This is a genomic window from Pantoea sp. BS_8, assembly GCF_041954965.1.
GTDB lineage: Bacteria > Pseudomonadota > Gammaproteobacteria > Enterobacterales > Enterobacteriaceae > Pantoea > Pantoea stewartii.
The window spans coordinates 56,350-114,020 of record NZ_JAVAXU010000008.1 but is presented as its reverse complement, the minus strand read 5'-3'; the positions used below and the strand labels follow the sequence as shown (position 1 = coordinate 114,020).

General features: G+C 55.7%; 46 protein-coding genes and 3 tRNA genes (2 of these 49 only partly in view). 34 read left to right on the top strand and 15 right to left on the bottom strand.

Going from position 1 to position 57,671, the window contains the following annotated elements; genetic code table 11:
* The 8 genes from RAC65_RS15535 to recD all read left to right on the top strand — a co-directional run.
* Positions 1-232: the 3' portion of a prepilin peptidase-dependent protein gene (locus RAC65_RS15535; RefSeq protein WP_033739681.1), read on the top strand. It extends 239 nt beyond the left edge of the window; the window shows 232 of its 471 coding nt (coding positions 240-471); the start codon falls outside the window, past its left edge; its stop codon occupies positions 230-232.
* A complete protein-coding gene (locus RAC65_RS15530) occupies positions 229-756 on the top strand; it encodes a prepilin peptidase-dependent protein (protein ID WP_174250598.1) in 528 nt (175 codons plus the stop codon). The genes RAC65_RS15535 and RAC65_RS15530 overlap by 4 nt, the downstream gene beginning before the upstream one ends.
* Positions 753-1,157: a DUF2509 family protein gene (locus tag RAC65_RS15525; RefSeq protein WP_164482536.1), complete on the top strand. Its 405-nt coding sequence runs from the start codon at positions 753-755 to the stop codon at positions 1,155-1,157. The genes RAC65_RS15530 and RAC65_RS15525 overlap by 4 nt, the downstream gene beginning before the upstream one ends.
* Positions 1,117-1,443: a prepilin-type N-terminal cleavage/methylation domain-containing protein gene (locus RAC65_RS15520; protein ID WP_172913418.1), complete on the top strand. Its 327-nt coding sequence runs from the start codon at positions 1,117-1,119 to the stop codon at positions 1,441-1,443. Before RAC65_RS15525 ends, RAC65_RS15520 begins: the two co-directional genes overlap by 41 nt.
* Positions 1,444-1,546: 103 nt before the next feature.
* Entirely contained in the window at positions 1,547-4,924 is a 3,378-nt protein-coding gene (gene recC, locus RAC65_RS15515; RefSeq protein ID WP_054687109.1) for an exodeoxyribonuclease V subunit gamma, read from the top strand.
* Positions 4,925-5,023: 99 nt separating this feature from the next.
* Positions 5,024-7,912: a pitrilysin gene (gene ptrA / locus RAC65_RS15510; protein ID WP_375096859.1), complete on the top strand. Its 2,889-nt coding sequence runs from the start codon at positions 5,024-5,026 to the stop codon at positions 7,910-7,912.
* Entirely contained in the window at positions 7,909-11,448 is a 3,540-nt protein-coding gene (gene recB, locus RAC65_RS15505) for an exodeoxyribonuclease V subunit beta (protein WP_375096858.1), read from the top strand. The genes ptrA and recB overlap by 4 nt, the downstream gene beginning before the upstream one ends.
* Positions 11,445-13,298 carry an exodeoxyribonuclease V subunit alpha gene (gene recD / locus RAC65_RS15500; RefSeq protein WP_375096857.1) on the top strand — a complete coding sequence of 618 codons (1,854 nt, stop codon included), beginning with the start codon at positions 11,445-11,447 and terminating at the stop codon, positions 13,296-13,298. Before recB ends, recD begins: the two co-directional genes overlap by 4 nt.
* A 34-nt stretch (positions 13,299-13,332) precedes the next feature.
* On the opposite strand, the gene argA is transcribed toward recD, so the two are convergent.
* Entirely contained in the window at positions 13,333-14,661 is a 1,329-nt protein-coding gene (gene argA / locus RAC65_RS15495; protein WP_033739589.1) for an amino-acid N-acetyltransferase, read from the bottom strand.
* A 233-nt stretch (positions 14,662-14,894) separates the two neighbouring features.
* Between argA and amiC the strand changes: the two genes are divergently transcribed.
* Entirely contained in the window at positions 14,895-16,139 is a 1,245-nt protein-coding gene (amiC, locus tag RAC65_RS15490) for an N-acetylmuramoyl-L-alanine amidase AmiC (RefSeq protein WP_375096856.1), read from the top strand.
* Between the two features lie 117 nt (positions 16,140-16,256).
* Here the strand turns inward: amiC and dsdA are convergent, their stop codons facing one another.
* The 4 genes from dsdA to RAC65_RS15470 all read right to left on the bottom strand — a co-directional run bounded on the left by dsdA (position 16,257) and on the right by RAC65_RS15470 (position 18,106).
* On the bottom strand, positions 16,257-17,576 hold the full coding sequence (gene dsdA / locus RAC65_RS15485) for a D-serine ammonia-lyase (protein WP_325992057.1): 1,320 nt from the start codon (positions 17,574-17,576) through the stop codon (positions 16,257-16,259).
* Positions 17,577-17,752: 176 nt separating this feature from the next.
* Positions 17,753-17,829 (bottom strand) — tRNA-Met (locus tag RAC65_RS15480).
* A 61-nt stretch (positions 17,830-17,890) separates the two neighbouring features.
* Positions 17,891-17,967 (bottom strand) — tRNA-Met (locus RAC65_RS15475).
* 62 nt (positions 17,968-18,029) lie between these two features.
* A tRNA-Met gene (locus tag RAC65_RS15470) sits at positions 18,030-18,106 on the bottom strand.
* A 204-nt stretch (positions 18,107-18,310) separates the two neighbouring features.
* Between RAC65_RS15470 and mltA the strand changes: the two genes are divergently transcribed.
* Both mltA and tcdA read left to right on the top strand, forming a co-directional pair.
* Positions 18,311-19,459 carry a murein transglycosylase A gene (gene mltA / locus RAC65_RS15465; RefSeq protein WP_033739585.1) on the top strand — a complete coding sequence of 383 codons (1,149 nt, stop codon included), beginning with the start codon at positions 18,311-18,313 and terminating at the stop codon, positions 19,457-19,459.
* A gap of 49 nt (positions 19,460-19,508) precedes the next feature.
* Positions 19,509-20,309, top strand: a complete 801-nt coding sequence (gene tcdA, locus RAC65_RS15460) for a tRNA cyclic N6-threonylcarbamoyladenosine(37) synthase TcdA (RefSeq protein WP_006120786.1) — start codon at positions 19,509-19,511, stop codon at positions 20,307-20,309.
* A gap of 106 nt (positions 20,310-20,415) precedes the next feature.
* On the opposite strand, the gene csdE is transcribed toward tcdA, so the two are convergent.
* A complete protein-coding gene (gene csdE / locus RAC65_RS15455) occupies positions 20,416-20,865 on the bottom strand; it encodes a cysteine desulfurase sulfur acceptor subunit CsdE (RefSeq protein ID WP_033739583.1) in 450 nt (149 codons plus the stop codon).
* Positions 20,866-20,867: 2 nt separating this feature from the next.
* Complete coding sequence (gene csdA / locus RAC65_RS15450; protein WP_058708956.1) at positions 20,868-22,076, bottom strand: cysteine desulfurase CsdA; 1,209 nt, start codon at positions 22,074-22,076, stop codon at positions 20,868-20,870.
* Between the two features lie 207 nt (positions 22,077-22,283).
* Here csdA and RAC65_RS15445 point away from each other — a divergent pair, with 207 nt between their 5' ends.
* The 4 genes from RAC65_RS15445 to rlmM all read left to right on the top strand — a co-directional run bounded on the left by RAC65_RS15445 (position 22,284) and on the right by rlmM (position 25,298).
* On the top strand, positions 22,284-22,505 hold the full coding sequence (locus RAC65_RS15445; protein ID WP_006120783.1) for a YgdI/YgdR family lipoprotein: 222 nt from the start codon (positions 22,284-22,286) through the stop codon (positions 22,503-22,505).
* A 336-nt stretch (positions 22,506-22,841) separates the two neighbouring features.
* Entirely contained in the window at positions 22,842-23,759 is a 918-nt protein-coding gene (locus RAC65_RS15440; protein ID WP_006120782.1) for a transcriptional regulator GcvA, read from the top strand.
* 50 nt (positions 23,760-23,809) lie between these two features.
* A complete protein-coding gene (locus tag RAC65_RS15435) occupies positions 23,810-24,205 on the top strand; it encodes a DUF423 domain-containing protein (protein ID WP_375096855.1) in 396 nt (131 codons plus the stop codon).
* Positions 24,198-25,298, top strand: a complete 1,101-nt coding sequence (gene rlmM / locus RAC65_RS15430) for a 23S rRNA (cytidine(2498)-2'-O)-methyltransferase RlmM (RefSeq protein WP_375096854.1) — start codon at positions 24,198-24,200, stop codon at positions 25,296-25,298. Before RAC65_RS15435 ends, rlmM begins: the two co-directional genes overlap by 8 nt.
* 39 nt (positions 25,299-25,337) lie before the next feature.
* On the opposite strand, the gene xni is transcribed toward rlmM, so the two are convergent.
* The 3 genes from xni to queF all read right to left on the bottom strand — a co-directional run bounded on the left by xni (position 25,338) and on the right by queF (position 28,509).
* Positions 25,338-26,096 (bottom strand): flap endonuclease Xni, encoded by a 759-nt coding sequence (gene xni, locus RAC65_RS15425; RefSeq protein WP_006120779.1) that lies wholly within the window; start codon positions 26,094-26,096, stop codon positions 25,338-25,340.
* 33 nt (positions 26,097-26,129) lie between these two features.
* Complete coding sequence (ppnN, locus tag RAC65_RS15420) at positions 26,130-27,494, bottom strand: nucleotide 5'-monophosphate nucleosidase PpnN (RefSeq protein ID WP_006120778.1); 1,365 nt, start codon at positions 27,492-27,494, stop codon at positions 26,130-26,132.
* Between the two features lie 169 nt (positions 27,495-27,663).
* Positions 27,664-28,509 carry an NADPH-dependent 7-cyano-7-deazaguanine reductase QueF gene (gene queF, locus RAC65_RS15415; protein ID WP_205958793.1) on the bottom strand — a complete coding sequence of 282 codons (846 nt, stop codon included), beginning with the start codon at positions 28,507-28,509 and terminating at the stop codon, positions 27,664-27,666.
* Positions 28,510-28,570: 61 nt separating this feature from the next.
* On the opposite strand from queF, the gene syd reads away from it, so the two are divergent.
* The 4 genes from syd (at position 28,571) to RAC65_RS15395 (ending at position 31,264) form a co-directional block, all read left to right on the top strand.
* Positions 28,571-29,119 (top strand): SecY-interacting protein, encoded by a 549-nt coding sequence (gene syd, locus RAC65_RS15410; RefSeq protein WP_375096853.1) that lies wholly within the window; start codon positions 28,571-28,573, stop codon positions 29,117-29,119.
* 577 nt (positions 29,120-29,696) lie between these two features.
* Positions 29,697-30,026, top strand: a complete 330-nt coding sequence (locus RAC65_RS15405) for a YqcC family protein (RefSeq protein WP_006120775.1) — start codon at positions 29,697-29,699, stop codon at positions 30,024-30,026.
* Positions 30,026-30,805: a tRNA pseudouridine(65) synthase TruC gene (gene truC / locus RAC65_RS15400; RefSeq protein ID WP_054633223.1), complete on the top strand. Its 780-nt coding sequence runs from the start codon at positions 30,026-30,028 to the stop codon at positions 30,803-30,805. Before RAC65_RS15405 ends, truC begins: the two co-directional genes overlap by 1 nt.
* 12 nt (positions 30,806-30,817) lie before the next feature.
* Positions 30,818-31,264, top strand: coding sequence for a flavodoxin (locus tag RAC65_RS15395; RefSeq protein ID WP_006120773.1), 447 nt, complete (start codon positions 30,818-30,820; stop codon positions 31,262-31,264).
* An 87-nt stretch (positions 31,265-31,351) separates the two neighbouring features.
* Here the strand turns inward: RAC65_RS15395 and garD are convergent, their stop codons facing one another.
* A complete protein-coding gene (gene garD / locus RAC65_RS15390) occupies positions 31,352-32,911 on the bottom strand; it encodes a galactarate dehydratase (RefSeq protein WP_205958790.1) in 1,560 nt (519 codons plus the stop codon).
* A 510-nt stretch (positions 32,912-33,421) separates the two neighbouring features.
* On the opposite strand from garD, the gene RAC65_RS15385 reads away from it, so the two are divergent.
* The 6 genes from RAC65_RS15385 (at position 33,422) to RAC65_RS15360 (ending at position 40,393) form a co-directional block, all read left to right on the top strand.
* Positions 33,422-34,765 carry an MFS transporter gene (locus tag RAC65_RS15385; protein ID WP_054633225.1) on the top strand — a complete coding sequence of 448 codons (1,344 nt, stop codon included), beginning with the start codon at positions 33,422-33,424 and terminating at the stop codon, positions 34,763-34,765.
* Positions 34,766-34,774: 9 nt separating this feature from the next.
* Positions 34,775-36,121: an enolase C-terminal domain-like protein gene (locus tag RAC65_RS15380; protein WP_110268346.1), complete on the top strand. Its 1,347-nt coding sequence runs from the start codon at positions 34,775-34,777 to the stop codon at positions 36,119-36,121.
* 10 nt (positions 36,122-36,131) lie between these two features.
* The gene (gudD, locus tag RAC65_RS15375; protein WP_375096852.1) at positions 36,132-37,463 is read left to right on the top strand and encodes a glucarate dehydratase; all 1,332 of its coding nucleotides are present in this window, start codon (positions 36,132-36,134) and stop codon (positions 37,461-37,463) included.
* A gap of 46 nt (positions 37,464-37,509) precedes the next feature.
* Positions 37,510-38,280, top strand: coding sequence for a 2-dehydro-3-deoxyglucarate aldolase (gene garL, locus RAC65_RS15370; protein WP_375096851.1), 771 nt, complete (start codon positions 37,510-37,512; stop codon positions 38,278-38,280).
* A gap of 18 nt (positions 38,281-38,298) precedes the next feature.
* A complete protein-coding gene (garR, locus tag RAC65_RS15365) occupies positions 38,299-39,183 on the top strand; it encodes a 2-hydroxy-3-oxopropionate reductase (protein WP_375096850.1) in 885 nt (294 codons plus the stop codon).
* A 73-nt stretch (positions 39,184-39,256) separates the two neighbouring features.
* Complete coding sequence (locus tag RAC65_RS15360) at positions 39,257-40,393, top strand: glycerate kinase (protein ID WP_006120767.1); 1,137 nt, start codon at positions 39,257-39,259, stop codon at positions 40,391-40,393.
* A gap of 52 nt (positions 40,394-40,445) precedes the next feature.
* On the opposite strand, the gene barA is transcribed toward RAC65_RS15360, so the two are convergent.
* The gene (gene barA, locus RAC65_RS15355; protein ID WP_375096849.1) at positions 40,446-43,175 is read right to left on the bottom strand and encodes a two-component sensor histidine kinase BarA; all 2,730 of its coding nucleotides are present in this window, start codon (positions 43,173-43,175) and stop codon (positions 40,446-40,448) included.
* A gap of 87 nt (positions 43,176-43,262) precedes the next feature.
* On the opposite strand from barA, the gene rlmD reads away from it, so the two are divergent.
* From rlmD to queE, 7 genes are all read left to right on the top strand, one after another.
* Entirely contained in the window at positions 43,263-44,582 is a 1,320-nt protein-coding gene (gene rlmD / locus RAC65_RS15350; protein WP_039338374.1) for a 23S rRNA (uracil(1939)-C(5))-methyltransferase RlmD, read from the top strand.
* A 32-nt stretch (positions 44,583-44,614) separates the two neighbouring features.
* Positions 44,615-46,846 carry a GTP diphosphokinase gene (gene relA / locus RAC65_RS15345; protein ID WP_006120764.1) on the top strand — a complete coding sequence of 744 codons (2,232 nt, stop codon included), beginning with the start codon at positions 44,615-44,617 and terminating at the stop codon, positions 46,844-46,846.
* 89 nt (positions 46,847-46,935) lie between these two features.
* Entirely contained in the window at positions 46,936-47,724 is a 789-nt protein-coding gene (gene mazG / locus RAC65_RS15340) for a nucleoside triphosphate pyrophosphohydrolase (RefSeq protein ID WP_375096848.1), read from the top strand.
* 229 nt (positions 47,725-47,953) lie between these two features.
* The gene (pyrG, locus tag RAC65_RS15335; RefSeq protein WP_006120762.1) at positions 47,954-49,591 is read left to right on the top strand and encodes a glutamine hydrolyzing CTP synthase; all 1,638 of its coding nucleotides are present in this window, start codon (positions 47,954-47,956) and stop codon (positions 49,589-49,591) included.
* 76 nt (positions 49,592-49,667) lie between these two features.
* Positions 49,668-50,963, top strand: coding sequence for a phosphopyruvate hydratase (eno, locus tag RAC65_RS15330; RefSeq protein WP_006120761.1), 1,296 nt, complete (start codon positions 49,668-49,670; stop codon positions 50,961-50,963).
* A 233-nt stretch (positions 50,964-51,196) separates the two neighbouring features.
* Positions 51,197-52,312 (top strand): endonuclease/exonuclease/phosphatase family protein, encoded by a 1,116-nt coding sequence (locus tag RAC65_RS15325; RefSeq protein WP_058702185.1) that lies wholly within the window; start codon positions 51,197-51,199, stop codon positions 52,310-52,312.
* A gap of 125 nt (positions 52,313-52,437) precedes the next feature.
* Positions 52,438-53,109 carry a 7-carboxy-7-deazaguanine synthase QueE gene (queE, locus tag RAC65_RS15320; RefSeq protein WP_006120759.1) on the top strand — a complete coding sequence of 224 codons (672 nt, stop codon included), beginning with the start codon at positions 52,438-52,440 and terminating at the stop codon, positions 53,107-53,109.
* Between the two features lie 33 nt (positions 53,110-53,142).
* Here queE and RAC65_RS15315 read toward each other — a convergent pair whose 3' ends face one another.
* The 3 genes from RAC65_RS15315 to RAC65_RS15305 all read right to left on the bottom strand — a co-directional run bounded on the left by RAC65_RS15315 (position 53,143) and on the right by RAC65_RS15305 (position 55,222).
* Positions 53,143-53,742 (bottom strand): inorganic diphosphatase, encoded by a 600-nt coding sequence (locus tag RAC65_RS15315; RefSeq protein ID WP_039338364.1) that lies wholly within the window; start codon positions 53,740-53,742, stop codon positions 53,143-53,145.
* A gap of 159 nt (positions 53,743-53,901) precedes the next feature.
* Positions 53,902-54,261 carry a 6-carboxytetrahydropterin synthase QueD gene (queD, locus tag RAC65_RS15310; protein WP_006120757.1) on the bottom strand — a complete coding sequence of 120 codons (360 nt, stop codon included), beginning with the start codon at positions 54,259-54,261 and terminating at the stop codon, positions 53,902-53,904.
* A 133-nt stretch (positions 54,262-54,394) separates the two neighbouring features.
* The gene (locus RAC65_RS15305) at positions 54,395-55,222 is read right to left on the bottom strand and encodes an arylamine N-acetyltransferase (RefSeq protein WP_058702184.1); all 828 of its coding nucleotides are present in this window, start codon (positions 55,220-55,222) and stop codon (positions 54,395-54,397) included.
* Positions 55,223-55,498: 276 nt separating this feature from the next.
* On the opposite strand from RAC65_RS15305, the gene cysJ reads away from it, so the two are divergent.
* On the top strand, positions 55,499-57,301 hold the full coding sequence (gene cysJ / locus RAC65_RS15300; protein WP_058702183.1) for an NADPH-dependent assimilatory sulfite reductase flavoprotein subunit: 1,803 nt from the start codon (positions 55,499-55,501) through the stop codon (positions 57,299-57,301).
* A protein-coding gene (gene cysI / locus RAC65_RS15295; RefSeq protein ID WP_033739554.1) for an assimilatory sulfite reductase (NADPH) hemoprotein subunit crosses the window boundary here: on the top strand, positions 57,301-57,671 show its beginning. Its footprint extends 1,351 nt past the window's final position; only the first 371 of its 1,722 coding nucleotides appear in the window; its start codon is at positions 57,301-57,303; its stop codon lies off the right edge, out of view. Before cysJ ends, cysI begins: the two co-directional genes overlap by 1 nt.

Genomic DNA, 57,671 nt, shown 5'->3' with positions numbered 1-57,671 from the left:
GGCAGCACCGCCACAGAATGGCTGCAGTACGGCAAGCCGCCTGCACTTTATCGCGCCGTATGCGGACATCACCCTTCACGCCCTGCGTGGCGAGCCGGGTTTTTACGGACGCCGCAACGTGGCCAAAGCGGGCAGCATTGAGCTGCGCAATCGCGCCGGAAAAATACGGGTGATTATTTCTGCACGGGCGCGAATTCGTCTTTGCCGTATTGACGATGCGGACTGCGAATGAAAATGGCCGGGTTTAGTCTGCTGGAAATGCTCATCGCCATGGCGATCAGTGCGGTGCTGATGGTCAGTGCAGGACGCTTTATGCCGCGACTGTTGGCCGAAAACCTCAGGCTGCAACAACAGGTTCAACTGCGTCAGGAGTTACAGCAAATGCTGTCCACGCTGGAAAAAGCGATCCGGCGGGCGGGTTATTGCCACGGGGCGTGCGGAACGGGTGGCCTGATGACAGCCGAAGGCTGTGTGCTGATCCGGTTTGACGAGAACAGCAACGGTCAGTGGGAAGGGGTTACGCACAGTGAGAGCGATTACTACGGTTACCGGCTGCGACAACACCAACTGGAGATGCAGCGTGGTGTGGATAACTGCAACGGCAGTGGATGGGAACGGCTTTCCGATCCGGCTTTCCTTTCGATTGAGGCATTCGACGTGCGCCGTGAAGGCCGGCTGGTCACCGTTGTACTGCAGGGGCGAAGCGGGAACCGAACCGAAACGCTGGAAAGCCGGGTCGAAGGAATGAATCTGTGAACGCCGAGGGCAACAGTGCGCTGGGGATGGTACTCGTCATCCTGCTGACAGGCGGCATCACGCTTCAGGCCAGCCGCGAGATGCTGGCGCAGGGAATGTTTATCGTCGCCGATGAGCAACACGCTATTCAGGGGTTTTGGCAGGCCCAGTCGGCACTGCAATGGGGACTGACATTAACGTGGCCAGCGCAATCACCTGCCACCTGCCAGCGCGAGCCGCAGTATGGCTGGCAGGCGTGCCTGCATCGCGTGGACGATGAGAAAGGATTGCTTAAAGGTGAAACGCAAAAAGGTGATAAGGCGTTATGGCACTGGGTCAGGCTGGAGGGCAGCAAAATCAGTCCCTTGCCACAGGGCTGGATTGATTATTGCCCGCAATCCGCGCCGGAGCAGTGCCTGTGAGGCGGCAGGATTCAGCCTGCCGGAAGCCTTGTTTGCCCTGTTACTGATGGCCGTCAGCACCAGCGCCTTATTGCAGTATCACCGGGTGTTAACGCTCGGCTTTAGTCAGCAATGGCAGCAGCGTGAAGCCTGGCGTGTGGCGGAACAGCGGTTGTTGGGGCGTGAGGTGGCGGGCTGGCAAACGCGGTCAGATAAAAAAACGGGGCCGGGCGGCTGCACGCTAGAAACGGTTACGGTGAGCGGTCCGCATCAACGTCAGGCCAGCCTGACGCGATTACACTGCTGAGCGGATGAGAATGGGTTTTCACGGTAGGCTTCAAATGCGATACGCGGTAGAGTGAGTACCGTCTGCCATCGCCATGCCGTTTAGCGTTTCCACAGGAGTTTGCATGTTTCACGTTTATCACTCTAATCAGCTTGATCTGCTCAAAAGTCTGGCAGCGAGAGTGATTAAACTGGATCCGCTTGACGATCCCTTTGCGTCAGAAATGGTGCTGGTGCAAAGCCCGGGGATGGCGCAGTGGTTGCAGATGGAACTGGCGCGCACCTTTGGCATTGCGGCAAATATCGAATTCCCGCTCCCGGCCAGCTTTATCTGGGAAATGTTTGTGCGCGTCCTGCCAGACATTCCGCCGGAGAGCGCCTTCAGCAAAGCCAGCATGAGCTGGAAACTGATGCATCGTTTACCCACGTTGCTGCTGCAGGACGAGTTTGCCTCACTGCGCCATTATCTGAGTGACGACGGAGACAGGCGCAAACTTTTTCAGCTCAGTGCCCGCATTGCCGACCTGTTTGACCAGTATCTGGTTTACCGCGCGGACTGGCTTAACAGCTGGGAACGCGGTCAACAGATCGAGGGCCTGGGAGAGGCGCAGGTGTGGCAGGCCGCGTTGTGGCGTGATTTAGTCGACTATACCGACGCGCTGGGCCAGCCCAAATGGCATCGTGCCAACCTCTATGCGCGCTTTATTACCACGCTTGAGCAGGCACAAACCCGACCTGATAACCTGCCGCAGCGGGTGTTTATCTGTGGTATTTCAGCGCTGCCGCCGGTCTATTTACAGGCGTTGCAGGCGCTGGGGCGGCACGTTGATATCTATCTGCTGTTTACCAATCCCTGCCGTGATTACTGGGGCGATATTCAGGACTATGCGTTTCTGGCGAAGCTACAAAGCCGCCAGCGGCGGCGTCATGACCGGGAAGAATATCGCGGTTTATTCAGTGATGTGGCGCGCGCGCCAGCCCTGTTTAGTGAGCAAGGGGAACAACATCTGACTAACCCGCTGCTGGCCTCCTGGGGCAAGTTAGGCCGCGATAACCTCTTCCTGCTCAGCCAGATGGAGCTGAACAGCGAAATCGATGCGTTTGTTGACGTCGAAGAAGACAACCTGCTGCACTGCATGCAGCACGATCTTCTTAATCTGCAGGACAGGGCAATCATTGGCCTGACGGCGGATGAACTGGCTTACAGTGGGCAGAAACGGCGGCTGGACCCGCAGGATCGCTCTGTTGCCATCCAGGTTTGCCACAGTGCGCAGCGCGAAGTTGAAGTGCTACAGGATCATCTTCTGGCATTGATGGAAGCCGATCCTGAGCTGAAAGCGCGGGATATTATCGTCATGGTGGCCGATATTGACGCTTACGCGCCTTTTATTCAGGCCGTGTTTGCAAACGCCCCGGCAGAACGCTATCTGCCGTTTGCCATTTCTGACCGTCGTGCCAGTCAGGCGCATCCTGCTATCGTCGCGTTTCTGCAATTACTGTCACTGCCGGACAGCCGGTTTGTCTCTGAAGATGTGCTGGCGCTGCTGGATGTCCCGGCCTTAGCGAATCACTTCTCGATTGACGAAAGCGGCCTGCGTCTGTTGCGCCGCTGGGTCAGCGAATCAGGCGTGCGCTGGGGGCTGGATGATGCCAGTGTGGAAGCGCTGGCTCTGCCGGTCACCGGTCAGCATACCTGGCGCTTTGGTTTGCAACGTATGCTGCTGGGATATGCAATGGAAAGCCAGCATGGCGACTGGCAAGGTATTCTGCCTTATGACGAATCAAGTGGGCTGGTCGCCGAACTGGCGGGCCATCTGGCCGAACTGCTGTCCCGGCTTAATCACTGGCGACAGGTCTTATCGGAGCCGCGCCCGCTGGAGGCCTGGCTGCCGCTGTGTCGCGAACTGCTGAATGCCTTTTTTACACCGGATACCGAAACAGAAGCGGCATTGCTGCTGGTGGAAGAGCAGTGGAAGACGCTGATTGAGTACGGTATGGACGCGCGTTTCAATGAGGCGATTCCGGTCGTGCTCCTGCGCGACGATCTGCGTGGGCGGCTGGATCAGCAGCGGATCAGTCAACGCTTTCTGGCCGGGCAAATCAATTTTTGTACCCTGATGCCGATGCGCTCGATTCCCTTCAGCGTGGTGTGCTTACTGGGGATGAACGACGGCGTTTATCCGCGCACCTTAGCGCCGCTGGGGTTTGACCTGATGCAGCAGCAGTCGCGCAAAGGTGACCGTAGCCGTCGTGATGACGACCGCTATCTGTTTCTGGAAGCCCTGATTTCCGCTCAGCAACAGCTCTATATCAGCTATATTGGCCGCGCTATTCAGGACAATACCGAACGTTACCCTTCGGTGCTGGTCACCGAATTGCTGGAGTATATCGGGCAAAGTTTTTACCTGCCTGGCGACGAGGACAGGGAACTGGATGACAGCGCACAGCGGGTACGGGCACACCTGGAACATTTACACAGCCGGATGCCGTTTGCGCCGGAAAACTTCCAGCCTGCGTCAGCGGCACACAGCTTTGCTCGTGAATGGCTGCCTGCCGCGCAGGGCACCGGTCAGCCCCAGCCTGATTTTGTTCAGCCGCTGAGCACACCGCCTGTAGAGACATTAGCCTTCGAACAGTTTCTGCGCTTCTGGCGTCATCCGGTTCGGGCCTGGTTTCAGCAGCGCCTGGGGGTCAATTTCTGGCTTGAAGAAAATGAACTGCCCGACAGTGAACCCTTTGCTCTGGACAGCCTGGAGCGCTATCAGATCAATGCGCAGCTACTGAATGCGCTGGTAACAGGGGAGGACACCGATCGCCTTTATGCCCATCACCGCGCCGCTGGCAATTTACCTTATGGGGCGTTTGGCGAGCTGTTCTGGCAGGCTCAGCGCGAAGAGATGCAGGAGGTGGCCGCAGAGGTGATCACTCAGCGCAGTGAGGGTGAAAGTCGGGAGATCAATCTGGCACTGGCGGGCGTCACATTAACTGGCTGGTTAACCCAGGTGCAGAGCGATGGCCTGCTGCGTTGGCGACCGGGTGTGCTGAATATCAATGACGGTTTATTACTGTGGCTGGAACATTTAGTTTATTGTGCACTGGGTGGCGACGGTAAAAGTCGGATGTTTGGTCGACAGCACAGCTACTGGTGCTTTCCTGCCGTGCCGCCGGATGAGGCGACTGATGCGCTGGCGCGCTATATGCAAGGCTATCTGCAGGGCATGCGCGAGCCTTTGATGTTGCTGACCAAAAGCGGTGGTGCCTGGCTTAATGCGTGTTTTGACAAGAAAAATCATCAGTTTATGACAGATGAGGCGACACAGCTCAAAGCCCGTAACGCTCTGCTTGCCGCCTGGGTCGGCGGTTACCAACAGGAAGGTGAGGGAAGCGATCCCTACCTGCAACGGTTATGCAGGGCACTGGATGAACCCCGGATACAGCAGATAACCGACGCGGCTGAATGCTGGTATTTACCGGTACTCCAGGCGCATCAGGACGACCGGTAAGCGACCGCTGCCGGGTAATGAAAACATCAAAAAGTTTGTTGTACTTTCAGCCGTTAATGCGCTCGCAACGCGGCTTTTGGGTAACGTAAGAGGTTTTACATGCGCACACATGCACGCTTGATCGCCGCCATTCTGCTGGGCTTACTGGCGCTGGCGGTACAAGCCGAAACCGGCGCGGGCTGGCAGCCTGTCAACACGCCCATCGGGAAAAGCGAACAGGATCCGCGTCAGTATCAGGCCATCACGCTGAATAATGGCATGACGGTGCTGTTGGTTTCAGATACTCAGGCGCCGAAATCCCTTGCTGCGCTGACATTGCCCATTGGCTCACTGGATGATCCCGCGCAGCAGCCCGGCCTGGCGCATTACCTTGAACATATGGTGCTGATGGGCTCAACGCGTTACCCACAGCCTGACAGCCTTGCCGATTTTCTCAAGAAACACGGTGGCAGCCATAATGCCAGCACCGCCTCCTGTCGCACGGCTTATTACCTCGAAGTCGAAAACGATGCGCTTGAGCCTGCCGTCGATCGTCTGGCCGACGCGATTGCCGAACCCTTACTGGATCCGGTCAATGCCGATCGGGAACGCCATGCGGTCAATGCGGAGTTGACCATGGCACGGTCCCGTGACGGTTTGCGCATGGGACAGGTCGGGGCTGAGACGATTAACCCGGCGCACCCGGCCGCGCATTTTTACGGCGGCAATCTGGATACCCTGCGCGATAAGCCCGGCAGTAATCTGCATCAGGCGCTGCTGGACTTTTACCACACGCACTATTCAGCCAATCTGATGAAGGCGGTGATCTACAGTAATAAACCGCTGGCAGAGATGGCGACCATCGCCGTGAATACGTTTGGGCGCGTGGCTAACCACAATGCCAGCGTTCCCGCGATTACCGAGCCGGTCGTCACGGAAGCCCAGCAGGGCATCATTATTCACTATGTGCCGGCGCAGCCGCGTAAGCAGTTAAAAATCGAGTTCCGTATACCGAATAACAGCGACCGCTTTCGCAGTAAAACGGACACGCTTATCAGCTATGTCATTGGTAACCGCAGCCCCAATACGCTGGCCGACTGGCTGCAAAAACAGGGCCTGGCCGACGGCGTCAGCGCGGGGGCCGATCCGGTGACCGAGCGCACCAGCGGCGTGTTCTCCATCAGCGTGTCATTAACGGACAAAGGTCTGGCACAACGTGATGAGGTCGTCGCGGCTGTTTTTAGCTATCTCGCGATGCTGCGCAAAAACGGTATCGACCAACGCTATTTCGATGAAGTTTCGCATGTGCTGGCGCTGGACTTCCGTTATCCGTCAATCACCCGCGACATGGACTATATTGAGTGGCTGGCGGATACGATGCTGCGTGTCCCGGTTGAGCACACGCTGGATGCGCCTTATCTGGCCGATCGCTACGATCCCGCGGCTATCAATGCTCGTCTGGAAAGCATGACGCCAGCGCAGGCGCGAATCTGGTACATCAGCCCGCAGGAACCGCATAACAAGCTGGCCTATTTTGTGAATGCGCCTTATCAGGTTGATAAGATAACGGCCCAGACGTTGACGCAATGGCAACAGCGTGGCCAGGCGATTCAGCTCGCCATGCCGCGCTTAAATCCCTACATTCCCGATGCGTTTACCCTGGTGTCGACTGACAAAACCTACCGTCATCCGGTTAAGCTCGACAATGATTTCGGGATGCGTATTTACTGGATGCCAAGCCAGTTCTATGCCAGCGAGCCAAAGGCCAGCATCACCGTCGCGCTGCGAAATCAGCAGGCGATCAGTGATGCGCGTCAGCAGGTACTGTTCGGCCTGAATGATTATCTGGCAAGCCTGGCGCTGGATGAACTGAGTTCCCAGGCGTCTATTGGCGGCATCAGTTTTTCAACCAGCGAAAACGATGGTCTGGTCTTTAATGCCAGCGGCTTTACACAACGCCTGCCTGACCTGCTTAAGCAGTTAGTTAATCGCTACAGCACTTTTCAGCCCAGCGAGGCACAGCTACAACAGGCCAAATCCTGGTATCTGGAGCGTCTGGATGCCGCAGAGAAAGGAAAAGCCTTCGAGCAGGCGATCCAGCCTATGCAGCTCTTATCCCAGCTGCCTTACACGCAGCGAGACACGCGCCGTAAGCTGGTCAAGGGGATTACACTGAAGGATGTCGTGGCCTATCGCGATGCCTTAATTAAAAATGCCACGCCAGAAATGATGGTGATCGGTAACCTGAGTGCTGACAGTGTGACGCAACTGGGACGCGAGCTGAAACAGCAGATGCAGTGCGACGGTACGCACTACTGGCACAGCAATTACCTCAGTGTCGAAAAGCCGCTTAAGGCGAATCTGGAGCAGCACGGCAGCAGTACGGACTCTGCGCTGGCGGCGCTCTATATTCCCCTGGGTTATGACGAATACCAGAGTATGGCCAACAGCGCGATGCTCAGTCAGATTGTCCAGCCGTGGTTCTATAACCAACTGCGTACCGAGGAGCAGTTAGGTTATGCCGTGTTTGCGTTCAGGATGCCGGTAGGGCGTCAGTGGGGGATTGGCTTTCTGCTGCAAAGTAACAGTAAGCCACCCGCTTATCTGATGCAGCGCTATCAGGCGTTTTATCCCCAGGCGGAACACCGCCTGCGCTCGATGAGTCAGGCCGATTTTGTGCAGTATCAGCAGGCCATGATCAACGATTTGAAACAGCGTCCACAAACGCTGAATGAAGAGGCCGATCGTTACAGCCGCGATTTTGATCGGCAGAATTACGATTTTGATACCCGACAAAAGCTGATGGAGCAGGTTCAACAGCTTACCCCTGCCGGACTGGCGGACTTCTTTCACCAGGCCGTCATGCAGAAAAAGGGCATGGCAATGACCTCTCAAATCGCCGGTAGCGGCGAGCATAACATCGCGTTCGCACCGTTACCGGGCTGGCGGACCTGGCCAGAAATCGCCAAATTACAGCAGTCTTTGCCGGTCAAGAGTGAAGCACCATGACGGCGTCCAGACCTGAACCGTTAAACCCCCTAACGCTGCCCCTCAACGGCGAGCGGTTAATTGAAGCCTCAGCGGGCACCGGTAAAACCTTTACGATTGGTCTGCTCTACCTGCGTTTGTTATTAGGGCTGGGGGGCGAGAACGCCTGGCGCAGGCCGCTGTCAGTCGAAGAGATCCTGGTGGTGACTTTTACAGAAGCCGCCACGGCGGAGCTGCGCGGCCGTATTCGTGACAATATTCATCAGCTTCGGCTCGCCTGCGTGCGGGGTAAAAGCCATAACACCATGCACCAACAGCTGATTGAGCAGATAGCGGATTTGCCCCAGGCGGCCTCGCTGCTGCTGGCGGCTGAGCGGCAAATGGATGAAGCGGCGATTTTTACCATTCATGGTTTTTGCCAGCGCATGCTCAACCTGAATGCCTTTGAGTCAGGCATGTTGTTCGAGCAGGAACTCATCGAAAACGAACAAACGTTACTCCGCCAGGCCGCGGCGGATTTCTGGCGTCGCCAGTGTTATCCCCTGTCACTGGATGTGGCCCGGGTGATCGCGGCGGAGTGGAGCGGCCCGGACAGTTTGTTGACGACGTTACGGCCCTGGCTGCAGGGGGAATCCCCCAGGCTGAAGCGTCCGCCTCGCGCAGACGAAACGCTGGCATCACGTCATACCGCTAACCTGCAACGCATCCAGGCCCTCAAGCAGCAGTGGCAGACTGTCTGTGCCGATATCGAAGGGATGATCGCGGCTTCCGGCGTCGACAAACGCAGCTACAGCAGTAAGCACTTACCTAACTGGGTGGCGAAAGTGACTCAGTGGGCACAGAGCGATACGCTGGATTACCAGTTTCCTAAAGAGCTTGAACGCTTTGGCCAGCAGGTGCTGCACGAAAAAACCAAAAAGGGCGAGGCACCGCAACATGCGGTGTTCGATGCCGTCGATGGCTTTCTTGCCGAACCGCTGACGCTCCGCGATATCATCATCTGGCAGGCGCTGAGCGAGGTGAAAGAAACGGTGCAGCGGGAAAAACGGCAGCGTGCCTTGCTGGGATTTGACGATCTGTTAAGTCGTCTGGATGAAGCGCTTCAGCAGCCGGGCGGGGCGCTGCTGGCCGAAACCATTCGTGGCCGTTTCCCGGTGGCCCTGATTGACGAGTTTCAGGATACCGACCCGCAACAGTACCGAATCTTCCGTACGCTGTATATTCAACAGCCGGATGTGGCGTTGCTGCTCATTGGCGATCCCAAGCAGGCGATCTATGCGTTTCGCGGCGCAGATATTTTTACCTACTTACGCGCCCGTAGTGAAGTTAGTGCTCACTATACGCTGGAGACGAACTGGCGCTCATCGCCCGCGATGGTGAACAGCGTCAACCGCCTGTTTTCACAGGTTGACGCACCCTTTTTATTTTCTTCCATTCCGTTTCTTCCGGTCAGCCCGGCCGCCCCGAATCAGGCGTTAACGCTGGTTTACCATGATCAGCCCCAGCCAGCCTTGCGCTTCTGGCTCCAGCCGGGCGAAGGTGTTGGAGTAAGTGATTACCAACAATTTATGGCCCAGCAGTGTGCGGCCGATATCAGCCGCTGGCTGGCGGCCGGTCAGCAGGGCAAGGCGCGGTTAGGGAAAGGCGATGCACTGCAGCCGGTTAAGGCCTCGGATATCACCGTACTGGTGCGTAGCCGCAATGAAGCCAGTCTGATTCGTGACGCGCTGAATAAGCTGGCCATTCCGTCGGTCTATCTTTCCAGCCGCGACAGCGTTTATACCACGCCTGAAGCGCGCGAGCTGTTATGGCTGTTGCAGGCGGTGCAGTCACCTGAACAGGAGCGACTGCTGCGTAGCGCGCTGGCCACGTCCATCTTTGCTATCGATGCCGCCCAACTTGATGCGCTGGCGCAAAACGAACGTGAGTGGGATGCGCTGGTAGAGCAGTTTGTCAGCTGGCAGCAGATCTGGCAGCAACGTGGCGTACTGCCCATGTTGCGCGATGTAATGATTAAACGGCAACTGGCGGAAAATATGCTGGCTTCCGAAAATGGCGAGCGGCGCTTAACCGATCTGATGCATCTGGGCGAATTACTGCAGGAAGCGGCAACGCAGCTCGACAGCACGCATGCTCTGGTGCGTTTCCTGGCACAGCAAATTGCCCGCCCTGACAGCCAGGCCGCCAGTCAGCAGCTGCGTCTGGAAAGCGATCGCCACCTGGTGCAGATCGTCACGATTCACAAATCCAAAGGCCTGCAGTATCCGCTGGTCTGGCTGCCGTTTGCGGCCGGATTTCGCGAAGCGGCCAGCGCCCTGTATCACGACCGTGAAAGTTTTGCTGCCATGCTCGACGTGCAGGGCGATGCACAGAGCCTGACGCTGGCGGAAGAGGAGCGACTGGCCGAGGATTTACGGCTGCTCTATGTCGCGCTGACGCGCTCGGTTTACCACTGCAGCGTGGGTATTGCGCCCCTAATCAAAGGCGCGCGTAAAAAAGAGGGCGACAGCGATCTGCATAAGAGCGCGCTGGGCTACCTGGTACAGCGCGGTGAGAGCGGCGATGCCGCCGTGCTCAGTCACCATCTTGAGGCGCTCGCAGGCGAAGGGATTGAGGTGATACGGAGCGAGCTGCAGCCCGGCGCGAAGTGGCAGGACAGCGAACACCGCGAGAACGCGCTGAGCAGTCGGGAAATGACCCGAGCGCTGGCGGACAGTTGGCGCGTCACCAGTTACTCCGGATTACAACAGCACGGCAGTTCCCCCCTGCTGGATGCTTTGCCGAAATTCGATATTGATGCTGCTGGTGAGGCGGTTGAGGATGAAGAGCCCTTGTTAACGCCGCACCACTTCCCCCGCGGTGCGGCTCCCGGCACGTTTCTGCACGGGCTGTTTGAGGCCATGGATTTCACTGAGCCGCCGGACGCATTCTGGCTGGAGGATCAGCTTCAGCAACAGGGCTATTCCCTGAACTGGCTGCCCGTGATTCAGCAGTGGATCGCCCGCGTACTGACCACGCCGCTCAACAAAGACGGCTTAACCCTGGACTGCATCCGCAGCGCTGATCGGCTGATTGAGATGGAGTTTTACCTGCCGATCAACCGCCTGCTGACGGCTGCCGATCTGGATGCGCTGATGCGCCGGTACGATCCACTGTCGCAGCGCGCTGCCGCGCTGGATTTCCGTCAGGTGAAAGGCATGCTAAAAGGGTTTATTGATTTGGTATTTCGCTGGCAGGGAAAATATTATCTGCTGGATTACAAATCGAACTGGCTGGGTGACAGCCATACCGCGTATACGCAGGAGGCGATGGCGCAGGCCATGATCGACCATCGCTATGACCTGCAATATCAGCTGTACACACTGGCGCTGCACCGGTATCTGCAGCACCGCCTGGCGGGCTATGATTACCAACAGCATTTTGGCGGCATCTTTTATGTATTCCTGCGCGGGGTGGATGGCACCTCTGCCGATAACGGCATCTTTACCACTCGTCCCGATCCCGCCTTTATTGAGGAACTGGATGCATTGTTTGGTCATACAGAGGAGAGCTTATGAGTGATATAAACGCCTTGCTGCTTCAGGCAGTCGAAAAGCGTTTACTGCGTCCTCTGGATATTCAGTTTGCCCGCCTGATTGCAGATGAGACGCAACCCTTTCGGTTGCTGGCAGCGGCCTGTGTGAGTGCCGACGCGGGCGAAGGACATGTCTGCCTGCCGCTGGCTAACCTGAATGAGGCTGGGCTGTTCTCCGGTCGTCAGCCCGCACTGGCGCAGGCATTGTGGCAGGCCGCAGGCGCGCCCGATGAAGCAGAGCGGCATGCACAGCTGGCCAGTTGGTCAGCTGTGAGCGATGGCCGCGTTGTGACGCCCCTGGTGCTGAGTCACCAGCGTTTATACCTGCACCGGCTTTGGCAAAGTGAAGGCCAGGTTGCCCGTTTTTTCTCATTGCAGCCGGATAGCGGGACGTTTGATTCGCAACAGGCACGAGATGTTCTGCAGACGTTATTTGGCCGTCAACCTGACGACTGGCAAAAAATTGCTGCTGCGGTGGCACTGACCCGTAAAACCGCCGTTATTTCAGGCGGACCCGGTACCGGCAAAACCACGACGGTGGCGAAATTGCTGGCGGCGCTGATTCGCCTGAATCCCGAACCTCTGCGCATACAGCTGGCGGCACCGACAGGGAAAGCGGCAGCCCGTCTGACCGAATCCCTGGGAAAAGCCCTGCAGGGACTGGCGGTGGACGATGACGAGCGTGCGCGTTTTCCTGCTGAAGCGACCACGCTGCATCGCCTGCTTGGCGCACAGCCTGACTCGCAGCGCATGCGCTACCATGCGGGTAACCCGTTACACCTGGATGTGCTGGTGGTTGATGAAGCGTCGATGGTTGATCTGACGATGATGGCAAAACTGATTTCCGCCTTGCCGCCTCACGCCAGAGTGGTGTTTCTGGGCGATCGCGATCAGCTGGCTTCGGTTGAAGCCGGAGCGGTGTTGGGGGACATTTGTCGTTGCAGCGAAACCGGCTTCAGTCCGGCGCGCGCCGCACAACTGGTGACGCTTACCGAATGTGCGCTTACGGGCAGCGATGACGATACCGCGCCTGCCGTTCGCGACAGCATTTGTCTGCTCCGCCAGAGTTACCGCTTTGACGAAAAGTCCGGTATTGGCCAGCTTGCCCGCACCGTCAACCAGGGCGATGCGCGCCAGATGAGTAAGGTGTTCGCCGCCGGACATGCTGACCTGTCTTTTCAGCCGCTGAATGACGGTGAGGCATATCAGACCATGCTGAACGAGGTGGCGCAGGGCTATCAGGACTATCTGGATGCCGTTCAGCGTCAGGCTGCGCCAGAACAGGCCATTGCGGCATTTAGCCGTTATCAGCTTCTGTGTGCCCTGCGTGAAGGGCCATTCGGTGTGCACGGATTAAATCAGCGCATCGAACAGCGCCTGATGCAGCTACAGCGCATCCGGCGTCCTGCACTCGGCAGCCGCTGGTATCCGGGACGTCCGGTGATGATCACCCGCAACGACAGTGCCCTGGGGCTGTTTAACGGCGATATCGGGATTACGTTGCGTGATGCTAAAGGGCAACTCAGGGTGTTTTTTCCGTTGCCAGACGGCAGCGTGAAAGCGATTCAGCCCAGCCGTTTGCCGTCTCATGAAACGGCATGGGTGATGACGGTGCACAAGTCGCAGGGTTCAGAGTTTGATCATACCGCGCTGGTCATGCCGACGCAGTTTTTGCCGGTCCTGACCCGTGAGCTGGTTTACACGGCCATTACCCGTGCACGCAAACAACTGACCCTTTACAGCGATCGCGCGATATTTGAACGGGCAGTCCAGTTGCAGACGCAGCGGCGAAGTGGCCTGGTGGAAAGGCTGGGGGCGGAAACGCAGGGATAACAGGTCGGGCGGCAGGATGGCCGCCCGGCTGCCATCAGGTTAAATCGGCCATCAGCACCTTGGAACGGCGCTGGTAGTTGTACATCTCTTTCTTACTCTCCGGCAGCGACTCGATATCCACCGGCGTGAAGCCGCGCTCCTGGAACCAGTGGATACTGCGTGTGGTTAACACAAACAGTTTTTCCAGCCCCATCTGCTTCGCCTGAAGTGCAACGCGTTGCAGCAGCAGCTCTCCGCGTGAGGAGCTGCGGTAATCCGGATGGACCGCAACGCACGCCATTTCGCCAATCTTTTCATCCATAAACGGATAGAGCGCGGCGCAGGCGATGGTCAGGTTGTCCCGCTGAATGATGGTGAATTTGTCGATTTCCATTTCCAGCTGTTCGCGTGAACGGCGTACCAGAATCCCTTGCTGTTCCAGCGGACGAATCAGCTCCAGAATGCCACCGATGTCGTTGATCGTGGCCCGACGAATCTGCTCGGCGGACTCCATGACAATCTGTGTACCAATGCCGTCGCGCGAGAAGAGTTCCTGTAACAGGGCGCCGTCTTCCTGATAGCTGATCAGATGGCTGCGACGAACGCCGCTGCGACAGGCTTTAACGGCGCCACGCAGAAAGCGCACCGTGCCAGACAGAAAATCGCCATCGCGTTCCATTTCATCAATGCGTGCCTGAGCGTCATTGGGAAATAACTCCGAAACAATGTTGCCTTCACGATCGATTACGCCCTGTTCCGAGCAGAAGCCAATCATTTTTTCTGCTTTAAGCTTAATTGCCAGCTGCGTGGCCACTTCTTCAGAAGTCAGGTTAAAACTTTCACCGGTCACTGACACGGCCACCGGACCCAGCAGCACAATGGCATCGTTGTCGAGCTGGCGGTGAATAGCCTCTTCATCAATACGACGAATGCGACCGCTGTGACAGTAATCGACGCCGTCATCCACGCCGAGCGGCTGGGCAATGATAAAGTTGCCGCTCACCACGTTGATATGCGCGCCCTGTAACGGAGTGTTGTTCAGGCTCATGGAAAGGCGGGCGGTAATATCCAACTGAAGACGGCCTGCGGCCTGCTTTACCAGCTCCAGTGATTGCGCGTCGGTTACGCGTGTATATTTGTGGTAAGCCGGTTCCAGCTGGTTTGCGGCGAGGCTGGCATCAATCTGCGGACGTGCGCCGTACACGACGACTAAACGAATGCCAAGGCTGTGAAGCAGGCCAATATCGTTGACGATGCTGGAGAAATTTTCATGCTCAATGGCCTCACCGCCAAGCATGATGACAAATGTCTTATCCCGATGCGCATTGATATAGGGAACGGTATGGCGAAAACCCTGAACCAGTTCAGTACTACGTTCCTTCACGGCTAACCCTCAGTGAATGTTTATTCGTATTTTCTGTATTTTTATGCCTTTGGCGGCCATTTTGCAAGCGCTAATCCTGACGTTTATTTACGTTTTTTCAGGTGATAACGCCGCTAACAGACTGCATTATTTAGAGTTTCCGGGGTGACATCGTCAGCCGGATTGGATAAAGTTTTCGCCGCCATTTTATTTGGTTGCCGTTTTTTTAAACACGATATAACAGCTGGAGTGGCATGTCGGAAGGTCATCCCCTTATTTCACGTAGACGATTATTAAAAGGTACTGGGGCACTGCTGCTGCTCAGCGTAAGCGGTATGGGCATCGCGGCCACCAGCCATATTATGGCGGTTCGCATCTGGCCCTCTTCAACCTATTCGCGCATGACGCTGGAATCCAATGTTGCCCTTAAGTATAAGCAGTTCGCACTGACGAATCCGGACCGGCTGGTCATCGACATTGAGAACCTGCACCTTAATTCGGTCCTTAAGGGCGTTAACCAGCACGTCAGGGTGGACGATCCTTTTATCAAAAACGCCAGGGTCGGGCAGTTCGATGCCAATACCGTGCGGGTGGTGCTGGAACTGAAACGCAACGTCTCGCCAAAAATCTTCAGCCTTGCACCGGTCTCCAGTATTCAACACCGGCTGGTGGTCGATCTCTACCCCAGCCAGAATACGGTAGAAGATGATCCGCTGCTGGCATTACTGAAAGATTACAACCAGGGCGATCTGGATAAAAATGAAAGCGTTCAGCCGCCGTTACCCGGTAAAGCCGGGCGCGATCGCCCCATCATTATCATGATCGATCCTGGCCATGGCGGGGAAGATCCGGGCGCGCACGGTAAATACAAAACCCGTGAAAAAGACATTGTGTTGAAGATTGGCCGCCGCCTTAAGGCGCTGATTGAGAAAGAACACAATATGAAGGCGTACATGACGCGTAACGAGGATGTGTTTATTCCCCTGCGGGTTCGCGTGGCCAAAGCCCGTAAACAGCGGGCCGATCTGTTCGTCTCCATTCATGCGGATGCGTTCACCAGCCGGGCCGCACGGGGCTCCTCTGTGTTTGCCCTTTCGACCCGGGGGGCGACGTCAGCCGCGGCGCGTTTTCTGGCGCAAACCCAGAATGAATCCGACCTGATTGGCGGCGTCAGCATGAGTGGCGATCGCTATCTGGATCACACCATGTTTGATATGGTGCAGCGCCAGACGATCCATGACAGCCTGAAGTTTGGCAAAGAAGTGCTGCACCGGATGGGGCGGATTAACCACCTGCACAAACGCACTGTGGATCAGGCCGGTTTTGCGGTGCTGAAGGCACCGGATATTCCCTCGATCCTGGTGGAAACCGCGTTCATCAGCAACGTCGAAGAAGAGCGTAAACTCCGCACCACGCGTTATCAACATCAGGTCGCCGAGGCCATTCTGGAAGGCATTAAAGCCTATTTCAAAAACGGGGCGGCGCTGGCACACCGTTAAGCAGCCGGGCAGGAAAAATCACCCGCCCGGCCTTATCTGCTGTCAGGGTTTGCCGTCAGAAGCGGAACAGGGACCGGGTTGCGTGGCGTTCCTGTCTCGCCGGCGATGTGCGTCCACTTAGCGGCCTTTTGCCAGGTAGTGCGCCATTTCCTGTTCCGGCACCATGCCGCCGCCCGTCGCCCAGACCAGGTGAGTGGCCTGTTGTAACTGTGTTGGGCTGAAGTCGTGCAGCGCGTGATAATGCGCTGAACCACATACGTGCTGTGGACCGATCATCCCGGCCAGCGCAGAAGGTTCAAGCCGCAGACCTTCTTCCTGCGCCAGCCAGCCGAGCATGTCGTACATGCGCGCATCATCAAGTGTGTAAATGCCATCCAGCAGACGTTGCATGGCTCTGCCCACAAAGCCGGACGCCCGGCCTACCGCCAGACCATCCGCAGCCGTGACATTATCAATACCTATGTCCTGTACGGAAATGCCGTCGTGTAAGCCCGTTGTTATGCCCAGCAACATGCAGGGCGAATGAGTGGGCTCCGCAAACAGACAGTGAACATGGTCACCCCATGCCAGCTTCAGGCCAAACGCGACGCCGCCGGGGCCACCGCCCACGCCGCAGGGCAGGTACACAAATAAGGGATGTTGAGCATCAACCACGCGGCCCTGTTGTTCAAACTGCGCTTTCAGCCGTTGGCCGGCGACCGCATAACCTAAAAACAGCGTGCGGGAGTTTTCATCGTCAATAAAGAAACAGTTGGGGTCCGATGCGGCCGCTTTGCGTCCTTGCCCGACCGCCACGCCGTAATCCTGTTCATATTCCACCACCGTTACGCCATGGCTGCGCAGTTTTGCTTTCTTCCATTCCCGGGCATCCGCCGACATATGAACGGTTACGTTAAAGCCGAGGCGGGCGCTCATGATGCCAATCGACAGCCCGAGATTGCCGGTCGATCCCACGGCAATACGGTACTGGCTAAAAAACTGCCGAAGCGTGGGGGAGAGCAACGTGCGGTAATCCGCCTCCGGGGACAGCAAACCGGCAGCTAATGCCAGTTTCTCGGCATGATTCAGGACTTCATAAATGCCGCCACGCGCTTTGATGGAGCCAGAAATCGGCAGGTGGCTGTCTTTCTTCAGCAGCAGTGTGCCTGCAATTTTCTGGCCGTACGCCTGTTCCAGCCGGGCCTGCATGGCGGGGATCGCGACCACATCCGATTCGATTATACCGCCCGTGGCGGCGGTTTCAGGAAAGGCCTGAGCCAGCAAAGGCGCAAACCGCTTCAGGCGAGCATGGGCGGCTTCAACGTCCTGCTCTGTCAGTCCCACAAAGGGCAGGGCGTCGGCGACGGTTGTGGTGGCAGGATTGAACCAGATGGTTTCTTTCAGCGCGATCATATCCGCAACCGGCGGATACTGTGCAGCAATGTTGAAGGTATTCATAACAGACCTTGTCGTGTCCGGATGAATCATAAAAGCAGAAACGGGTTGGCCAGAGCAAGATCTGTTGCGACATGCGCGTACGGTCTGATCTCACTGCGTGTCTGAGCGGTAAAAAGGAGAGGGGGAGTGACTGACGGAGGCCAGAAACAAAAAAACACCTTCTCAGGTGTTTAAAGTGGTTGCGGGGGCCGGATTTGAACCGACGACCTTCGGGTTATGAGCCCGACGAGCTACCAGGCTGCTCCACCCCGCGTCCGATTGCGCATAGCGACTTTCACATTGTCCCTTCTGAGTGAGCATTATCTCAGAAGAATTGGTTGCGGAGGCCGGATTTGAACCGACGACCTTCGGGTTATGAGCCCGACGAGCTACCAGGCTGCTCCACCCCGCGTCCGATTGCGCATAGCGACTTTTCACATTGTTTCTTCTGTCTGAGCAAAACTACAGAAGAACTGGTTGCGGGGGCCGGATTTGAACCGACGACCTTCGGGTTATGAGCCCGACGAGCTACCAGGCTGCTCCACCCCGCGTCCGTGGATGCGCACTATACTCCGCACGATGATTGTTGCAACCCCTTTTTGCCCTAAAAGGCTAAATTTGCTGTTAATTGCTGAAGGATTCCACCAATTGGTGATTTATTGCACCGATATCCGTTATGACGAAAGAGGATGGATTTCATTCTGATGACGGCTTTGCTATCGTCGCGTGGCGAACACTTATAAAAAGAGATGAAGATGAAAGGACGTTGGGCGAAGTACGCACTTACTGGCGCATTTTTAGCGCTTCTGGCGGGCTGTAGTTCTAAGCCGACCGATCGGGGTCAACAATATAAAGACGGAAAACTTGATCAACCCTTAGCGCTGGTGAATCAACCTAACGCCAAAGGCCGTCCGGTTAACGGCAGAGATTTTGGGCAACAGATTCAGCAAATCCAGGCGGCCGCTTCGGGTTTGTTTGGCCGTAACAACAGCACTTACAGTGCGGTTGAAAACTGGCTGATGGCGGGGGGCGATACACGACAGTTGCGCCAGTTTGGGTTAAATGCGTTTCAGATGGAAGGCACCGATAATTACGGTAACGTCCAGTTCACGGGCTACTACACGCCGGTCGTTCAGGCACGCTACACGCGACAGGGCGAGTTTCAGTACCCTATTTACCGCATGCCGCCGCGCAAACGCGGTCAGAAATTACCCAGTCGCGCATCGATATACAGTGGGGCGTTAGACGATCGCTACGTCATTGCCTGGAGTAACTCACTCATCGATAACTTTATTATGGACGTGCAGGGCAGCGGCTATGTCGATTTTGGTGACGGACGTCCGATGAGCTTTTTTGGTTATGGCGGCAAAAACGGCTGGGGTTATCATAGCATCGGTAAAGAGCTGATCGACCGGGGCGAGGTCAAGCGTGAAGACATGTCAATGCAGGCCATTCGCCAGTGGGCTGAGGAACATTCACCCGAGGAAGTGCGGGCGCTGCTAGAAACTAACCCCTCCTTTGTCTTTTTCAAACCCGAACCTTATGTGCCGGTACGTGGCGCGAGCGCGGTGCCGCTGGTGGCGAAAGCCTCTGTGGCATCCGATCGTTCACTGATTCCTGCCGGAACAGTGCTGCTGGCGGAAGTGCCGCAGCTCAATGAAAAGGGCAAATTCAACGGGAAATATGAAATGCGGGTGATGGTGGCGCTGGATGTCGGCGGCGCGATCAAAGGCCAGCACTTCGATATCTATCAGGGCGTAGGGCCAGATGCTGCCCATCTGGCGGGGTTCTATAACCATTATGGTCGTGTGTGGGTGTTGAAATCGGCACCGGGAGCCGGTCAGCCGCTGTTCAGCAACGCGCAGAGCAGCAACAACGGCAGCCTGCTGTTAGGCGCTAACTAAATTTTGAAGCGGCGGGCGATCGGGCCCGCGCTCAGTAACAGGTTCAACTATGAAAGTGTTAAACGATGCCTGGCACCAGCGATTTGGTGGCACGGCACGTCTTTATGGGCAGTCGGCGTTGCAGCATTTCGCTGATGCCCACTTCTGTGTGATTGGTATTGGCGGCGTGGGCTCCTGGGCTGCCGAGGCACTGGTAAGAACCGGCATCGGCAGGATTACCCTGATCGATATGGATGATGTCTGTATCACCAACACCAATCGTCAGATACATGCGATGAGCGGCAATGTGGGTAAAGCCAAAACGGACGTGATGGCCGAGCGTCTGCGCGCCATTAATCCTGACTGTGAGGTGATCTGTATTGATGACTTTATCACCCCGGAAAACACGGCGACGCTGCTGACTGCCGATATCGACTATGTGATTGACGCTATCGACAGTGTGCGCCCCAAGGCGGCGCTGATTGCCTGGTGTCGACGCAATAAGATTCCCCTGATCACCACGGGCGGCGCAGGTGGGCAAATCGATCCCACGCAAATCCAGGTGACTGACTTAGCGAAGACCATCCAGGATCCGCTAGCAGCTAAATTACGCGAGCGGCTTAAACAGCTGGGAGTGGTAAAAAACAGCAAAGGCAAGCTGGGCATCGACTGCGTTTTCTCTACAGAGGCGCTGGTTTATCCGCAGGCGGATGGCTCGGTTTGCGCCTCACGCAGCACAGCGGAAGGGCCGAAAAGAATGGATTGTGAATCCGGATTTGGCGCAGCCACGATGGTCACCGCCACCTTTGGCTTTGTTGCCGTTTCGCATGCCCTGAAGAAATTTCTGGCACGGGCCGCGCGCCAGGCGTAATGCTAATCTGCCGTGCAACGCGGTTGTACGGCTTTAGCCCGCGTTTGCCAGGCCGGCAGCCTGACCTGATTAGCTAAACACTGACCGACGACTGCGCCATGAGCGGTTAACCCAGCGCCCGTTGCGCATGCTGCTGGACGGCATCGGCCAGCGCTTTCAGGCCGCTACTGCGTGAGGCGCTAAGCTGCGCACGCAGGCCCAGCGATTCAAACAGATCCAGCGGATCGGCCGCCAGTAATTGCGCGGGCGTCTGGCCTTCAACAGCGGTGAGCAGCACGGCCAGCAAACCACGAACGATGCGACCTTCGCTGTCACCGTAAAAATGCAGGGAACCTTCTTCCCGGATCTGGCTGCCCAGCCAGACGCGATTCTCGCAACCACTCAGCTCACTGTCCGGTGTTCTTAATGCGTCAGGTAAGGCCGGCAACTGTCGGCCAAGTAAAATCAGCTGCCGGTAGCGATCCTCCCACTGCCGACAGTGAGAGAAGGTTTCTTTCAGATCCGCAGGCGTAATTTCAACACCGAACGGATGCGGGGCAAGCAGGGATGCGTGCATGATTAAAACTCCGATAACAACGCGACAGCGCTGTGCATAGCGCGCAGCAGCGCATCGACGTCCTGTAAATTATTATAGGGGGCAAACGATACGCGCAGCGTCCCCTCAACGCCCAGTGCCGCCATTAACGGTTGGGCACAATGTTGACCCGCACGTAAGGCGATCCCGTGCTCTGCCAGCAGTGTCACGATATCGCTGTGATGCACTCCCTGAATGTCGAAGGCCAGCAGGCTGGCCTGGCCACAACGGAAACTGCGAAAGCCCGGCAGTTCTGCAAGCTGTTCCTCGGCCAGACTGGCTAACTGCTGGCTCCAGATCTCCGCTTTAGACATATTATGCTGTTGCAGCCAGCTCAGCGCGGCACTCAGTCCGGTCACGCCCGCCACGTTTGGCGTACCGGCCTCAAAGCGCCAGGGCACCGGCTGGGGCGTAAAGCCGGTGAAGTCGACCTTCGTCAGCATCTTACCGCCGCCCTGCCAGGGGGCCATCTCTTCCAGCAATTCCGCTTTACCGTACAGCACACCGATGCCCATTGGGCCATAGAGCTTGTGGCCGGAAAAGGCATAGAAATCAATATCCAGCGCCTGTACATCCGGTGGGCAATGTACGACGCCCTGCGCGCCATCGACCATAACTTTTGCCCCTGCCGCATGGGCAAGAGCGATGGCCCGGGATAAATCGGGGCAGCCGCCTGTGACATTGGACATCTGACCCAGCGCAAGCAGACGCGTCCGGTGAGTGATCAGTGAGGGCAGCACGGCGATATCGGGCAGGCGATCCTCACCGATTGGCCATTTTACCACGCGCGCGCCCGTGGCCTGTGCGACCATGAGCCAGGGAACCAGATTGGCGTGGTGCTCGGCTTCGCTGACGAGGATTTCATCGCCGGGCTGTAAACGCGGGGCTAACCAGCTTTGCGCCACCAGGTTAATGGCTTCGGTGGTACCGCGCGTCCAGACAATCTGCCGGTCACTGGCGGCATTGAGCCACTGCGCCACCTGGCCCCGCGCCTGCTCATACTGCTCGGTTAACCGGCGAGCCGCTGCAAACTGGCTACGATGAACCGTACCGGCGCTCAGGCTGTAGAACTGCTGAGTCGCCTCGATTACCGCCTGCGGTTTTAGCGTGGTGGCGGCGCTGTCGAGATAAACACCCGCGTCGCTCAGGGCAGGAAACTGCTGCCGGAATGAAGAAGGATTAAAGGCACGCATACATAGCTCGTTGTTAATTATCAGACTCAGGCTGAAAGATGGATGTCTGTCTGGCAAAGCTGGAAAAGCGGGTTATGCTGAATATTGCAAGGTAAAAACTTCACCCGCATGGCGATACGACATTCTGATAGTCGATCCCACTTGACCATTTCTCGGGTCAGCGTAACGCGGGCGGTTTGGTGCAATCAATCTGCAAGGAGATAGAAGATGAAAAAACTCGCCGCAATGCTGGCCGTTTGTACAATGGCCTTTACCCTGGCTGCCTGTTCAAGCAACTACGTAATGCATACCAATGACGGACGCACTATCGTTGCTGAAGGTAAACCAAGAGTCGATACTGATACCGGTATGATTAGCTATAAAGATGCGAATGGCAATGAGCAGCAGATTAACCGTTCAGATGTGAAAGAAATGGTTGAGATGAAGTAATCCGCGCATAAAAAAAGCACCGCAATTTGCGGTGCTACTCAATATCACAATGGACAGACAGGGTAAATCTACAGGAAATAAAAAAGCTTGATCTGTAAAGGTCAGATCAAAATTGCAAACACAACATCACGACCACAAGCCAAAAGCTTTCAGAAAATCTGCGAACTCACTCACAAATCTAAAAACTTTTCGTTCCGGCTCAGGAAGTACCGCAACTATAGGTATTTGCTGGAGCTTCCTCAACGGACAATTTATAATGTCTCGGATTATAAATTCTAATACGTTAAGGCTTTGTATTAGTCCGCGTATTTTTTGCCAGGCTGGCTATGGATAACCATGTCAAAACGTCTTCCTCCCCTGAATGCACTGCGGGTATTTGATGCCGCAGCACGCCATTTAAGCTTTACCAAAGCCGCTGAAGAGCTGTTTGTGACCCAGGCTGCTGTCAGTCACCAGATCAAATCACTGGAAGATTTTCTGGGACTGAAGCTGTTCAGACGGCGAAACCGGTCGCTTTTACTCACCGAGGAAGGCCAAAGTTACTATCTGGATATCAAAGAAATTTTCTCTGCGCTCAACGAGGCGACGCGTAAACTGCAGGCACGCAGCGCCAAAGGGGCGTTGACGGTGAGTTTGCTGCCAAGCTTTGCGATTCAGTGGCTGGTCCCGCGTCTTTCCAGCTTTAATCTGGCTTATCCGGGAATTGACGTCCGCATTCAGGCGGTCGATCGGGATGAAGAGAAGCTGGCCGATGATGTGGACGTGGCCATTTTCTATGGCCGGGGAAACTGGCCAGGCCTGCGGGTCGAAAAACTCTATGCCGAATATTTGCTGCCGGTTTGTTCGCCATCGCTGATGACGGGTGAAAATCCCCTGAAAACGCCCATGGATCTGGCTCGTTTTACACTGTTGCATGATGCTTCCCGCCGTGACTGGCAGGCGTATATCCGTCAGTCAGGCGTCCAGCATATCAATGTGCAACAGGGGCCCATTTTCAGCCACAGCGCGATGGTGCTGCAGGCGGCCATCCATGGGCAGGGCGTTGCCCTGGCCAATAACGTTATGGCGCAAAGCGAAATCGAAGCGGGACGGTTGATTTGTCCGTTTAATGACGTTTTAGTGAGCAAAAATGCTTTTTATCTGGTTTGTCATGACAGTCAGGCAGAACTGGGTAAAATAGCCGCCTTTCGACAGTGGATCCTCGCCAAAGCGGCTACCGAACAAGAAAAATTCCGCTTTCGTTATGATCAGTAACTTTTTTATTTTTTTGCAGGGACCTGCAAACGCACCTTGAGGATACATTCATGTCCAGACGTGCCATGTTTATTTTTGCGGCCATCAGTGGGTTTTTCCTGGTGGCATTTGGTGCTTTTGGTGCTCATGTGTTGAATAAAACGCTGGGAGCGACTGAAATGGCCTGGATTCATACCGGGCTGGAATACCAGGCTTATCATACGCTGGCTGTGCTGGGACTGGGAGCGGCGATGCTTTATCGCTGTAATATCTGGTTCTACTGGAGCAGCGCCTCTATGGCACTGGGTACCGCATTATTCAGCGGCAGCCTCTATTCCCTGGCGCTGTCGCACTTAACGTTTTTTGTTTTTATCACGCCAGTCGGGGGGCTGTTCTTCCTCGTTGGCTGGCTATTGATGTTGATTGGCGCACTGCGTCTTAAAACCAAGGCAGAACGCCATGAATAAAGTTTTACTGTATTGCCGCGCTGGCTTTGAAAAAGAGTGTGCGGCGGAAATTAGTGCTAAAGCCGCCGAGCGCAATATTTACGGCTTTCCTCGGGTTAAAGAGGATGCAGGTTATGTCCTGTTTGAGTGCTACCAGCAGTCCGATGCGGAGAGACTGATCCGCGAGTTGCCGTTTGAGCAGTTGATTTTTGCCCGTCAGATGCTGGTTGTTGGCGAACTGCTGCGGGATCTGCCACAGGACGATCGTATTTCCCCCATCGTAGGCATGTTAAGCGGCGTGGTGGAAAAGGGCGGGGAACTGCGTGTTGAAGTGCCGGACACCAACGAAGCCAAAGAGCTCACCAGGTTCTGCCGCAAGTTTACCGTCCCGCTGCGCGCCAGCCTGCGTGAGAGCAAAATCCTGCTCAACTATGAAAGCCCAAAACGCCCGGTCGTGCATGTGTTCTTTATCGCCCCCGGCACCTGCTACGTTGGGTATTCACTGCCGGAGAACAGCTCACCCTTTTATATGGGCATTCCGCGTCTTAAGTTCCCGTCTGATGCGCCGAGTCGGTCCACGCTTAAGCTGGAAGAGGCCTTTCACGTTTTTGTTCCGGCCGATGAGTGGGATGAACGTCTGGCCAGTGGAATGTATGCCGTCGATTTGGGGGCCTGTCCAGGCGGCTGGACCTATCAACTGGTACAGCGCAGCATGATGGTTTACGCCGTGGATAACGGGCCGATGGCGCCCAGCCTGATGGAGACCGGCCAGGTTTTTCACGAGCGTGAAGACGGTTTCCGTTTCCGTCCGCCCCGCACCAACATCAGCTGGCTGGTCTGCGACATGGTGGAAAAGCCGGCTCGCGTGGCGAACCTGATGGCGGACTGGCTGGTCAACGGCTGGTGCCGCGAAGCCATATTTAACCTGAAACTGCCCATGAAGAAGCGCTACGAAGAAGTCACGCAGAATCTGGCCATGATCGAGCAGCGACTCAATGAAAATGGCGTTAACGCGCAGATTCGGGCACGTCAGCTTTATCACGATCGTGAAGAAGTGACAGTGCACATTCGTCGCATCTGGGCCGCTGTCGGTGGCCGCCGCGACGAGCGTTAACCCTGCAGACCGGGCGCGATTGTGCCCGGTCTGATATGATTAGCCGCCATGGTAACGCAGTAAATTCAGATTCCCTTCCAGCACCAAATCCTGTTTCAGCCGGGCCACATCGCGGCTGATCAGCGCCATCTCCTGTCCGGCCTGTAACTTATTACGCCATTTGGTCGGCACCTGATCCAACTGCTGATACAGCGATTCCAGCGAACCAAACTGCTGTAGCAGTTCCCGGGCGCTTTTGGGTCCAATGCCTGCGATGCCGGGAATTTTACTGCTGCTGATGCCGCATAATCCCCAGTAGTCAGGCAGCAACGCGGGTGCAACGCCGAATTCGGCTTCAATAAAAGGCACATCCAGCCAGCGCTTTTGAAAATAGTCACGGATGCGAATCGTCGGTGCCAGTAACTGGCAGTAACCTTTGTCGGTTGAAACGATGGTCGCCTGATGACCTGCCTGCGCCATTTTGACCGCCAGCGTCGCCGCCAGATCGTCGGCTTCATCCTGGTCGGCTATCCAGCAACTGACGCCCGCGTTTCGAAAGGCGTCCTTCAGCGCGGGCATTTCGGCCTGCAAATCGTCGGGCATCGGCGGGCGGCCACTTTTATAGTCAGGCAACAACTGGTGCCGCCATCCCTGATGGCGGGCTTCACCATCAAACACCGCCACCACGTGCGTCGGCCGCGTGTGCCCCAGAAGCTGACGCAGCGCGCCTACGCAACTGTCGACGCAGGGCGAGCCTTGTACCGCATGCAGGCGACGAATTAAATTGAGGGCGTCAACAATGAGTAAGTGAAGAGACATAAGATATGGGCAGCCCGCAGGCTGCCTCCAGATTTACTTGATGATTTCGTAGCACGGAATATAGGCAGTGCCGGGCAGTTTCATACGTTGCTGCGCCACAAAGCCCTGTAGCAGTTCATCCATGCGGTGCATGATGTCGGCATCGCCGTGCAGTTTGTAAGGGCCTTTTTCGCGGATTTCGCGAATGCCCATCTCTTTGACGTTTCCTGCAACAATCCCAGAGAAGGCCCGGCGCAAATCCGCCGCCAGTTTTTCTGGAGCCTGGTTTGTGTAGAGATTGAGGTTGGCCATATTTTCATGCGTTGGCATAAACGGCACCTGCAGATCCTGAGCAATACGCATTGACCAGTTAAAACTGTAGGCGTCACCGGTTTCACGGCGATGCTCTTTCACCTGCGGCATGGCTTTTCTCATCAGACGGGCAACTTCAGCAGCATCGTCAATGATGATCTGATAATGCTTACGTGCCTGCTCGCCGAGCGTGCTGACAATGAAGTCGTCCAGTACGCGGAAATAATCGGCGCTCTCTTTCGGGCCGGTCAGAATAAGCGGCAGAACCTGATGCGCGTTCTGTGGATTCATCAGAATGCCCAACAGATAGAGGAACTCCTCTGCGGTACCCACGCCGCCCGGGAAGATGATGATGCCGTGCGCGATGCGCACAAAGGCTTCCAGGCGCTTTTCGATATCCGGCATGATGATAAGTTCGTTCACCAGCGGATTCGGTGGCTCAGCCGCGATAATAGACGGCTCAGTTAACCCGATAAAGCGGCTGTCACGATAGCGCTGCTGGGCATGGCCCACGGCGGCACCTTTCATCGGCGCTTCCATCACGCCCGGTCCACAACCGGTACAAATGTTCAGCTCACGCAGCCCCAGTTGCGTGCCCACGTTGCGACAATACTGGTATTCCACCGCGTTGATCGAGTGGCCACCCCAGCAGACAACGGTATTGGGATATTCACCCACATGCAGGGCGCGGGCATTGCGCAAAATGGAAAACACCGTGTTGGTGATGGTGGCTGAGTCGTTGTCCTCTTCGCAGGGTAAACGCCCCGAGCTGGCGAGCTGGCCATTGACAAACAGGATGTCGCGCAAGACGGCAAACAGGTTGGCCTGGAGTGAACGGATGATACGACCGTCGACGAAGGCTTCTTCCGGGGGATTAATCAGTTCCAGCTTAACGCCGCGCTCACGGCGCAGTACGTTGATGTCGAAGTTCTCAAAACGCGACAGCAGTTCATGGCTGCTGTCAGTCTGACTGCCAGAGTTGAGTACGGCGAGCGAGCAGTTACGGAAAAGTTGATACAAATCGCTGCTGGCCGTGCGCTTCAGCATATCTACTTCCAGTTGGGAGAGCAGATCCATAGAGCCAAGAGGGCTGACATGTGTAATCAAATGAACTCCTTTGCACCCGCTGGGGTGATAACTGACACTGCAAATGCAGTGACCAAAATCCCTGGTTGGCAACCCGCAGGTTACCGCCCTGTCCAGAGTAGCCTTGTCGGCAAGGTTTGCTCAAGTGGAACCGTATGCGCGTTTAACAGTCTGAGAAAGGATTCGCAAACTATTGACGAACCAGACGAGAATGGCCCGGCGTAAAGGGCACATTACTGCGCCACGGATTGATATCCAGTCCACCCCGTCGCGTGTAACGTGCGTAGACGGTCAGCTGTGATGGCTGACAAAAGCGCATCAGGTCGTTGAAAATACGCTCCACGCACTGTTCATGAAACTCATTATGCTGACGAAATGAAACGATATAGCGCAGCAGAGCTTCACGATCGATGCGCGGGCCCTGATAGCGAATCATTACCGATCCCCAGTCAGGCTGATTGGTGATCAAACAGTTGGATTTAAGCAGATGGCTGACCAGCGTTTCTTGCACCTGTTCCTGACCGGCGGCGTCGATCAGATAATCGGCATTGAAGCCGTAATCTTCAATCTCGATGTCCTGCTCATCAATGCAGGTGCCCGCAAAGTGACCGACAGGCTGACCTTCGATCTCCTGTAAGCGAAACAGCGCCACACGGACATCGCCCTCGGCACAGGCGCGCAGGTCCTGCTCCAGCGTCTGGCGTACCTCGGCCCAGTCTGTAAATCGCGTCTGGTTAAAGCTGTTAAGGTAGAGCTTAAAACTCTTTGATTCGATAAGATTACGGCTCCGGGCATCAAGCTCGACTTCGCCCACGGCCACCTGGGGCACGCCTTTGCTGTTGAGCCATGAGAGTTCATAGAGCGTCCAGATATCACTGCCCAAGAACGGCAAATTATCGGGATAAAGGCCCAAAGGCTCGCGATTCATGCTGCGCGGCACGGCCTGTAATAAGCTGTTGTCATAGCGATCGTGATACGCTGTAGGCTTGCCCAGCGTCAGGTTGCTCAGTGCCGGGTCCGGCTGGTAAGAAGACATAACGGTTACCACTAGAGTCATCAAAGTGAGTAAGTGTAACCTATCAGAAGTGAGAATTTGAATGATGCAGCAAACCGCTGAAGCGTTAACGGATTTTACCACGCGCTACTGCCAGCACTGGCAGCAGAGCCGGGGCCATGCGCCAGCCAGTCGCGATCTTTATGGTATTCCTTCCCCCTGTTTGCTGGAAAACCGTGATGAGTGTGCGCTCTGGCAACCGCAACCCTTTACACTACCGCCCTCGCTGGAGGCGGTTGAGCGGGCGCTGGAGATTGCGCTGCAACCGCAGATTACGGCCTTTTATACGCACCAGTTCGCGGGGGACATGCAGGCCATGTGGCAGGACCACAGGCTAACGCTGCTCCAGGTCTGGAGTGAAACCGACTTTGTCCGGCTGCAGGAAAACCTGATCGGGCACCTCGTCATGCAGCGGCGCCTGAAGCAGAATCCAACACTGTTTATTGCCACCACTGCGTCAGAAGAGAACATTATTTCCCTGTGCAATCTGAGCGGTGACATCATCCTTGAAACGCCCGGTCAGAAGAAACGTATTACGCTGGCATCGGATATCTGGACTTTTCTTAATAATTTACAACCGCTTAGTGATTAATTGCAGAGATGTGCCGCTTCGCGTGTGAGAGATCTCTTACATGCTGTGTGAGAGATCGCCATATTAGCGAAACGGTGAAGTGGCGGCCGAGATGTAAAAATATTGTAAATCATTAACTTATTAGCACCGCTGTTCAATCTCTTGAACAGGATCGCGTTATAACGTGTTTTAACACCTTGTGCCCTGAGGCTTTTCTTAAGAGAATAGGTCTCGCTGACAGGACGTCATGGACAGCAGGAACCGTCAGGAAGACGGTAGCCAGGAGGCAGGAACGTAATGCTGTTACGTCACAAGGAAGGCTTCAGGACGAAGCAGGACACTCAGGAATGAGTTAAGGGACACCTCCAGGATGGAGAATGAGAGCCCCTCGGACGAGGCGGTGGGCCAGGAGGCTAAGGAGTGATCAGGATGATTCGCGGAAGGACTACGCACGGGAAAAGTTGTCAAGGATGAGCAGGGAGCATTAACGTAGCAGGAGAGCTGCAAACGAACCGGGAGCACTGTTTAATACAGTGCTCCCTTTTTTTGTGCCTGCGGGTTATCCTTGCCGCCCCTTTTTATTCGTCAGAGGTGAGGCATGACGTCAGAACAGTTTATTATGCAACGGCTTGAACAGCTCGAAGCCGTCATGCGTGAGCACGATCTGTGGCAGGTGGACGCGCCAGACGAACAGGCTTTCGCAAGCCAGCAACCTTTTTTCCTCGACACGATGCAGCCGCTGGAATGGTTGCAGTGGGTCCTGATTCCACGGGTGCAGATGCTGATTCGTGCGGGCCAGGCATTGCCAAAAAATTTTGCGGTTGCCCCCTATTTTGAAATGGCGTTAACGCCGGTTCAGCCGGGGCGCACACTGTTGTTGCTGACCTTACAGCAGCTGGATGCATTGCTGCAGGATGACCCGGTCTGATGCTGGAAATCATTTATCAGGATGCGTGGCTGGTCGCGGTGAATAAGCCCGCAGGCTGGCTGGTGCACCGCAGTTGGCTTGATCGCCATGAAACCCGGTTTGTGATGCAGACGGTACGCGACCAGATAGGCCAGCATGTTTTCACGGCGCATCGGCTGGATCGTCCCACATCAGGCGTGCTGCTGATGGGGCTGTCCAGTGAGGCAGGCCGCCTGCTGTCCCAGCAGTTTGAGCATCACCACATGGAAAAGACCTACCATGCCATTGTGCGCGGCTGGCTTGAAGGCAGTGACAGGCTGGATTATCCGTTGGTGGAAGAGCTGGACAAGATCGCGGACAAATTTGTCAGCGAACCCCGTGCGCCGCAGCCGGCGGTGACCGATTACGCCGCACTGGCAACGGTAGAAATGCCGGTCGCCATCAGTCGCTATCCCACGGCACGTTACAGCCTGGTTGAGCTTAAACCGCAAACCGGGCGGAAACATCAACTCCGTCGGCACATGTCCCATTTGCGTCATCCCATCATCGGCGATTCGGCCCACGGGGATTTACGCCAGAATCGTGGTGCGGCTGCGCACTTTGGTGCCAGCCGTTTGATGCTGCATGCCAGCAGCTTATCCCTTAACCATCCTGTGACGGGCGAACCGCTGCTTATTCGTGCCGGGCTCGATCCTGTCTGGCAACGGGTGATGGAGCAGTTTGGCTGGCAGGCCTGTATTCCTGATGTGCCACGGGTTGAGTTTCTCGCAGGCTCAGGTCAGGATAGCGTTCCGGAATAAAGGGGAAAAGAAATGGCAAAGATTGGGATTTTTGTAGGCACCGTCTATGGGAACGCCTTACTGGTTGCAGAAGAAGCTGAGCCGTTGTTGCAGCAGCAGGGCCATGAGGTAACGATTTTCGAAGATCCGACACTGGCCGACTGGCAACACTATGCCAGTGATGTCGCTCTGATCATCACCTCGACCACCGGTCAGGGCGATTTTCCGGATACGATTTCCGGCCTGTTTCATGCTATGCAGGATAAGCTGGGCCATCAGCCCACGCTGCGTTATGGCGTGATAGCGTTGGGCGACAGCAGTTATGAAAATTTCTGCGGCGCAGGCAAGCGTTTTGATGCATTGCTGCAGGCGCACCAGGCGAAGCGGATCGGTGACGTGTTGCTCATCGACGCCACCGAAGATCCGGAGCCTGAGTCGGTAACGTCTCCCTGGGTTGAGCAGTGGGGCAAACAGCTCTGACTGTACAGGGTGGGGGAAGACGGCACCCGCGTGGCTGACATGCGCGCCACGCGGGTGTCAGCACGGCCTGTCTGCATAAAAACGGCATCAGGTGATCGGTGCGGGATTAAAGACCGCCAGCTGATTGCGGATGCCCCAGCGGTCTGACCAGGTTTGTTTCCGGCCGCTGGCAATGTCCAGAATTAATGTAAACAACCGCCAGCCAACCTGCTCGATGGTTTCTTCGCCCGTGGCAATCGTACCGGCGTTAATATCCATTAAATCATGCCAGCGTTCAGCCAATGCGGTACGGGTCGCCATCTTAATCACCGGAATGGCCGCCAGGCCGTAAGGCGTTCCCCTGCCCGTTGTAAAAACCTGTAAGGTGATGCCTGAGGCCAGCTGCTGCGTGCCGCAGACAAAATCGCTGGCGGGCGTGGCTGCAAAAATCAGCCCTCGTCGTGTTGGCCGTTGTCCCGGTGACAGCACTTCCATAATCGGGCTTCGGCCTGATTTGGCAATCGAGCCTAATGCTTTTTCCACCACGTTGGCCAGTCCGCCTTTCTTGTTGCCGGGCGAGGGATTGGCGCTGCGGTCCGTTTTGCCTTGATCGAGATAGCGATCATACCAGGCCATTTCCTCAATCAGTCGCTGGCCCACGGTCTGGTCAACCACGCGTGGCGTCAGCAAATGAATGGCATCCCGTACCTCCGTGACTTCAGAAAACATTACGGTGGCTCCGCAGCGTACCAGCAGATCAGCGGCGAAGCCGACGGCGGGATTCGCGGTCACGCCCGAAAACGCGTCGCTGCCGCCACACTGCATGCCAACCACCAGTTCAGAGGCCGGGCAGGTTTCGCGCTGGCGTTGATTAAGGCGGCTCAGGTGACGCTCTGCGACCTGCAAAATGTCATCCACCATGGCACCGAAGCCCACCCGGCTCTCGTCCTGCAAACGCACAATATCCGCATCGTCCAGCGAGATGGGCTGTACGTCAGGCGTGCCGGTCAGCAGGCGTTCGGGTTGTAACTTTTCGCATCCCAGACTGACCACCATGATTTCGCCGCCGAAATTGGCATTCAGGGCCAGATTATGAACGGTTCGGATCGGGATCACCGCCGCGGGGGCATTGATCGCCACGCCACAGCCATAAAGATGATTCAGCGCCACCACGCCATCAACGTTGGGATAGCGGGGCAGTAAATCACGCTCAATGATTTGCACCACATAATCCACCACGCCCGCGACGCAGTGCACGCTGGTGGTGATCCCCAGCAGATTACGGGTGCCCACGCTGCCGTCGGCGTTGCGATAGCCCTCAAAGGTATAACCGTCCAGCGGCGGTAACGCCGGCGGCACATTATTCGCTAAAGGTAAATGCGCTAAGTCCGGGGCATCCGGCAGAGCAATTAGCGATTCGTCGATCCAGCTCCCCTGGGCGATATCACGCATGGCCAGACCAATCACCTCGCCATAGCGCAGTATGGGCTGCCCATCAGGAATAGCCTGCAGCGCCACCTTGTGTCCCTGGGGAATATGCTCGGTCAGAGTTAAGCCATCACGAAACGTGGTACCGGCAGGCAGTCCCTGGCTGTTAACCACAATGGCCACGTTATCGTTTTCATGAACTTTGATATAGAGCGGTTGTTCGTTTGACAGGGGGATCATCGCTCACCTTCCAGTGCATCGTGCCTTATTTCTGTGGCGCATTCATTATAAGAAGTCAGGTGTCACAGGTTCAGTATTTGCCACCGTCAGTATAAAGAGGGGTTCTCACCTGCACATTGTGCAATTGACCTACATTCAGCCTTCAGAGACGGCCGTTTTCATGTCTTTTTACCAAATCACGTGACGATTCTCACAAAGCCGGCGATCGTCGGGCGTAGGAGCTGGCTTTGGGTGAGGAATACCAAAATACGTGAAATGCGCCGCAGTGTTTTATGCAATAGCCCAAAAAAGCACGATTCCTTCTCCTTATTCCAGGGAGATATTCCAATGTCACCGTGAAACCCACTTCTTATACTGATTTCCGTTTCCCCGGTCAGGTTATATGTCACGCCGCGTGAGCAATTTGCCAATAAAAAAATCGCCGTGTTTAACCTACATCTCTCTGATACCCAACGCGATGTGTATGCAGTCAGAGCGAATGTCACTTTCGCTATTTTTCAGGAGTGCATCATGAGTAGTTTTCACCAGACGTCAGAGGCGGTCCAGAAACGGACAAATGCACGCTACTGGATTGTGGTCATGTTGTTTATTGTGACCTCATTCAACTACGGCGACCGGGCGACGTTATCCATCGCTGGCTCCGCGATGGCAAAGGATATTGGCCTCGATCCCGTGGGCATGGGTTACATCTTCTCGGCGTTTTCGTGGGCCTATGTTATTGGACAAATCCCCGGCGGCTGGCTGTTGGATCGCTTTGGTTCCAAACGCGTCTATTTCTGGAGCATCTTCCTCTGGTCGTTATTTACCTTGCTGCAAGGTTTCGTGGACCTGTTCAGTGGTTACACCATCGTTATGGCGCTGTTTATGTTGCGCTTTATGGTGGGGCTGGCAGAAGCACCTTCATTTCCGGGTAACAGCCGGATTGTGGCCGCCTGGTTTCCGGCTCAGGAGCGCGGTACCGCCGTGGCCATTTTCAATTCTGCCCAGTATTTTGCGACCGTGATTTTCGCACCCATCATGGGCTGGCTGACCTCCGCAGTCGGTTGGGCTCATGTCTTCTGGTTCATGGGGGGGCTGGGCATCATCCTGAGCCTTATCTGGCTCAAAGTGATTCACGATCCCAGCGATCATCCTGGCGTTAATCAGGCGGAACGGGAATACATGGAGCAGGGCGGTGCGCTGATCAACATGGATCAGAAAAGCGAAAAGCAAAACGTCAGCTTCCGTGACAAGCGGTTCCAGATCAAACAGCTGCTGCAGTCACGCATGATGATCGGTATCTATATTGGCCAGTACTGTATCAACGCACTGACCTATTTCTTTATCACCTGGTTTCCGGTTTATCTGGTTCAGGCGCGCGGAATGTCGATTCTTAAAGCCGGTTTTGTTGCCTCCGTACCGGCACTGTGCGGCTTTATTGGCGGCGTGCTGGGTGGCGTGATCTCCGACTGGCTGATGCGCAAAACCGGTTCCCTGAACATCGCCCGCAAAACGCCCATTGTGCTCGGGATGCTGCTCTCGACCTCTATGGTGATATGTAACTACGTTGAAACCGACTGGGTTGTGGTGCTGTTTATGGCGACGGCCTTTTTTGGCAAAGGCATTGGTGCGTTGGGCTGGGCGGTGATGGCCGATACCGCGCCGAAGGAGATCAGCGGTCTGAGCGGCGGCCTGTTCAATATGTTTGGTAATGCGTCCGGCATTATCACGCCTGTTGCGATTGGCTACATCATTGCCTCGACCGGATCGTATAACGGTGCGCTGGTATACGTGGGTATCCACGCCTTTGTCGCGGTACTCAGTTATCTGGTGCTGGTGGATAACATCAAGCGCATTGAGCTGAAAACCCGCTAAGGAGCCTGTATGAATACGCAATCCACACCCGTTATCACCGCTATGCAGGTTGTGCCGGTGGCCGGTTACGACAGTATGCTGCTGAACATTGGGGGGGCACACAATGCCAGTTTTACCCGCAACATTGTAATACTGACGGACAGTGCGGGTCATACCGGGCTGGGTGAGGCACCGGGAGGCGAGACCATTTATCAGACCTTGCTGGATGCCGTACCGCAGGTGACAGGCCAGCAGGTCGCCTGCCTGAACCGGCTGATACAGCAGGTGCATCGGGGCAATCAGTCTGCGGATTTCGAGACTTTTGGCAAGGGCGCCTGGACGTTTGAACTGCGCGTAAATGCGGTTGCGGCGCTGGAGGCCGCGCTGCTGGATCTGCTGGGGCAATGTCTGGGCGTGCCGGTCGCCGAGCTGCTGGGGCCGGGTAAACAACGCGATGCGGTCACGGTGTTGGGTTACCTGTTCTATATCGGTGACCGGCGCAAAACCGATCTGCCTTACCTCACTGGTGAGAACGCGCAGCATGACTGGTATCGGCTGCGTCATCAGGAAGCCCTGAGCAGTGAGGCCATCGTCAGGCTGGCGGAAGCGGCTCAGGATAAATACGGATTTCACGATTTTAAACTCAAGGGCGGCGTGCTGCCGGGCGAACAGGAAATCGCGACCGCGCAGGCGTTGAAAAAACGCTTTCCCGCTGCGCGTATCACCGTTGATCCTAACGGCGCCTGGCGGCTGGACGAGGCGATCCGGCTGTGCAAAGGCATGCAGGATGTGCTGACCTATGCAGAAGATCCCTGTGGGGCGGAGCAGGGTTATTCCGGGCGTGAGGTGATGGCGGAGTTTCGGCGCGCGACGGGCCTGCCGGTCGCCACCAACATGATCGCCACCAACTGGCGCGAGATGCAGCATGCACTGATGCTCAACGCGATCGATATCCCGCTGGCCGATCCCCATTTCTGGACGCTGAGCGGTGCCGTGCGGGTCGCTCAGCTGTGCGATGAATGGGGACTCACCTGGGGCTGTCACTCCAATAACCACTTTGATATTTCCCTGGCCATGTTTACCCATGTCGGCGCTGCGGCACCCGGTAACCCCACCGCGATAGACACGCACTGGATCTGGCAGGAGGGCGACCAGCGCCTGACGAAAAACCCACTGCCGATTCAGCAGGGAAAAATTGCAGTGCCCACTGCACCGGGCCTGGGCATTGAACTGGACTGGGCGCAACTGCGGCGGGCAAACGAACGCTACAAATCACTGCCAGCGGGCGGACGTAATGACGCGACGGCCATGCAGTACCTGGTTCCCGGCTGGACATTTGACCGTAAACGCCCGGCTTTTGGCCGGGCCTCTGCTTAAGGGATAACAGATGAACACGACACCGAAGATCACCGCCATGCAGATCATTCCGGTCGCCGGCTATGACAGTATGTTACTGAACCTGAGCGGCGCCCATTCACCTTTCTTTACCCGTAATATTGTCATCCTTGAAGATAATGCCGGCAATACGGGCCTGGGAGAAATCCCCGGCGGCGAAAAGATACGCCAGACGCTGGAAGAGGCTGCCGCGCAGGTGGTGGGTAAAACGGTGGGTGAATATAAAAATATCCTGAATCTGGTGCGCACGTCTTATGCCGATCGGGATGCCGGTGGGCGCGGTAATCAGACGTTTGACCTGCGCACCACCATTCACGTCGTCACCGGCATCGAAGCCGCACTGCTGGATCTGCTGGGACAGCATCTGGGCGTGAATGTCGCCTCACTGTTAGGGGACGGGCAGCAGCGCGACAGCGTCGAGATGCTGGGTTACCTGTTTTACGTCGGCGACCGCCGGAAAACCACCTTGCCTTATCAGAATCAGGACAGCGAGACCTGTGACTGGTATCGCCTGCGTCATGAGGAAGCGCTCACGCCTGAGGCCGTGGTCAGGCTGGCCGAAGCGGCCTATGAAAAATACGGCTTTAACGACTTTAAACTGAAAGGCGGTGTGCTGAACGGCCATGATGAGGCGGAAGCGATCGCTGCGCTGGCGAAGCGTTTCCCCCAGGCGCGTATCACGATCGATCCCAACGGGGCCTGGTCGCTTGAGGAGGCCATCGCGCTGGGTAAACAGCTTAAAGGTGTGCTGGCCTATGCAGAGGATCCCTGTGGCGCAGAGCAGGGTTACTCCGGACGCGAAGTTATGGCCGAATTTCGGCGCGCCACCGGCCTGCCTACCGCCACCAATATGATTGCTACAGACTGGCGTCAGATGGGACACACCTTGTCTTTACAGTCAGTCGATATCCCGCTGGCCGATCCGCACTTCTGGACGATGCAGGGATCCGTGCGCGTGGCGCAAATGTGCCATGAATTTGGCCTGACGTGGGGTTCCCATTCCAACAACCATTTCGATATTTCCCTGGCGATGTTCACGCACGTTGCGGCCGCCGCACCGGGCAACATCACCGCCATTGATACGCACTGGATCTGGCAGGAGGGCAATCAACGGCTCACAAAGGCGCCTTTCCAGATTGAAGGTGGCAGGGTGGCAGTGCCGCAGAAGCCGGGCCTGGGTATTGAGCTGGACAGGGAGCGGGTGATGCAGGCTAATGCGCTTTATCAAAAGCATGGCCTGGGTGCCCGTGATGATGCACAGGCCATGCAGTTTCTGATTCCGCAGTGGACGTTCGATCACAAGCGTCCGTGCCTGGTGCGTTAACGTTTTTGGGCTTCCTGCAGGAAACCCGTTTCACAGGAGTAAAACCATGAGTAATACAGCCTGGCGCAATGAATTTCGCCATCGCCTGCTGGCAGGTGAAACCCTGATTGGCAGTTGGTGTGCCCTGGCGAATCCCCTTTCGACCGAAGTCCTGGGGCTGGCCGGATTTGACTGGCTGGTGCTGGACGGCGAGCACGCGCCTAACGATATCACCACCTTTGTGCCTCAACTGATGGCGCTGAAAGGCAGCAATAGTGCGCCGGTTGTGCGTCCACCCTGTAACGAGCCGGTGATTATTAAACGCCTGCTGGATATTGGTTTTAACAACATTCTGGTGCCCTTCGTCGAGAACGAAGACGAGGCCAGACGTGCGGTCGCCTCGACGCGTTATCCGCCTGCGGGGATTCGCGGCGTATCCGTTTCACATCGCAGCAATATGTACGGCACCATGCCAGCGTACAACAGCACTATCAACGACAACATTACGGTGTTAGTCCAGATAGAAACGCAGCAGGCCGTGGACAACATCAATGCTATCGCGGCCGTTGAGGGCGTGGACGGGATCTTTGTCGGACCGGGCGATCTGTCCGCCGCGCTGGGTTATCTCGGCCAGCCTGCGCACCCGGCGGTATTGCCCGTTATCAAACACATCTTCGAACGGGCAAAAGCTGCCAACAAACCCAGCGGGATTCTGGCGCCGGTCGAGGCCGACGCCCGCCGCTACCTCGAGTGGGGCGCGACCTTTGTTGCTGTGGGTAGCGATCTCGGTGTTTTCCGCAGTGCCACGCAGGCGTTGTGTGACAAATTTAAAACGTAATCATCCAGGAGAGACGCAATGAAAATTGGCTTTATTGGCCTTGGGATTATGGGCAAACCTATGAGTAAAAACCTGCTGAAGGCGGGTTATTCACTGGTCGTGCGGGATCATCATGCCGAAAACGAGGCCGAGCTGGTCGCGCTGGGTGCGACAACGGCCAGCAACGCGAAAGAGATTGCCGGGCAGTGCGATGTGGTCATCACCATGGTGCCGAACTCGCCGCAGGTCAAAGAGGTTTGTCTGGGTGAAAATGGCATTATCAATGGGGCAAAACCCGGTCTGATTGTCATCGACATGAGTTCAATCGCCCCACTGGCAAGCCGGGAAATCCATGATGTGCTGGCGGCAAAACAGATCCGTATGCTGGATGCGCCGGTCAGTGGCGGCGAACCCAAAGCCATCGAAGGCACGTTGTCGGTGATGGTGGGCGGCGATAAAGCCGTGTTTGACCAGTGTTACGACATCATGAAAGCTATGGCGGGCTCGGTCGTGCATACCGGCGATATCGGTGCCGGTAACGTGACCAAGCTGGCCAATCAGGTGATTGTGGCGCTGAATATTGCCGCGATGTCAGAAGCGCTGTCACTGGCGACCAAAGCCGGTGTCAATCCGGAGCTGGTCTATCAGGCTATACGTGGCGGTCTGGCAGGAAGCACCGTGCTGGATGCGAAAGCGCCGATGGTGATGGACCGCAATTTTAAACCCGGCTTTCGTATCGATTTACATATTAAAGATATGGCTAACGCACTGGATACCTCACATGACATTGGTGCTCCTCTGCCACTGACAGCGGCGGTGATGGAGATGATGCAGGCACTGCGTAACGACGGACAGGGAACCGCCGACCACAGCGCGCTGGCCTGCTATTATGAAAAGTTAGCAAACGTCGAAATTTCGCGCTAAGGGTTGCCCGGTATCTGCGGATGCCGGGCGAATGTCCTTCCCTTATCGTCAAACCATACCGCCTGGATTGCTTATGAAAATCGTCATCGCACCGGATTCATATAAAGAAAGTCTCTCTGCCCTGGATGTGGCGTCGGCAATCGAAGCGGGATTTCGCGAGATTTTCCCCGATGCGCATTATGTGAAAATACCGGTCGCTGATGGCGGTGAAGGCACGGTTGAAGCGATGGTCGCCGCAACCCAGGGAAAAAAGATCAGGTTACAGGTGACCGGTCCACTGGGGGAACCTGTAGAGGCGTTCTATGGGGTGTCGGGCAATGACGAGACCGCCTATATCGAGATGGCCGCCGCCAGTGGCCTGGAGCTGGTCCCGGCGGCGCGGCGCGACCCATTGATTACCACTTCGTTTGGCACAGGTGAACTGATCAAAAACGCGCTGGATAAAGGGGTAAAGCACATCATTATTGGCATTGGTGGCAGCGCCACCAATGACGGCGGCGCAGGAATGATGCAGGCGCTGGGTGCACGTTTGCTGGATAAGCAAGGTGAAGAGATTGGCCCAGGCGGCGGCGCGCTGCCGCATCTGGCCCGCATTGATATTTCCCGCCTGGACAGCCGTATCCGGGCGTGCCGTTTCGAAGTGGCCTGTGATGTGACCAATACGCTGACAGGCGATGACGGTGCGTCGGCGGTCTTTGGCCCGCAAAAGGGCGCAACACCTGAACGGGTGGCACTGCTCGATAAGGCGCTGACGCACTATGCTGCGATGATTCAGCGCGATCTGGGCATGGATGTCCTGCAGGTCAGCGGTGGCGGTGCCGCAGGGGGAATGGGGGCCGCGCTGTATGCATTTTGCCAGGCGGCCCTGCGCCCCGGCATCGAAATCGTTACAGAAGCGCTGGGGCTGGCGGCGCAGTTACAGGACGCCCAGCTGGTGATTACGGGCGAAGGGCGCATAGACAGTCAGAGTATCAATGGCAAAGTGCCGATTGGCGTAGCGAAAGTTGCTAAGCGGTTTGGTCTTCCGGTGATTGGCATTGCCGGTAGCCTGACGGACGATGTCGGCGTCGTTCATCAACATGGCATTGATGCGGTATTCAGCGTGCTATACCGTATCTGTTCGCTGGATGAAGCGCTGGATGGCGCACGCAACAATGTGCGGCTTACTGCACGCAATGTGGCGGCCACCCTGAAAATCGGGGGTTTTTAAACGCTAATTTGGGGGCCCCTGGCGTTCAGGGGCCTGCTGACTGACCGGCCTTTCACGGCATAGCGAGCATGCGGCGCGCCTGTCTGGCCACATTTTCCATCTCATCCTGCAGCTCCAGCAACTCCGGCTCCAGCGCCTCAATATCACTGGCCTGATGCAGTTCTTTTTCCAGTTTACGACAGAGTTGCTTCATCCGCGGTACGCCGCTGTAACTGGCGCTGCCGTGAAGTTTATGGATAATTTCCCGCAAGGCAACCGCATCGTTTTCAGCCATATACTGTACGATCTTAGCGTGCACTTCCGGCAAAAATTCCAGCAGCATTCGCAATAAATCCCGCGCTAAATCAGGTTTGTTGGCCGCCTGACGTAACGCCAGTTTCCAGTCCAGCGTGGGCAGGATCTGGGGAACCTCAGGCACAGCGCTGGCCGGGCTGGGCATATAACGCGTCAACACCTGACTGAGCTTATTTTCATCAATAGGCTTAGCAAGATAGTCGTTCATGCCGGCCCGGATCAGGTGCTCACGTTCACCATCGATCGCGTGCGCGGTTACAGCGACGATTGGCGTGTTGGCATGGTTTGGCAGCGTGCGGATAATTTCACTGGCGCGAATGCCATCGATGTCGGGCATCTGGATATCCATTAAAATCACGTCCAGTGCTTGCCGGTGGGCGACGTGGATGGCCTGCTCGGCGTTATTGCACAGGATGCTGTGCTCAACCTGTTCTTCCAGCAGTGCGCCGATCAGCTTGAGATTCGCAGGATTATCATCCACCGCCATGACGGTTAACGGCAGACGCGGCGAGGAAGAGGCATCGTTACTGTGGCGGGCATGCAGCTCCAGCAGCATGGGCAGTAAACGTGTTTGTGAGACAGGTTTGGCAATACAGCCGTCAATACCGCGTACTTTTAGCTCATCGGCCAGCAACATCATTGGGCTTGGCAGCGCCATGATGACCTGATCGGCGCGTTCCAGCAGCGAATTGATAAACCGGCTTTCCAGCACCTGCGACTGGCTGGCATCGACAGGCATCGCCATCAGCAACAGGGGATAACGCGGCTGACTCAGGCCTTCCAGCGTTAAGCTGTGCTCTACCTGTAACGGCGTCGCGCCTAAAATCTCGACGACTGCGCTGGCAACATCGGGATTCGCTTCCACATAGGCCATGCGGGTGTTCGATAGTGCGTCAAGGACGCGCGGCATACTCGGTGCATTCGGATTGAGATCAAGTTTCACGCGCACCCAAAAGGTGGAACCGTGATTCTGGCGGCTGACGAAGGTGATCTCCCCGTTCATTTCCCGCACCAGTTTCTGGGTGATCACCAGTCCCAGCCCCGATCCGCCGTGGCGACGGGAAATGCTGGCATCCGCCTGGCGAAAAGCCTGAAACAGCTGCGCCTGCTGTTCTTCGGAAATGCCTATCCCCGTATCACGCACCTGAATCTCCAGCTCAACCTGGGTTGCCGTAAGGGTATGTTGCTCAACCCGTAAATTGATGGTGCCTTTTTCGGTGAACTTAATCGCATTGCCCATCAGGTTAATCAGGATTTGCTGCAGGCGAAGCGCGTCACCGATCACGTTGTCGGGGACGTTGTTATCGCATACCACCGTCAACTCCAGCTTCTTTTCGTGGGCCGATGGGGCCAGCAAAACCAGCGTTTCATCCAGCGTGGCGCGAAGCGGGAAAGGAATGGATTCCAGCATCAGCTTTCCGGCTTCCAGCTTCGAGAAATCCAGTACGTCATTGATAATCGACAGCAGGTTATTGGCCGAACGTTCAATCGTCAGCATATAGTCACGCTGGGTGGTGCGCAGCGGCGTTTTCAGCATCTGACGGGTAAAGCCCAGCACGCCATTCAGCGGCGTGCGCAGTTCATGGGACATGTTCGCCAGGAATTCGGATTTGATGCGGGCAGCTTCCTGGGCACGTTTTTTGGCCAGATCCAGCTCAACATTCTGAATTTCGAGCTGCTCCAGCGTTTCCCTCAGGTCCCAGGTCGCCTGATCGATGTTGTGCTGCATCTCTTCGTGGTAGGCGGTAAGCGACATCGCCATGGCATTGATCCCATTCTTCAGGATGCTCAGCTCGCCCAGCATGTGGCCTTCCACCCGGCTGTCCAGTTGCCCACGACGAATCCGGTCAACGGTGCTGACCATATTGCGAATGGGGCCGGTAACGTCCCGCATCAGGCGATAGGCAAACAACATGGCAATACACAGGCAGAACAGCAGCATCAGGGTGGCAATAAAGACTTCCCGGTATTGCTGTAAACGCACGGACTGCAAATCCAGCTCTATCGCCACGTAGCCCAGCGGATTCCCGGCGGGCTTGGCATCCTGTCCGGGCAATTCATCCACGGCGTAACGCTCGGAGGTGATGGGTTTGCGCAGGATCAACAGGTTGCCGCTGCCCTCCAGGGAAACATCCTCGGGCAGCGCCTGGATCGCCTGCTTTGTCTTCAGGCTGAGGTTTTGGTTGGTGTTGGAGGTGACGTAGAGCTGGTTATTATCATCAAAAACAGAAATGGCCCGTACAATGCCGGAATGGCGGCGATGGAGTAAACTCACCAGTTCACGCAGCGCATCACGATTGTGCCAGGTCATGCTGTATTCTGTGGAGACCGCCAGCGGTTCAATGATATTCGCCCCCGCCTCAATCACCTGACGCTGTAATTCATTGTAGCGATGCACCACAAAAAATGAGCTGAGCAGCAAGCCTACCATTAGCGTAGGCGCCAGGATTAAAATCATCATTCGCGCCCGCAGGCTGTATTTAGTCATAATAGTCGCCTGCTGTTTCGGCCTGAACGTCCCTGTGCACGTCGCTGAAATGGATGCACATCGAATTTAAAGAGAAAGAAATACACTATGGCGCAATTTTATTCCGCAAAACAGCGCGTGACGACCCGAAAAAGGCTGACCGTCACTATCGAAGACCTGGATCCTTTCGGTCAGGGCGTGGCCCGGCACAAAGGAAAAACCCTGTTTGTCGCGGGTGCGCTGCCCGGCGAACAGGCGGAAGTCACCCTGCTGGAGGAGAAGCGCCAGTATGCTCGCGCCAAAACAGAGCGTCTGTTGAACCACAGCCCGTCACGGGTTGAACCTCGCTGTCCGCATTTTAGCCGCTGTGGTGGCTGCCAACAGCAACATGTTGATGAGCCGTTACAGCAGCAGAGTAAAGCGCGTGCGCTGGCACGAATGCTTACTCAGGCAGCAAAGCAGCCGATCACGGTGGATGAGATCATCGCCGGTCCTGCCTGGGGCTATCGCCGCCGTGCCCGCCTTGGCCTGCAGTGGCACAGCAAAACACAGCAGCTTCAGATGGGCTTTCGCCAGGAAGCCACCAACGATCTGGTCGATATCCAGCAGTGCCCCGTTTTGGTGCCCCAACTTGAGGCGCTGATTATTCCGCTGCGCAATTGTCTCACTACGCTTAATGCTGTCAACCGTTTAGGCCATGTCGAACTGGTGCTGGCTGATAACGGGCCGGTGATGTTATTGCGTCATCTGGATGCATTAACTGCTGACGATATGGCAAAACTGGAACGGTTTTCGCATCAGCATCAGCTCATGCTGTTTTTGGATGATGGCGGCGAGGCACTGCGCGCAATCAGTGAACAACGCCCGTTTTATCATTCACACCAGCTTACGCTAACCTTCAGTCCACAGGATTTTATTCAGGTTAATGATACGGTGAATCAGCAGATGGTCGCCAGGGCAATCGCGTGGCTGGATTTACAGCCTGACGATCGTGTGCTGGACCTGTTTTGCGGCATGGGAAACTTTACGCTCCCTGTAGGAAAAACGGTACAAAATGCCGTAGGTGTGGAGGGCGTTGCAGCATTAGTCCAGCAGGCAGAGTATAATGCTGAGGTCAATGATCTTAAAAACGTCAGATTTTTTCAGCACAATCTGGAAGACGATGTTTCGCGTCAGCCCTGGGCGACGCAAGGCTTTAATAAGGTGTTACTCGATCCGGCGCGGGCCGGGGCGGCGGGTGTCATGTCCCATGTCGTCAAACTATCACCACAGCGTGTGGTCTATGTGTCGTGTAATCCTGTAACACTCGCGCGTGACAGCGAAACACTGTTGTCGGCGGGCTACCAATTGGAAAGGGTCGCGATGCTGGATATGTTTCCGCATACCCGTCATCTCGAATCCATGGTGCTGTTCAGAAAAAAAACATAAGTGTCCGGCAGGGGCGCTGTGCAGGAGAGGATATGGTTGCGGTCAGAAGTGCACATTTAAATACGGAAGGGGAATTTGCCCTCGACCAGTGGATCGCCAGTCTTGGCGTGGCTAACCCGCAATCATGTGAACGTCTTGCTGAAACCTGGCGCTATTGTGAGGCGCAGACGCAAGGCCATCCCGACCAGTCGCTGCTGCTGTGGCGCGGTATTGAGATGGTGGAAATCCTCTCAATGCTCAGCATGGACATTGAAAGCCTGTGCGCGGCACTGATTTTCCCGCTCGCCAATGACGAAGTGGTCAGCGAAGAAGAGCTGGAAAAAACCGTCGGCAAAGGCATCGTTTCGCTGGTACATGGCGTGCGCGATATGGATGCGATTCGCCAGCTGAAAGCCATTCATAACGATTCAATGGCCTCAGAGCAGGTGGATAACGTGCGCCGCATGCTGCTGGCGATGGTGGAAGATTTCCGCTGCGTGGTGCTCAAGCTGGCAGAGCGCATTATGAACCTGCGCGAGGTGAAGGATGCGCCGGAAGACGAACGCGTTCTGGCCGCCAAAGAAAGCACCAATATTTACGCGCCGCTGGCCAACCGGCTGGGCATCGGCCAGCTGAAATGGGAGCTGGAAGATTACTGTTTCCGCTATCTGCATCCCGAAGAATACAAGCGCATTGCGAAACTGTTGCACGAACGTCGTATCGATCGTGAGCAATATATCGATAACTTTGTCGTTAACCTGCGTAAAGAGATGGCGAAAGAGGGCGTTCGTGCCGAAGTATACGGCCGTCCCAAACATATCTACAGTATCTGGCGCAAGATGCAGAAAAAATCGCTCGCCTTTGATGAGCTGTTCGACGTGCGCGCGGTGCGTATTGTGGCTGAGCGTTTACAGGACTGCTATGGCGCGCTGGGTACGGTACATACGCTGTACCGCCATTTGCCCAGTGAATTCGACGATTACGTCGCTAACCCAAAGCCTAACGGCTATCAGTCCATTCATACGGTAGTGCTGGGACCGCAGGGTAAAACCGTTGAGATCCAGATTCGTACGCGTCAGATGCATGAGGACGCGGAACTCGGCGTCGCGGCACACTGGAAATACAAAGAAGGTCCGTCGTCCAGCCATGCCCGTGGGGCGGCAGGCCATGAAGAACGCATTGCCTGGTTACGTAAGCTGATCTCCTGGCAGGAAGAGATGGCCGATTCCGGCGAGCTGCTGGAAGAGGTCCGCAGTCAGGTGTTTGATGACCGCGTCTACGTCTTTACCCCGAAAGGCGATGTGGTCGATTTGCCCGCCGGTTCTACGCCGCTGGACTTTGCTTACCATATCCACAGCGATATCGGCCATCGCTGCATCGGTGCCAAAATCGGTGGGCGCATCGTGCCCTTTACCTATCAGTTGCAGATGGGCGACCAGGTTGAAGTCATCACACAAAAACAGCCGAATCCAAGCCGTGACTGGCTGAACCCGAATTTAGGATTCATCACTACCAGCCGTGGCCGCGCCAAAATTCACAACTGGTTCCGTAAGCAGGATCGCGATAAAAACATTCTCGCCGGTCGCCAGATTCTGGACAACGAGCTGAACCAGATGGATATCAGCCTTCGCGAAGCCGAGAAGCTGCTGCTGCCGCGCTATAATGTCACTTCGCTGGACGAGTTACTGGCCGCCATTGGCGGCGGGGATATTCGTCTGCACCAGATGGTGAATTTCCTGCAGGCCAAACTTAATAAGCCGACGGCGGAAGAACAGGACCGTGAAGCCCTGCGTCAGCTGACGCAAAAATCGCACGCGCCGTCTGCCCGCAAGGAAAGTGGTCGCGTCGTGGTGGAAGGGGTGGGCAACCTCATGCACCATATCGCACGCTGCTGTCAGCCTATCCCGGGCGACGATATCGTCGGCTTTATCACCCACGGACGCGGTATTTCCATTCACCGTGCCGACTGCGATCAGCTGTCGGAGCTGATCTCCAACGCGCCAGAGCGCATCGTCGATGCCGTATGGGGCGAAAGCTACTCCAGCGGCTATTCGCTGGTGGTGCGCGTCACGGCTAACGATCGCAGCGGGCTGTTGCGCGATATCACCACGATTCTCGCCAACGAAAAGGTCAACGTGCTCGGCGTATCGAGCCGCAGCGATACCAAAAAACAGCTCGCCACCATTGATATGGACATCGAGATTTACAATCACCAGGTCCTGGGGCGCGTGCTGTCTCGCCTCAATCAGGTACCTGACATCATCGATGCCCGCCGCCTGCACTAACCTGTCATCAGGCGCACGTTTTGACCGACGTGCGCCTGGCTGCTTTTATCACCGCGTTTATGCCAACGGAACACCGGAAGGATTACCCTATGACGTCAATTGATCGCCTGCTGGGCATTATGAAAACCCTGCGCGATCCGCAACAGGGCTGCCCGTGGGATCGCGAGCAGACCTTTGCCACCATCGCGCCTTATACCCTGGAAGAAACCTACGAAGTGCTGGATGCGATCCAGCGCGAAGACTTCGAAGATCTGCGGGGGGAGCTGGGCGATCTGCTGTTTCAGGTGGTGTTTTATGCCCAGATGGCACAGGAGCAGGGGCGCTTTAATTTTGATGATATCTGCCATGCCATCAGTGACAAGCTGGAACGTCGCCATCCGCATATTTTTGCGGAAGGCACCGCCGGGAACAGTGCTGAGGTGTTGAAAAACTGGGAGGCGATAAAAAGCGCGGAACGGGCAGAGAAAGCCCAACATTCGGCACTGGACGATATTCCAAAAGCGCTGCCTGCGCTGATGCGCGCCCATAAAATTCAAAAGCGTTGCCACAATGTGGGCTTCGACTGGACCACGCTGGGCCCGGTGGTCGACAAGGTGCATGAAGAGATCGATGAGGTGATGCATGAGGCGCAGCAAAGCGTCGTCGACCCGCAAAAGCTGGAAGAAGAGATTGGCGATTTACTGTTTGCGACGGTTAACCTCTCGCGTCACTTGGGCAGCAAAGCCGAAATCGCGCTACAGAAGGCCAACGATAAGTTTGAGCGCCGTTTCCGTGCGGTGGAAGCAATCATTACTGCACAGGGACTGTCTATGCCTGGCGCCACGCTGGAACAAATGGAAGCGGCCTGGCAGCAGGTAAAAGCCGACGAAAAACGCTGATTATTCCAGCGCTGCGCATAAAGTGCGCGCTCGGGCTTACTCGATTCAGCTTCGCGTCAACTTTGTGATGTACGTCAACATTTTGTTAACCGCTATCCGCTAAGGTACGCGCAGCAATGCGTGAGGAGAGGGATGTGATTCATCAATTGTGGCTGATGGCGGTTTCCAGTATACTGTTTTCCCGTCCTGGTTATTCCACCGTCTTTAAACCTAAACTCTCAGGTTCAGCATGACAACGAATTATATTTTTGTGACCGGCGGGGTCGTTTCCTCTCTGGGTAAAGGCATTGCCGCAGCCTCCCTCGCAGCCATTCTCGAAGCGCGTGGTCTGAACGTGACCATCATGAAACTGGATCCGTACATTAACGTCGATCCGGGTACCATGAGCCCGACACAGCACGGTGAAGTATTCGTCACTGATGATGGGGCCGAAACCGATCTGGATTTGGGTCACTATGAGCGCTTCATCCGCACGAAAATGTCGCGCCGCAACAACTTCACCACTGGCCGTATCTACTCGGAAGTCCTGCGCAAAGAGCGCCGTGGCGACTATCTGGGTGCCACGATTCAGGTCATTCCGCATATTACTAATGCGATTAAAGAGCGCATCATCGAAGGTGGCGAAGGTCACGACGTCGTGCTGGTCGAAATCGGCGGTACGGTCGGTGATATCGAATCCCTGCCGTTCCTGGAAGCGATTCGTCAGATGGCCGTCGACGTGGGCCGCGAACACACGATGTACATGCACCTGACGCTGGTGCCTTACATGGCGGCAGCGGGCGAGGTCAAAACCAAGCCGACGCAGCACTCTGTAAAAGAACTGCTCTCTATCGGTATTCAGCCAGATGTCCTGATCTGCCGTTCCGATCGGGCGGTGCCGGCCAACGAGCGTGGCAAAATTGCTCTGTTCTGTAACGTGCCAGAAAAAGCCGTTATTTCGCTGAAAGACGTCGATTCCATCTACAAAATTCCAGGCATGCTGAAATCGCAGGGTCTGGATGACTATATCTGTAAGCGTTTCAATCTGAATGCTCCGGAAGCCAATCTGGCCGAGTGGGAGCAGGTGATTTATGAAGAAGCGAACCCGGGCGGCGAAGTCACCATTGGTATGGTGGGCAAATATGTCGAACTGCCGGATGCGTATAAATCTGTTATTGAAGCCCTGAAGCACGGCGGGCTGAAGAATCGCGTTACCGTCAACATCAAGCTGATCGACTCCCAGGACGTAGAAACCCGCGGTGTCGAGTTGCTGAAAGATTTAGATGCCATTCTGATTCCGGGTGGGTTTGGTTACCGTGGTGTCGAAGGCAAGCTGATGACGGCGAAATATGCTCGCGAAAACAACGTGCCTTATCTCGGCATCTGTCTTGGCATGCAGGTTGCCCTGATGGAGTTCGCGCGCAATGTTGCCGGTATGGAAGGCGCAAACTCCACAGAATTTGTGCCAGACTGTAAGTACCCGGTGGTCGCCTTGATCACCGAATGGCGTGACGAAGAAGGTAACGTTGAAGTCCGTTCTGAGCAGAGCGATCTGGGCGGTACCATGCGTCTTGGCAGCCAGCAGTGCCAGTTGACCCCGGAAAGCAAGGTTCGCCAGCTGTACGGTTCTGACACGATTGTTGAGCGCCATCGTCACCGCTACGAAGTGAATAATATGCTGCTGAAGCAAATTGAAGCAGCGGGTTTACGCGTGGCAGGACGTTCTGGCGACGATCAGTTGGTTGAGATCATTGAGATCCCGAACCATCCATGGTTTATTGCTTGCCAGTTCCACCCTGAGTTCACATCGACGCCACGCGATGGTCATCCGTTGTTTGCCGGGTTTGTGAAGGCAGCACATGAGCATCAGAAGCGTTTAGCGAAATAAGTTTAACGAACAACGCGCGAACTTTTCGCGCGTTGTTTGTCTTAGGATTGACTAACTTGTACTGAGGAAAATCGTAATGGCCAAAATCGTAAAAGTCATCGGTCGCGAAATTATCGACTCACGTGGCAACCCAACTGTTGAAGCTGAAGTGCACCTGGAAGGCGGCTTCGTAGGCCTGGCTGCAGCACCATCAGGTGCCTCTACCGGTTCTCGTGAAGCACTGGAACTGCGTGACGGTGACAAATCTCGCTTCCTGGGCAAAGGCGTAACTAAAGCGGTTGCTGCGGTTAACGGTCCGATTGCTGAAGCGGTAAAAGGCAAAGACGCGAAAGATCAGGCGAACATTGATAAAATCATGATCGACCTGGACGGTACTGAGAACAAATCTAACTTCGGTGCTAACGCCATTCTGGCTGTTTCACTGGCTGCGGCAAAAGCGGCGGCAGCCTCTAAAGGTCAGGCGCTGTATGAGCATATTGCTGAACTGAACGGCACCCCAGGCAAATATTCTATGCCACTGCCTATGATGAACATCATCAACGGCGGTGAGCACGCGGATAACAACGTCGACATTCAGGAATTCATGATTCAGCCTGTCGGCGCATCAAGCGTGAAAGAAGCGATCCGCATGGGTTCAGAAGTGTTCCACAACCTGGCGAAAGTGCTGAAAAGCAAAGGTATGAGCACAGCGGTAGGTGACGAAGGTGGCTATGCGCCAAACCTGGGTTCTAACGCCGAAGCGCTGGCGGTTATCGCGGAAGCGGTAAAAGCAGCAGGCTATGAGCTGGGTAAAGATATCACCCTGGCAATGGACTGTGCGGCATCTGAATTCTACAAAGATGGCAAATACGTGCTGGCCGGTGAAGGCGGTAAGGCCTTCACCTCTGAAGAGTTCACCCACTTCCTGGAAGATCTGACGAAGCAGTATCCGATCGTTTCTATCGAAGATGGCCTGGACGAATCTGACTGGGATGGCTTCGCCTACCAGACCAAAGTGCTGGGCGACAAAATCCAGCTGGTAGGTGACGACCTGTTCGTTACCAACACGAAGATCCTGAAAGAAGGTATCGAGAAAGGCATCGCGAACTCCATCCTGATCAAATTCAACCAGATCGGTTCACTGACCGAAACCCTGGCTGCGATTAAAATGGCGAAAGACGCAGGCTACACCGCTGTGATCTCTCACCGTTCAGGTGAAACCGAAGATGCGACCATCGCTGACCTGGCGGTCGGTACTGCTGCAGGCCAGATCAAAACCGGTTCAATGAGCCGTTCTGACCGTGTTGCGAAGTACAACCAGCTGATCCGTATCGAAGAAGCGCTGGGTTCAAAAGCGCCCTTCAACGGTCTGAAAGAAGTAAAAGGCCAGTAAGTTTACTGACTTCTGACTTCTGATGAAAACCCGCCCACGTGGCGGGTTTTTTTATGCCTTTGCCGTCAGGCTTCCTCACCTTTTTCTGCGACGTCTATGCTGTTTACATCTGTGCTTAACACAACCCACCGATACTGACGCTGTATACATGAATCTGACGCATCCTGTTGCTCACCTGAGGCGCATGAATCACCGCTTTCAGGCAAAGATTAACTGGCTGAAGGAGAAAAACTGTGAGGCTGGCTTCGTATAACGTTGAAAACCTGTTTGATCGCGCCAGAGCGATGAATCAGAACGAATGGCGTGCAGGAAAACCGGTACTCGAAAAATTCGCCGAGCTGAATGCCCTGCTGGGGCAGGCTGAGTATACCGACGCGATGAAAAAACAGATGGTTGAACTGATGGTGGCGCTGGGACTGCAAAAGTCAGACACCGGGCCTTTTGTTCTCCTGCGGCGCAACCGGGGTAAACTGTTGACCCGACCCACAGACAACAGCGGCATTCGCATTATCGCCAATGGCCGTGCTGACTGGGTCGGTTCGCTGGAACTGCGACGTGCGCCAATAGACGAGATTGCTATGGGATTAACGGCGCAGGTCATGACAGATCTCAGGGCGGATATCCTGACGGTCGTGGAAGCAGAAAGCCGCCCCGCGTTGCTGGAATTTAATAACACGATGCTGCCCGCACGCGGCGGCACGCCGTTTAATCATGTGATGGTGATTGATGGCAACGATGAGCGGGGCATTGATGTCGGGCTAATGAGCGCGGCAGACTTTGCTATCGACACAATCCGAAGCCATGTCGATGACAAAGATAAACAGGGCGAGCTGATTTTCTCACGAGACTGTCCCGAATTCACGATTCCTTTGCCCGACGGTCAAACCCTGCTTGTGCTGGTTAACCATTTTAAAAGCAAAGGGTACGGTGCAAAAGTCAGCTCTGACGTCCGCCGTAAACGGCAGGCGGAGCGGGTCAAAGCGATATATCAGCAACGCATTAAAGACGGGCAAACCCTGATCGCGATCACGGGCGATTTTAACGACACGCCAGACAGCGAGGCCTTATCGCCGTTGCTGAAGGACACCGACCTGAAAGATATCTTTACCCATGAAAAGTTTGATAACGGTGGCTATCCCGGTACCTGGGGCGGTTGCAGCGCCAGTAATAAAATTGACTATATTTTGCTGTCGCCCGCCCTGTGGAAAAAGGTCGAAAAAGGCGGCGTGTGGCGCAAAGGGATGTGGCCCGGTGTTCGCCCGGTAAAATGGGAAACCTATCCCGAACTGAAAAAAGAGGTGAATGCGGCGTCTGATCATGCGGCGGTGTGGGTGGATCTGGCCCTCTGATCCCGCCTGCTGTCCTCCTGTCGCCTGGCGCGTTCACAGCAGATCGCGTCGGTTCAGCATCACCTGACATGATCTCAGCGCTGAGTTCTGCGATAATCGCGTTTTAAAACTTCACAGAGATGATTATGCAGTACCCGATTAACGAAATGTTCCAGACGCTGCAAGGCGAAGGCTATTACACCGGCGTGCCGGCGATTTTCATCCGCTTACAGGGATGTCCGGTAGGATGCAGTTGGTGTGACACCAAACACACCTGGGAAAAACAGGCGGATCGGGAAACAGCATTAGGCGATATTCTGGTTAAAACGGTGGAAAGCGATGCCTGGGGCAACGCGGATGTGCCAATGCTGCTCAGCAGCATCGCGCAACAGGGCTGGACGGCCCGTCACATTGTGATCACCGGCGGAGAACCGGCCATCTACGATTTGCGCCCACTGACCGACGCGCTGGAAGCCGCAGGGTTTCAGTGCCAGATCGAAACCAGCGGGACCCACGAAATCCACTGCTCTGCACAAACCTGGGTGACCGTGTCGCCGAAGGTTAATATGCGCGGCGGTTATGATGTCCTGGCACAGGCGCTGAGCCGTGCAGATGAGATCAAACATCCGGTAGCACGGCAACGTGATGTGGAGGCCTTAGACGATTTACTGGCCGGGATTCAGGACACGAAAGCGCGCATTATTGCGCTGCAGCCGATCAGTCGCAAAGATGATGCGACTAAACTGTGTATCGAAACCTGCATTGCGCGCAACTGGCGCCTGTCGATGCAGACGCATAAATACCTGAATATTGCCTGACAGCAAAAAGGCGGCCCTGGCCGCCTTTTTCATTTACTGTTTCGCTTTCCAGGTTTCATAAGCCTGCTTAATCTCCGCTTTTGCGGCGTTCGCGTCTTCAAACCCTTTCAGTTCAACCTTCTTACGGCCCTCGGGCAGTTCCTTGTAAACGCGAAAAAAAGCCTCCAGCCGCTGCTGCTCCATTTTGGGCAAATCGGCTACCGTCTGAATCGCATCATAGGTTGGATCGACATGACTGGCGGGCACGGCGACAATTTTGTCATCCACTTCGCCGCCGTCGATCATTTTCAGTACGCCAATCGGGCGCAGTTTAATGAGTGTCCCGGGGGCGAGTGGGGCGCGCGTATAGAAGATCACATCCAGCGGATCGTTATCACCGCCCAGTGATTGCGTCAGCGAACCGTAGTTAGCCGGATACGCAACCGGCATGGACTGAAAACGGTCGGCAACGATGAAACCGGTTTTCGCATCGGTTTCATATTTAATGATGCCGCCTGCCGGAATTTCCGTGACGGCATAGAAGGCATCCGGCAGCGTTTCGGGTTGCGGGAAGTTAAGGATGTTTTCCGCCTGAACGGCGGCAGAGGCAGTGATAAAAACGGACAAGGCCAGAAAAGGCTTTCTCAGGTTCATTGTTGATTCTCTTGATCTTTAATGAAGGAGAGAACAGCCTGGTCGGTAAAGATGACAGCGGGATGACAGCCGACGGAACGTTACAATGCACATGTCAGCAACCCTGCCGACTGATCAACCCTGTGTCCGATCAGCCGCCCGTTGGCGAAGGGCGGCCGGTTAACCGCGGTAGGTACAGCCTGCGGTGCAGGTTTCTTTGATCATGACCGCGCTCAGCAACGGCAGGCGAGGCTTCATATGATCCCAAATCCATTTGGCCAGCACTTCGCTGGTCGGATTCTCCAGTCCCGGAATGTCATTGAGGTAATAATGATCAAGCCGGTCATAAAGGGGTTTAAAGGCCGCTTTCAGTTCAGCAAAATCCATCACCCAGCCGGTATGCGCATCCACTTCGCCGGTGATTTCCAGACGCACCAGGAAGGAGTGACCGTGCAAACGACCGCATTTGTGTCCGGCCGGTACATTAGGTAAATGGTGTGCGGCTTCGAACTGGAACTCTTTAAATAACGTGGTAGACATAATCGCTCTCAGGCATTAAAAACGGGCCGAATTCTACCTGAAAAGCAGCTTTTTCGCACCCGTTAAGCGCAGTTTGCTCAGCCAATCGCCAGAATGGCTAAGCGCATCAGGGCGTTAACCCGGCATAAAGCCGTTAACCGTTGTGCGACACGTCGGCGGGAAGACGCGCCACGATTTCTTCGGCGATACCGAAATGTTCAATTAACAACTGATGTTGTTGTGATTGTGACAGCGGCGTGAAGCTTTCGCTTCCGTCCTGGGCTCTTACTACCTGCTCACCTTTAACGATGCCGGTGAGTGTTTCATGACCTGCCCGACGAATCAGCAGTGCACCGTCAAAGCGACTGGTGTTGCGGCTTTTTTGATGGCGCGCCTGAAAGTCAGCGAAGGGGATATTAAGCGCCAGGAGCTGACAATCCAGCCTTGCCCGACCTAACGGCTTCCAGTTAATCAACCAACTGTCGCCCTGCTGATGAACCTGCGTGCCCCAGACGGGATGCGCATACTCCGCCACCTCAAGCGGCAGCGGATGGCCATGAAGCATCGTAGCATCCACCACCAGAGGACGATCGTCGAGGGTGACCAACAGCAGACCATGACCGGGAGAATCGACGGGGGACGGACGCGAGGATAGCATCCTGGAGACACCGAGTTGCGCACGAAATCCCAGTTGCATGAGCAGCGCAAAGAGTGCGCCATGACCGGCCCAGCAGGTGCCGCCGGTGCCAAATTGTAGCCAGTGCGTGAAAAAATCGTCGGCCGTAGTGCCGGGCAACGGTTGGGAAGGAGGATCGTTCGCGAGAATGCGCCGGCGGATATTGTCGAAGGGCACCTTCTGGCACCAGGCGCGGTAAAGCGCCTGAAGCCCGGCCGCATCTGGGGCAGGGGAGTGATCCAGGCCCAGTTTATCCAGGATTCGCTCTGTCAGCGCAGGCGATAATGCAGTTACTGTCTCAGGCACCCGATCCTCTCGTATCGTCGCTTTGGCAATTCGTTATGCCACGTATTCAGGGCAATCACCCGCCATTAATCAGAGCGGGAAGGATGATTACCTGAGTCTGTTGATGACTGTCAGGATTACCACTTTTAACGATTAATTGTATCTGAAAAACCATTTAGTCATTTTGGTTATTTGATATGTCGAAGGCGTCTTTAATCGTTAATATAGCTGGCTGTACCCTTCTCTCTCTTCCGCCACTATTCGGTCCGGATTTCTGCTACTGGAATTTTTATCGCGATGACGACTCAGGCACCAGGTTCACTGCTTCCGCTCTCTCCGGAGCAACTTGCCCGTTTAGAGGCAGCAACGACAGATTTTTCCACCACTCAAATGGCGTGGCTCTCCGGCTACTTCTGGGGCAAAGTCAATCATGCGCCTGGTCAGGCGGTGGCCAGCGCTCCGGCACAGCCTGAAGCGCCCGCGATTACGCTGCTTTCCGCCTCGCAAACCGGCAACGCCCGTCGGGTGGCTGAACAGCTCCGCGATGACCTGCAGGCCGCAAAGCTGACCGTGAATCTGGTAAACGCCGGCGACTACAAATTTAAACAAATCGGCCAGGAAAAGCTGCTGATTGTGGTGACCTCCACACAAGGGGAAGGCGAGCCGCCGGAAGAAGCCGTTGCGCTGCATAAATTCCTGATGTCGAAAAAAGCGCCCAAAATGGACGGTGCGGCTTTTGCCGTACTGGGTCTGGGCGACACTTCCTATGAATTCTTCAGCAAGGCGGGCAAAGATTTCGATACACGGCTGGCTGAGCTGGGGGCGGAACGCCTGCTGGATCGGGTTGATGCCGATGTTGACTATGCTGAGCAGGCCAGCGCCTGGCGCCTGGCGCTCACCGACATTCTGAAAGCACGGGTCCCGACGGCCTCGCCCGCACAGGCGGCGGCAACCGTGGCGGGCAGCGTCAATGAAGTGTCCACCAGCCCCTATTCCAAAACGCAGCCCCTCAGCGCGAGTTTATCGGTCAATCAGAAAATCACCGGCCGCGATTCGGATAAAGACGTCCGCCATATCGAAATTGATTTGGGCGATTCCGGTTTGCGCTACCAGCCCGGCGATGCGCTGGGCGTCTGGTATGAAAACGATGCCGCGTTGGTCAGCGAACTGCTGGAGCTGGTGTGGTTAAAAGGCGATGAGCCGGTTGACGTGCAGGGCCAGACGCTGCCGCTGGCAGAGGCGCTGCAGAAACATTTCGAGTTAACGGTCAACACCGCGCAAATTGTGGCGCAGTACGCCACTTTATCCCGCAACGATGAACTGCTGTCGCTGGTGGATGACAAAGCTAAACTTCAACAGTACGCGCAACGTTATCCGATTGTCGATATGGTTCGCCTGGCGCCTGCGCAACTGACGGCTGAGCAGCTGACCGGCCTGCTGCGTCCCTTAACCCCGCGCTTGTATTCGATTGCCTCTTCGCAGGCGGAGACCGATACCGAAGTGCATATCACCGTGGGTGCGGTACGTTTTGATATCGAAGGACGGCAGCGCGGCGGCGGCGCATCAACCTGGCTGGCAGACCGTGTTGAAGAAGACGGCGAAGTCCGGGTGTTTATCGAACATAATGATAACTTCCGCCTGCCGGAGAATCCCGATGCACCTGTGATCATGATTGGTCCGGGCACCGGAATCGCCCCGTTCCGCGCCTTTATGCAACAGCGTGATAACGATGGGGCCAGCGGGAAAAACTGGCTGTTCTTTGGCAATCCGCACTTTACGGATGACTTTCTGTATCAGGTGGAATGGCAGAAATATGTTAAAGACGGCCTGCTAACGCACATCGATCTGGCCTGGTCGCGCGATCAGGCAGAGAAAATATACGTACAAGATAAAATCCGCGCGAAGGGTGCGGAAGTCTGGCGCTGGATTCAGGATGGCGCGCACCTGTATGTCTGCGGCGATGCAAATCGCATGGCAAGAGACGTTGAGCAGGCGTTACTGGATGTGGTGGTCGAGCACGGTGCTATGGATCGTGAAACGGCTGACGAATTTTTAAGTGAGCTGCGCATTGAGCGCCGCTATCAGCGAGACGTTTACTAATGACTGAAAAATACCCTGGACCGCTGGTGGTTGAAGGCAAACTGACAGATGCAGAGCGGTTAAAAAAAGAGAGCAATTATCTGCGTGGAACCATTCTTGACGATCTTGAGGATGGACTGACCGGTGGTTTCAGCGGCGACAACTTCCTGCTGATCCGTTTTCACGGCATGTACCAGCAGGATGATCGCGATATTCGCGCAGAACGCGCCGAGCAAAAGCTGGAACCGCGCCATGCCATGATGCTGCGCTGCCGCCTGCCGGGTGGGATTATCACGCCGACCCAGTGGCTGGCGATCGATAAGTTTGCCACCGAGAAAACGCTCTACGGCAGCATTCGTCTGACGAACCGTCAGACGTTCCAGTTTCACGG

What these genes read in the sequence shown, in the direction of transcription:
- RAC65_RS15530 (WP_174250598.1), top strand. Translation starts at nt 229, where the DNA reads ATGAAAATGGCCGGGTTTAGTCTGCTGGAAATGCTCATCGCCATGGCG.
- recC (WP_054687109.1), top strand. Translation starts at nt 1,547, where the DNA reads ATGTTTCACGTTTATCACTCTAATCAGCTTGATCTGCTCAAAAGTCTG.
- ptrA (WP_375096859.1), top strand. Translation starts at nt 5,024, where the DNA reads ATGCGCACACATGCACGCTTGATCGCCGCCATTCTGCTGGGCTTACTG.
- recB (WP_375096858.1), top strand. Translation starts at nt 7,909, where the DNA reads ATGACGGCGTCCAGACCTGAACCGTTAAACCCCCTAACGCTGCCCCTC.
- recD (WP_375096857.1), top strand. Translation starts at nt 11,445, where the DNA reads ATGAGTGATATAAACGCCTTGCTGCTTCAGGCAGTCGAAAAGCGTTTA.
- amiC (WP_375096856.1), top strand. Translation starts at nt 14,895, where the DNA reads ATGTCGGAAGGTCATCCCCTTATTTCACGTAGACGATTATTAAAAGGT.
- dsdA (WP_325992057.1), bottom strand. Translation starts at nt 17,576, where the DNA reads ATGAATACCTTCAACATTGCTGCACAGTATCCGCCGGTTGCGGATATG.
- mltA (WP_033739585.1), top strand. Translation starts at nt 18,311, where the DNA reads ATGAAAGGACGTTGGGCGAAGTACGCACTTACTGGCGCATTTTTAGCG.
- tcdA (WP_006120786.1), top strand. Translation starts at nt 19,509, where the DNA reads ATGAAAGTGTTAAACGATGCCTGGCACCAGCGATTTGGTGGCACGGCA.
- csdE (WP_033739583.1), bottom strand. Translation starts at nt 20,865, where the DNA reads ATGCACGCATCCCTGCTTGCCCCGCATCCGTTCGGTGTTGAAATTACG.
- csdA (WP_058708956.1), bottom strand. Translation starts at nt 22,076, where the DNA reads ATGCGTGCCTTTAATCCTTCTTCATTCCGGCAGCAGTTTCCTGCCCTG.
- RAC65_RS15445 (WP_006120783.1), top strand. Translation starts at nt 22,284, where the DNA reads ATGAAAAAACTCGCCGCAATGCTGGCCGTTTGTACAATGGCCTTTACC.
- RAC65_RS15440 (WP_006120782.1), top strand. Translation starts at nt 22,842, where the DNA reads ATGTCAAAACGTCTTCCTCCCCTGAATGCACTGCGGGTATTTGATGCC.
- RAC65_RS15435 (WP_375096855.1), top strand. Translation starts at nt 23,810, where the DNA reads ATGTCCAGACGTGCCATGTTTATTTTTGCGGCCATCAGTGGGTTTTTC.
- rlmM (WP_375096854.1), top strand. Translation starts at nt 24,198, where the DNA reads ATGAATAAAGTTTTACTGTATTGCCGCGCTGGCTTTGAAAAAGAGTGT.
- xni (WP_006120779.1), bottom strand. Translation starts at nt 26,096, where the DNA reads ATGTCTCTTCACTTACTCATTGTTGACGCCCTCAATTTAATTCGTCGC.
- queF (WP_205958793.1), bottom strand. Translation starts at nt 28,509, where the DNA reads ATGTCTTCTTACCAGCCGGACCCGGCACTGAGCAACCTGACGCTGGGC.
- syd (WP_375096853.1), top strand. Translation starts at nt 28,571, where the DNA reads ATGATGCAGCAAACCGCTGAAGCGTTAACGGATTTTACCACGCGCTAC.
- RAC65_RS15405 (WP_006120775.1), top strand. Translation starts at nt 29,697, where the DNA reads ATGACGTCAGAACAGTTTATTATGCAACGGCTTGAACAGCTCGAAGCC.
- truC (WP_054633223.1), top strand. Translation starts at nt 30,026, where the DNA reads ATGCTGGAAATCATTTATCAGGATGCGTGGCTGGTCGCGGTGAATAAG.
- RAC65_RS15395 (WP_006120773.1), top strand. Translation starts at nt 30,818, where the DNA reads ATGGCAAAGATTGGGATTTTTGTAGGCACCGTCTATGGGAACGCCTTA.
- garD (WP_205958790.1), bottom strand. Translation starts at nt 32,911, where the DNA reads ATGATCCCCCTGTCAAACGAACAACCGCTCTATATCAAAGTTCATGAA.
- RAC65_RS15385 (WP_054633225.1), top strand. Translation starts at nt 33,422, where the DNA reads ATGAGTAGTTTTCACCAGACGTCAGAGGCGGTCCAGAAACGGACAAAT.
- RAC65_RS15380 (WP_110268346.1), top strand. Translation starts at nt 34,775, where the DNA reads ATGAATACGCAATCCACACCCGTTATCACCGCTATGCAGGTTGTGCCG.
- gudD (WP_375096852.1), top strand. Translation starts at nt 36,132, where the DNA reads ATGAACACGACACCGAAGATCACCGCCATGCAGATCATTCCGGTCGCC.
- garL (WP_375096851.1), top strand. Translation starts at nt 37,510, where the DNA reads ATGAGTAATACAGCCTGGCGCAATGAATTTCGCCATCGCCTGCTGGCA.
- garR (WP_375096850.1), top strand. Translation starts at nt 38,299, where the DNA reads ATGAAAATTGGCTTTATTGGCCTTGGGATTATGGGCAAACCTATGAGT.
- RAC65_RS15360 (WP_006120767.1), top strand. Translation starts at nt 39,257, where the DNA reads ATGAAAATCGTCATCGCACCGGATTCATATAAAGAAAGTCTCTCTGCC.
- barA (WP_375096849.1), bottom strand. Translation starts at nt 43,175, where the DNA reads ATGACTAAATACAGCCTGCGGGCGCGAATGATGATTTTAATCCTGGCG.
- rlmD (WP_039338374.1), top strand. Translation starts at nt 43,263, where the DNA reads ATGGCGCAATTTTATTCCGCAAAACAGCGCGTGACGACCCGAAAAAGG.
- relA (WP_006120764.1), top strand. Translation starts at nt 44,615, where the DNA reads ATGGTTGCGGTCAGAAGTGCACATTTAAATACGGAAGGGGAATTTGCC.
- mazG (WP_375096848.1), top strand. Translation starts at nt 46,936, where the DNA reads ATGACGTCAATTGATCGCCTGCTGGGCATTATGAAAACCCTGCGCGAT.
- pyrG (WP_006120762.1), top strand. Translation starts at nt 47,954, where the DNA reads ATGACAACGAATTATATTTTTGTGACCGGCGGGGTCGTTTCCTCTCTG.
- eno (WP_006120761.1), top strand. Translation starts at nt 49,668, where the DNA reads ATGGCCAAAATCGTAAAAGTCATCGGTCGCGAAATTATCGACTCACGT.
- queE (WP_006120759.1), top strand. Translation starts at nt 52,438, where the DNA reads ATGCAGTACCCGATTAACGAAATGTTCCAGACGCTGCAAGGCGAAGGC.
- RAC65_RS15315 (WP_039338364.1), bottom strand. Translation starts at nt 53,742, where the DNA reads ATGAACCTGAGAAAGCCTTTTCTGGCCTTGTCCGTTTTTATCACTGCC.
- queD (WP_006120757.1), bottom strand. Translation starts at nt 54,261, where the DNA reads ATGTCTACCACGTTATTTAAAGAGTTCCAGTTCGAAGCCGCACACCAT.
- cysJ (WP_058702183.1), top strand. Translation starts at nt 55,499, where the DNA reads ATGACGACTCAGGCACCAGGTTCACTGCTTCCGCTCTCTCCGGAGCAA.